The sequence below is a fragment of the Streptomyces sp. x-80 genome, assembly GCF_046549095.1.
In the GTDB taxonomy this organism is placed as follows: Bacteria; Actinomycetota; Actinomycetes; order Streptomycetales; family Streptomycetaceae; genus Streptomyces; species Streptomyces celluloflavus.
The window spans coordinates 1-53,757 of sequence record NZ_JAJPWM010000032.1 but is presented as its reverse complement, the minus strand read 5'-3'; the positions used below and the strand labels follow the sequence as shown (position 1 = coordinate 53,757).

The window sequence follows — 53,757 nt, the reverse complement described above, 5'->3', positions numbered from 1 at the left end:
GCCGACGAGGTTGACGCCCGCGGCGCCGGATGCCAGGTCCTCGCCGCGCTGGTCGACCCGGCCGTGGTGGGCGACGTCGCGCGGGTCGACCACGCGGTTCATCTTGGCGGCGCGGCTGGCCTCGGCGTCGTCGTTGGTCTTCTCCGTCAGCATGCGTTCGATGGCGATCTCGGTGGGTTCCAGGTCCATGCAGACCGCGACCGTACGGATCACGTCCGGCGTGTGCACCAGGAGGGGCGCGAGGAAGTTGACGCCCACCGGGGTCAGCGGCCACTCCTTGACCCAGGCGGTGGAGTGGCACCAGGGGGCGCGGGTGGTCGATTCGCGGGTCTTGGCCTGGAGGTAGGTCGGCTCCATCGCGTCCAGTTCGGCCGGCCAGGCGTTGCGCTGGCTCATCGCCTGGATGTGGTCGATGGGGTGGTCCGGGTCGTACATCGAGTGCACGAGGGAGCCGAGCCGGCCCTCGCCGAGGGGCTGGCGGACGCGGATGTCGGCCTCGGCGAGCCGGGCGCAGATATCGGTCAGCTCACGGGCCATGACGACGGCCAGGCCGGCGTCGCGGTCCAGCCGCTGCCGGACGAGGCCGCCGCGGTGGGCGTGCGCGGCGCGGGCCATGGTGTGTGCCTCGGCGGCCAGTTCGCGGGTGTAGTGCATGCACGCGACGAGGTAGGCGCGGTGCTGCTCGGAGGAGGTGGAGACCATCGACTGGAGCTGGTCGTAGGACTCCTGGAGCCAGGCGGGGGAGGAGCGGTCGCCGCGCTGGGCGACATCCTTGGCGTGCGCGTCCGGGTCGGCGGGGAGCGTACGGGCGAGGATCTGAAGGCGCGTCACGAAACCGTCGCCGTTGGCCACATGCTTGAGCAGCGTCCCGAAGCGGTCGACCAGCGCCTCCTGGTCCTCGCTGTCGCGCAGGCCGACGCCGGGGCCCTCGATCTCGATGGCGGCCGTGACGGTCTTGCGGTCGGCGTGCAGGAGTACGGCGATCTCGTCCGGTCCGAACGGGGCGGAGAGCCAGTTGATCCGGCCGATGCCCGGCGGCGGGCCGACCTCGACCTCCCGGCCGTCCAGCGTGATGCCGGCCTCGGCGGCGCCGGAGCGGTAGGCCGTGCCGCGGCGGAGCGCGCGGCGGTAGCTGCGGTTGATCTCGAACCACTTGTAGAACGTGCGGCCCTTGTACGGGACGTAGACGGCGGCGAGCCCCAGTACCGGGAAGCCGGTGAGAGCGAGTATCCGCAACGGGAGCACCGGCACCACGAGTCCGCACATCATGCCGATGAACGCGCCGGCGATGATCAGCGCGATCTCGCCGGTCTCGCGGTTCTTGCCGACGATGGCGTTGGGCCGCGCGCGGCCGATCAGATACGTGCGACGGGGCGCGATCGGATGGGACTGGGTGCTCACCGCCCATCACCTCCTGCTGTCTTGCCGGTGCGGGCGCTGCCGCCGGAGCCGCTGCTCGGGCCGGGATGGGGGTTCGAACGGGGCGCGGGGGGCGTGGTGCGGCCGCCGCCGGAGCGGGTGCTGTGCGCGGCGACGCCGCCGGCCACGGAGTCGGCGGGCCGGGACTGTCCGCCCTGGGCCCCGCCCCCGTCGCCGCCGGACCTGCGGGCGCTGTGGGTCTTGATGCCCTGGGAGACCAGTGCGGCGGGTGAGGAGATCATGGCGGCGGCCTGGCTGCCGTCGGTGGCCCGGCCCTTGTTCGTCCGCGCCGAGACCATCTCGTCGCCGAAGCCGGGGACGAAGCGGTAGATCACGGCGCTGGCGAAGATGGCGAGGACGATGATCGCGAGGCCGGAGACGACGGCGGAGAAGGCGTTGGGGCCCTTGTCGTGGGAGAGCGCGCCGGCGATGCCGAGCACGATCACGATGACGGGTTTGACCATGATCACGGCGATCATGATGCCTGCCCAGCGGCGGACATGGCCCCACATGTTCTTGTCGACGAGCCCGGCGTAGACGACGGTCCCCAGCAGCGCGCCGACGTACAGCAGCGCGGCCCGGATCACCAGTTCCAGCCAGAGCACACCGGCGGCCAGCACCGACACCAGCGACACCACGATCAGCATGATCGGGCCGCCGCCGATGTCCGTGCCCTTGGTGAGCGCCTGCGAGAACGCGCCGAAGAACGTGTCGGTCTGGGCGCCGGTCCCCTTCGCGATGATCTCGGTGACGCCGTCGGTGGCGGAGACGATCGTGTAGAGGATGAGCGGGGTGAAGGCGGACGCCAGGACCGTGAGCCAGAGGAATCCGATCGCCTCGCCGATCGCCTCGGTCAGCCGGGTGCCGCGGACGGCGCGCTTGGCGACGGCGAGCAGCCACAGCACCAGTGTGAGGACCGTCGAGGCGGCGAAGACGACGGCGTACTGGCGGAGGAAGGCGGCGTTGGTGAAGTCGATCTGCGAGGTGGCCTTCACCGCGTCGGAGAGCTTGGTGATGATCCACGAGGCGGCGTTGGCACAGCCCTTGGCCAGGGAGCCGAGGGGGTCCAGCGGGTTGTTGTCGAGGGGGTTGGTCGAGGGTGTGGTGACGCCGGTGCTGTTGCGCTGTTCGCAGAGGTCCTTGGTGGGGCCGTTGAGGAGGCTGCACCGTTCGTCGCCCGGTGACGGCGTCGGGCCCGGCGCGGCCAGAGCACGGGTCGCCAGCATGAAGACGAAGGTCTGTACGGCGGCCAGCGCGGCGACGACGGAGGCCGCGCGGCGGCGCGTGGGCTTACCGGGCATAGGTGAAACCTCCGTACCCTTCGACCGCTCCGGCGATCTCCTTCGCCCCGGAGGCGGGTACGTCCCCGCTGACCGGGGCCGGGCCGTTCTGCTGGGAGTTGGTCAGCGTCTTCCAGTCGCCATCGGTCCAGACGAGCTTCATCGTGGTGGTGAACCAGCTCGTGGTGACCGGCCTGACGGATCCCTCGCCGGCCAGGCCGAGCAGGCCCGTGCACCAGACCTCGACGGTCGCCCGGTCGCCGGAGAACTCCTTGACCTTGGTGCCGATCGGGATGGTGCGCGAGACGAAGGTCATGCCCTGGGGCGCGGTGCCGTCCGTCTTCAGTCCGGCGCTCTTGAAGAAGTCCGCCGTGTACACCTTGTCGAGGGTGTTCTGGTAGCCGTCGACGGCGGACGGGGCCATGACGGTGCGGACGATCCGGTGCCGCTGGTCGCGGTGGAACATCTCGGACGACCCCAGCGCCACCGTGTAGTTCGTCGCCGCCGACTGCGCACCCTGCTCCGTCTTCGCGAAGCCCGCGGCGATATCGCCGTTCTTGCCGGTGACCGGCTTGGTGCCGGTGGGGGCGGTCGGCCGGTCGTCCGCGGTCTTGGCGGCACCGCCCGGCGCGGACTCGTTGTTGCCGCTCCCGCCCCGGTTGGCGAAGGCGATGGCCGCGATCAGCAGGACCACCACGCCGACGATGGTGACGAGGTTGCGGCTGGACATGCCGGTCCGGGGCCGCCTCGCCGGTCCGTAGGAGTCGCCCCCGCCCTCGGGGAGTCTCGTACGGGTCTGGCCCGTCCGGGGGCCGCCGTAGTCGCCGTCATCGCTGAGACTCATCGTGCTGGTGCCCCCTCAACCGACGTCGCCGTCTCCGCCGTAGTTGTGCCGCCTTCATATGACCGTAGCCGCGTGGGCGGCGGCTCGGGTGACGTGGTACGCGTACTTCTCACCGTGACGGGTCCTCAGGTGCGGTGCGGCGGAGGCGAATGGGGGACTCCGGGGGGTTTGTCCCCGCGGTGCGGCCCGTGTCCGCCCCCGCCTCCTTCCCTACGGTTCCTCCAGTCCCCGCGCAGCGGGCAGCCCAACCGGTCCGCTGGTGGAGGGGGTGGCGAAGGCGCGGTGCGGGGTCCGCCGGGCCGGGGTGAGCGGGCGTCAGCATGTGGCCTCGGGAGGGGAGGTGGGGCCAGTGGGGGAGCAGGAGGGGGCACGGGGCGGCGGAGAGAGGGGGGACGGGGGCGCACGGGGGGCGGGGCAAGGGGGCGGCGCCGGGGCGGGCTGGTGTGGAGCGTGCGTACGGGGCGGCGCGCGGGGCTAGACGGCCATGCCGTAGACGATGGTGAAGAGCGTCCCCAGGGAGCCGATGATGAAGACGCCGGTCAGGCCGGCCACGATCAGGCCCTTGCCCTGTTCGGCGCTGAAGGTGTCGCGGAGCGCGGTGGCGCCGATGCGCTGTTTGGCGGCGCCCCAGATCGCGATGCCGAGACAGAGCAGGATCGCGATCGCCATGATGACCTCGACCATCACACGGGCCTCGTTGCCCAGGGTCCCGAACGGTCCCCAGTCCGGGGCGATTCCGCCGATGATGGTGGTGATATCGCCCTTTTCGGCTGCCATGAACATAAATGAACTCACCGCCCCTTATGGGTAGTTGTACGCCTGCGCCATGCGGTGCAGGTCAGTCTCTATCTTCGCCGACAAAGACGCCATCAGATGTCGACTTGGCGGCTTTCTTTGACGGATCCGGTGGGGGTGGCGTGTGCGCGGGTCCGTGAATCGTCCACCGGGCCCATTAGTCTCACTTTGTGTATCACGGCTGATCACTCTGAGCAATGATCATTGGCGAGAGGCGCGGGCCGGGCTGTCGCGCCCCGCCATTCGGAGTCCGGCCGCTGAGTCGATTCGGTGCCCAAAGGGTCCGGTGAACCCGGTGAACCCGGTGAACCCGATGAAGCGGCCGAGGCGGCCGGGGCAGGGCGTCCGCGTGGCAGGGGTCGGCCGCCCCTGGTGCTCCCCTGCGCCGTGTGGTGCTCCGTCAGACGGCGATAACTGGCGGTCGGGTGGGGGGGAAGGGGTGTGAATCGGGGCTGAATGAGGGAGGGTTGGGGGGTGCGGAAATTCTGGATTGCCAGTGGGCTGGGGGCGGGGCTGCTGCTCTGCCTCGTCGGGCTGCTCGTGGCCGGGACGTTCGCCGCTGCCGCGGGGGTGGCGGGCGCGGCCGGGGGGCGCTCCGTCGGGCTGGCCAAGGGAGCCGTACCGGCCGCATACCAGGGACTGGTGCAGAAGTGGGGCAACCTCTGCCCGGCGATAAGTCCCGCGCTGCTCGCCGCGCAGCTCTATCAGGAGAGCGGCTGGAACCCGAGGGCGCAGAGCCCCGCGGCCGCGCAGGGCATCGCGCAGTTCATCCCGGGGACCTGGGCGGAGCACGGTATCGACGCCAACGGCGACGGCAAGAAGGACGTCTGGGATCCGGAGGACGCGATTCCGTCGGCGGCCTCGTACGACTGCGACCTCGCGAAATATGTGAAGGACGCGCCGGGTGACGCCACCAGCAACATGCTCGCCGCGTACAACGCGGGGGCGTATCGGGTGATTCAGTACAACGGTGTGCCGCCGTACCGTGAGACGCAGAATTACGTGAAGACGATTACGACGCTGGCGAAGAGTTTCGAGGCGCCGGTGGGACGGGTGGCGCCCTCGAAGCAGGCGGCCGCTGCCATCTATTACGCACAGGGAAAGCTCGGTACGCCCTATTTGTGGGGTGGGAACGGCACCGCCGATCAGAACGGCCGGTTCGACTGTTCGGGGCTCACCAAGGCCGCCTACAACTCGGTGGACATCGGTCTGCCGCGGGTGGCGAACGATCAGTGGAACGCCGGTCCGCATCCGCAGCGGGACGAGTTGCTCCCGGGCGACCTGGTGTTCTTCGCGCACAACCTGAGGGACCCGCGGACGATTCACCATGTGGGGATCTATGTGGGAGGCGGGTACATGATCAATGCGCCGCATACCGGTGCGGTGATCCGTTTCGACAAGATCGATGCGCCGGACTACATCGGTGCGACCAGGGTCACAGCGGATGGCGCAAAAGCGCTCCCGACTGCGAACGCCGGGTGAATATAGGGCCCTGAACTGCGGCGATGAATCAAGCTTCGATAACGTCCTGGTGATCATCCGGTGGAGAGTGGAACGCCAGGACCAGGCATCGCGTTTTCTTGGCGGGGACGTGGCACAGGGCGTGGCGACGGGCGTGCGGACGTGGCCGCGACCGGTGCGGCAGATGCTCGACGACCACGGGGGTGGGCAGCAAGACCTAGGCGCTCGCGCGCGCGAAAGATAAGGGGCCGCGGCAGATGGCTGGACTCGCACTGGAGGGACCGAACCCCGATGTCGATGTGCTCGACGGCATCAACGGTCTCGCGAAAGGTGCCCCGCACTGGGTCAACCGTGCGATGGAGTTCATCGGCGAGTACGGCATCATCGCCGGCCTCGCGGTGCTGTGTCTGATCGCCTGGTGGTCCGCACGCCGCAAACAGGACGCGCCGGCCGCCGTCGCGGGGCTGGTCTGGGCGCCGCTGGCCGCCGGGCTCGCGCTGCTCGCCAATATCCCGATCCGCGCGTTCGTCTCGCGACCTCGGCCGTTCAACGACCACGCCGAGATGACGGTCCTGATCCAGGGGAAGACCGACTTCTCGTTCGTGAGCGACCACGCGACGCTGACCATGGCGGTCGCCGCCGGGCTGTTCATCGTCCATCGCGCCTACGGCCTGATCGGGATCGGGCTGGCGCTGCTGGAAGGCTTCTGCCGGGTGTACATGGGTGTGCACTATCCGACCGATGTGGTCGGCGGGTTCGCGCTGGGCACCGCCGTCGCGCTGCTGCTGGCGCCGCTCGCGCAGGCGCTGCTGGTACCGCTGGCGACGACGGTCGGCCGGTCGCGGGCCGGGTGGCTGGTGCAGGCCCCGGGCGCGGCGGCACGGGCGGCGGCCGAGGCGGGCGCGGGCGGCCGCGCGGGCCAGGACGCCGCCGGCGGCCGGTTCGTGACCACCGGGCCACCGCTGCCGCCCCGGCACGACGGACGGGACAAGGACCTGGCGGCCTGAGGATCCGGGAGATCCGGGAGACCTGAGGGATCCGGGAGATCCGGGAGAACTGAGGGATCCGGGAGAACTGAAAGGTCTGACGGCGCGGACGGTTCGGACGGCCCGGCCCCTTTCACGGGGGCCGGGCCGTCGGCGTTCTCCGGGCTTCGGTGGCCGGTGGGGCACTGGGCGATCGGCGAGGGCGGCGTCGGGAGGCCGGGGCGAGGCCACGTGGAGGCACGCGGGCCGGGCTACTCCGGGGGGTGTTCGGCGGGTGTGTGGTGGTCGGTCAGATGGCGGGTGGCATCCGTACGGGCCTGGGAGCGGGCGCGGCGGGCCGGGCCCGACCAGCCGCAGTCGCAGCGGGCCAGGCAGAAGGAACCGCGTTCGGTGGTGGAGACGTGATGCTGTCGCGCGGGGGCGTGATCCGGGTCGGCCGGCCGTGCGGCCGGGGCGGAATCCGGGGTGTGGTGGGGGACGGGGGCGGGACCTGGCGGCGGATCCTGGGGGGCTCGGTCGGGCACCCGGCCACGCTACGCGCCCGGGGTGGCCGGGCGTGACGGGCCCCCGGAACGGTCGTTGAACGGAGCGGTGGACAAAACGCCCGGTCGGCGGCCGGGGGAACGGTCTGTCGGCTGGATCAGCCCGCAGGGATCAGCCCGGCCACCTGGCACGGCCGGCCCGGACCGGCAGAAATGACCGTCCGGAACACGAACACAGCGGCCGAGGGGGCTCGTACGCGATGGTGGTGCAGGACAGACGGAGTGGCGGCGCGGTCGCGGGCGCGGTGGCCGTGGCGTGCGGGACGGGGCTGACGGCCGGGCTGCTGACGACGGGTTGTTCCCCGGGCGGTGCCGCGGCCGGTGAACAGGTGGTGTCCGGCCGGACCGCGGTGGCCGCCCAGGATGTCCGCAGCAGCGCCGACGCGCTGGTCCGGGCCGGCTCCGCCAGGGTCCGTACGGCGATGGAGACCGCCAGCGGCGGCACCCGCGTGGTCATCCGCGGCGCCGGCGGCTACGACTTCCGGACGAGCAGCGGTCAGCTGCGGGTCGTGCTGCCCGGTCCGGCGGGTGGGCACGGCGGCGGGCATCCGCCGGTCACGGAGATTCTGGCGCCCGGTGCGCTCTTCATGAAGAACCGCGGTGCGGGAGTGCCGGCCGACAAGTGGGTGCGGGTGGACATCGCCTCGCTGGCCGACGGGAATCTGGTCACCGGTGGCGTGACGGATCCGCTGGTCGCCGCCGAACTGCTGCGCGGGGCGCGGGAGGTGACGTACCGGGGGGAGCAGCGGCTGGGCGGGGTGCCGGTCCGGCACTACAGCGGGACGACGGACATCGGGGCGGCGGCCGCCGTGGCGTCGGGGCGGGTGAAGTCCGTGCTGCGGGCGGCGGAGAAAGGGTTCACCACCAGTGCCGTGCCGTTCGACGTGTATCTGGACGAGACCGGTCGGCTGCGCCGGGTACGGGAGCGGTTCCGCTTCGCCAACGGTGCGCCCGGGGGTGCGTCGGTGATCTCGACGACGGAGCTGTACTCGTTCGGGGCGAAGGCGGCGGTGCGACTGCCGGCCGCGGGGGACATCTACGCCGGGGAGATCGCCTCCGCGGCGTCGTAGCGCGGAGGCGCTGGGCGCGGTCCGGTGACTGTGGGGCGATGGCTGTGGGGCGGTTCCGTACCTGGTCCCGTACGTGTCCCGTCATCTGCCCGCTGCCGTCGCACCGCCGCCGTCGGGCCCCGTCGTCCCTGGCGCGGAGTATCGCGAGTCCGGCCGGTGGTCGTGTGCGCCCCCGTGCCGGGGAGGTGACCGGGGACGTGTGCCCGGGGGCGGAAATGGTCCATCCGTGCCATGCGCGGAGCGTACGCCCGTCCCTACGCTGGGCGGGAGCCACCAGGGGTGTGGGACGGCGCTCGGAGGAGGAGGTGCGGTACGTGGCCGCGCACTGCCATGCGACGGGGCCGGACCACGTAGCCCTCGTCGAGATCGACCTGACCGGTGAGCTGATGATCGCGGCGGCGTCCGCGAGTGAGGATCGGCTCAGTCCGGACCGTATCGACGAGGTGCTGGACGTGGGCGGGCGCGGGGACGGCGGACCGGCCGGGCGCCGTGCGGAGCGGCTGCCGCGGCGGCCCGGTCCGGCGGGACGGCGCCCGCGTTAGGCGGGGGCCGCGTCCCGGCGCCCTAGCGTCAGGTGCGCAGCATCCGTTCGATCGCCTTCGTCGCCTCTTTGACCTTCTCGTCGATGGCGTCAGGTCCCTTGACGGCGGCGTCCGCGACGCAGTGCCGCAGATGCTCCTCCAAGAGCTGGAGGCCGAAGGACTGCAAGCCCTTCGTACTCGCCGAGACCTGGGTGAGTATGTCGATGCAGTAGACGTCCTCTTCGAGCATCCGCTGGAGGCCGCGGATCTGGCCCTCGATACGGCGCAGCCGCTTGAGATGGGCGTCCTTTTGCTGAGCGTAGCCGTGAATGCCCAGATCGTGATTGGTCACGGCGTTCGGGTCGCCTTGACGGTCGGTTTTCGGCTGCGGCGTGTGCGGGGCCGCGGCGGCTGCGGCGGGGCCGTTGGTGTCGGCGTCCGTGGTCGTCATGGCCGTCTCCCGTGGTATCTAGGCGGTGCATATACCCCTGGTGGGTATATGTTAGCGAATTTCGCGGGCACCGGCGGTACCCCGTGCAGAGCATGCTGTCCGATGGGCGACACTGAAGGAATGCCGGTTAGCTGTGGCTGGATGATGCGCCTAGCATCAACCCGACCGAATCCGATGCACCCCGAGGATTTCACGTGCGCTTTCGTCTGACCCCCAGGGAGACGAGCTTCTACGACATGTTCGCCGCCTCCGCGGACAACATCGTCACGGGCTCCAAGCTCCTGATGGAACTGCTCGGGGCGGACGCCTCCGCGCGGGCAGAGATCGCCGAAAGGATGCGGGCGGCGGAGCACGCGGGAGACGACGCTACCCACGCGGTCTTCCACCAGCTGAACTCCTCCTTCATCACGCCGTTCGACCGCGAGGACATCTACAACCTCGCCTCGTCGCTCGACGACATCATGGACTTCATGGAAGAGGCCGTCGACCTGGTCGTCCTCTACAAGGTCGAGGAGCTGCCGAAGGGCGTCGACCAGCAGATCGAGGTGCTGGCGCGGGCGGCGGAATTGACCGCCGAGGCGATGCCGAATCTGCGCACCATGTCAAACCTCACCGAGTACTGGATCGAGGTCAACCGCCTGGAGAACCAGGCCGACCAGATCCACCGCAAGCTGCTCGCGCATCTCTTCAACGGCAAGTACGACGCCATCGAGGTGCTCAAGCTGAAGCAGATCGTGGACATCCTGGAGGAGGCGGCGGACGCGTTCGAGCACGTCGCCAACACGGTCGAGACCATCGCTGTCAAGGAGTCCTGAGCCCCGGCCATGGACACCTTCGCGCTCATCGTGACCATTGCGGTCGCACTCGGTTTCACATATACGAACGGCTTTCACGACTCCGCGAACGCCATCGCCACCTCGGTCTCGACGCGGGCGCTGACCCCGCGGGCGGCGCTGGCGATGGCCGCGGTGATGAACCTCGCCGGTGCCTTCCTGGGCAGCGGGGTCGCCAAGACGGTCAGCGAAGGGCTGATCTCCACGCCGCAGGGCAACAAGGGGATGGGCATCCTCTTCGCCGCGCTGCTCGGCGCGGTGGTGTGGAACCTCGTCACCTGGTACTTCGGGCTGCCGTCGTCGTCCTCGCACGCCCTGTTCGGCGGCATGGTCGGTGCGGCGCTGGCGGGCGGCACGGAGGTGATCTGGAGCGGGGTGATCGAGAAGGTCGTGCTGCCGATGTTCATCTCGCCGATCATCGGCCTGGTACTCGGCTATCTGGTGATGGTCGTGATCCTGTGGATGTTCCGGAAGGCGAACCCGCACAAGGCCAAGCGCGGCTTCCGGATCGCCCAGACGGTCTCGGCCGCGGGCATGGCGCTCGGCCACGGCCTCCAGGACGCGCAGAAGACCATGGGCGTCGTGGTGATGGCCCTGGTCATCGCCGATGTCGAGGGCGAGAACGACGCGATCCCGATCTGGGTCAAGCTGGCCTGCGCGATCACCCTCTCGCTCGGTACGTACGCGGGCGGCTGGCGCATCATGCGCACGCTCGGCCGGCGGATCATCGAACTGGACCCGCCGCAGGGCTTCGCCGCGGAGACCACGGCCGCGTCGGTCATGTACACCGCGTCGTTCATGTTCCACGCGCCGATCTCCACGACGCATGTCATCACCTCCGCGATCATGGGTGTGGGCTCGACCAAGGGCTCGCGCGCGGTGCGCTGGGGGGTCGCCAAGAACATCGTGATGGGCTGGTTCATCACGATGCCGGCGGCGGCGCTGGTCGCGGCGCTGGCGTACTGGATCGTCAAGGGGGCGTTCGGCTAGCGGCCGGCGCCGGCAGTGCGTACGAGGACGGGCCCGCCCCCCGGGAAGGAGGGGCGGGCCCTTCGTCATGCGGTGGCACCGCCATGCAGCACCGCAGGACGTGCTGGGGCCGGCCCGGCCGGGCAGCTCTAGCCGAAGCGGCCGGAGATGTAGTCCTCGGTGGCCTGGACCGACGGGTTGGAGAAGATCCGCTCGGTCTCGTCGATCTCGACCAGCTTGCCGGGCTGCCCGACGGCCGCGAGGTTGAAGAAGGCCGTACGGTCCGAGACCCGCGCGGCCTGCTGCATGTTGTGCGTCACGATGACGATCGTGAAGCGCTCCTTCAGCTCGCCGATCAGGTCCTCGATGGCGAGGGTGGAGATCGGGTCGAGCGCCGAGCACGGCTCGTCCATCAGCAGGACCTGCGGTTCGACCGCGATGGCGCGGGCGATGCACAGCCGCTGCTGTTGGCCGCCGGAGAGGCCGGAGCCGGGCTTGCCCAGGCGGTCCTTGACCTCGTTCCAGAGGTTGGCGCCCTTGAGGGACTTCTCGACGATGTCCTTGAGCTCGTTCTTCTTGTGCGTGCCGTTCAGCCGCAGACCGGCCGCGACATTGTCGAAGATCGACATCGTGGGGAACGGGTTGGGGCGCTGGAAGACCATGCCGACGGTGCGGCGGACGGCGACCGGGTCGACGCCGGAGCCGTACAGATTCTCGTCGTCCAGCAGCACCTTGCCCTCGACGCGGCCGCCCGGGGTGACCTCGTGCATCCGGTTCAGGGTGCGCAGGAAGGTGGACTTGCCGCAGCCGGACGGGCCGATGAAGGCGGTCACGGAACGCGGCTCGACGGTCATGGATATGTCGTCGATGGCCTTGTGGCCGCCGTAGTACGCGGAGAGGCCGCTGACGTCGATGCGCTTGGCCATGGGGATCACTACTTCTTTCGTACGGGTAGCCACGCGGCGAGGCCGCGGACTGACGTCTTAGCGGCCGGTCCTGGGGGCCTTCCAGCGGGCGATGCCGCGGGCCACCAGATTCAGGATCATGACGAAGGCGATGAGGACGAGCGCCGCGGACCAGGCGCGGTCGTACGAGGCATCGGAGCCCTGCTGCCACTGCTGGAACACATACAGCGGGAGCGACTGCTGGGCGCCTTCGAAGGGGTTGCTGTTGATCGTCTTCGCGCCCCACACCAGGAGCAGCACCGGGGCGGTCTCACCGGTGATGCGGGCGACGGCGAGCATCAGACCGGTGGTGATGCCGCCGATCGACGTCGGCAGGACGACCTTGAGGATGGTGCGCCACTTCGGGACACCGAGGGCGAGGGACGCCTCGCGCAGCTCGTTGGGGACGAGCTTGAGCATCTCCTCGGTGGAGCGGACGACGACCGGCATCATCAGGATCGCCAGGGCCATCGAGCCGGCGAAGCCGGACGGGCCGAAGCCGAGGATCAGGATCCAGACGGAGAGGACGAACAGACCGGCCACGATCGAGGGGATACCGGTCATCACGTCGACGAAGAAGGTGACGACCTTGGCGAGCCTGCCGCGCCCGTACTCGACGAGGTAGACCGCGGTCAGCAGCCCGAGCGGTGCGGCGATCAGGGTCGCCAGGCCCACCTGCTCCAGGGTGCCGATGATCGCGTGGTAGATACCGCCGCCGGGCAGCGCGTCCGGGAGGGTGCCCATCGAGTGGGACAGGAAGAAACCGTCCAGGACCGTGGTGCCGCGGGCGACCGTCTCCCAGAGCAGGGAGGCGAGCGGGACGACGGCGAGCAGGAAGGCGATCCAGACCAGGCTGGTGGCCAGCCGGTCCTTGGCCTGCCGGGCGCCCTCGACGCCGGCGGCCAGCGCGAACGTACCGGCGATGAAGAGCAGGGCGGCGATCAGGCCCCACTGGATCCTGCTGTCCAGGCCCCCGACGAGACCGATGCCGGTGCCCAGGGCGGCCGAGACCAGCGCGAGCGCGGCCGGGGTCCAGCGGGGCAGCCGGGCCTGGCGGAGGGAGACCGGGAGCGGGGTGCCGTCGGGCTGCTCGGTGAGCGGGCGGCGGTCGGTCATGACGTCGCTCATGATGCGGCTCCCGAGTACTCCTTGCGGCGGGCGATGATCAGCCGGGCCGCGCCGTTGACGAGCAACGTGATCACGAAGAGGACGAGGCCGGAGGCGATCAGGGCGTCCCGGCCGAAGTCGTCGGCCTCGTTGAACTTGCTCGCGATGTTCTGGGCGAAGGTGCCGCCGCCCGGGTCCAGCAGGCTCGCGCTGATGAGGAAGCTGGGGGAGAGGACCGTGGCGACGGCCATCGTCTCGCCGAGCGCGCGGCCCAGGCCCAGCATCGAGGCGCTGATGATGCCGGAGCGGCCGAAGGGGAGCACCGACATCCGGATGACTTCCCACCGGGTGGCGCCGAGTGCCAGGGCAGCCTCCTCGTGCATCCGCGGCACCTGGAGGAAGACCTCGCGGCTGACGCTGGTGACGATCGGCAGGATCATGATCGCGAGCAGGATGCCGACGGTGAAGAGCGACCGGGCCGCGCCGTCGCCGTACCGGAAGATGCCCGTCCAGCCGAGGTAGTCGTCCAGCCAGCTGTAGAGGCCGCTCAGGTGCGGGACGAGGAAGAGCGCGCCCCACAGGCCGTAGATGATGCTGGGCACCGCGGCGAGCAGGTCGATGACGTAGCCCAGTGGCGAGGCCAGCTTGCGCGGCGCGTAGTGCGAGATGAACAGCGCGATGCCGACCGCGACCGGGACGGCGATGACCATCGCGATCACCGAGCTGACGACGGTGCCGAAGGCGAGCACCGCGATGCCGAACTTCGGCTCCGTGCCGGTGGCGTTCCAGTCGAAGGTGGTGAAGAAGTTCGCGTGGTCGCCGGAGAGGGCGATCACCGACCGGTAGGTGAGGAACACCGTGATGGCGCCCATGATCACCAGGAGGGCGATACCGGAGCCGCGGGAGAGCCCGAGGAAGATCCGGTCACCGGGGCGGACGGCCCTGCCGGAGACGGTGGAGGGCGCGTCGGTCCGCGGTGGTGGGGGGATGTCGGCTGTCGGGGTTGCTGAAGTCATGGTTTCTCCGGTCTGCGGAGCCGGCGGGGCTCCTGGCGCGGCGGTGCACCGGACGGGCGGCGGCGGGCCCGGGGGCCGTACGGTCCGGGGCCGGGGAGGCGGGCCCGGGGGCCGTACGGCGTCGTGGGGGCCGCCGCCCGGTGGGTCAGGAGAGCGTGGCGACGGTCTTGCGGACCTTCTCGACGATCTCGGTGGGGATCGGGGCGTAACCCAGCGCCTTGAGGGCGTTCTGGCCGTCCGCGCTGGCGGCGTAGGTCAGGAAGGACTTGGTCGCGGGCAGCGTCTCGGCCTTGTTGCCCTTGTCGCAGGCGATCTCGTACGTGACCAGGGTGAGGGGGTAGGCGCCCTCGGCCTTGGTGGTGTAGTTGAGCTTCAGCGCGAGGTCGTTGCCCTTGCCGACCTGCTTGGCCTCGGCGATCGCCTTGGAGGCGTTGTCGACGTTGGCCTCGACCGGCGCCTTGGCACCGGTGTTCAGCTTGACGGTCGGGATCTTGCCGGCCGTCGCGTACGACAGCTCGAAGTACGAGATGGCGCCGGCGTTCTGCTTGACCTGCGCGGCGACACCGGACGAGCCGGAGGCCGCCTGGCCGCCCTTGCCCTCCCAGGTCTTCGCCGGCTCGTGCTTCCAGGCGTCGGGGGCCGCGCCCTTGAGGTACTTGGTGAGGTTGTCGGTGGTGCCCGAGTCGTCGGAGCGGTGGAACGCCTGGATCTTGAGGTCCGGCAGCTTGGCGTCCGGGTTGAGCTTCTTGATCTCGGCGTCGTTCCAGTTGGTGATCTCCGAGTCGAAGATCTTGGCGAGGGCCGGGGCGTCCAGCACCAGGTTCTCGACGCCGGGGATGTGGTAACCGATCGCGATCGGACCGCCGACCATCGGGAGGTTGATCGCCTGGCCGCCGTCCTTGCAGACCTTCTTGGACTTCTCGACCTCTTCGGGCTTGAGCGGCGAGTCGGAGCCCGCGAACGCGGTCTGGCCCTGGAGGAAGGTGGTGATACCGGCGCCGGATCCGGGGGCCTGGTAGTTGATCTCGGTGTCCTTGCAGGCGCCCGAGTAGTTCTGCACCCAGACGTCCATGGCGTTCTTCTGCGCGGACGAGCCGGACGCGAGCAGCTTGCCCTTGCCGTCGCACTTGATGCTGGCGGACTTCGCGGACGTGCCGCTGCCGCTGGAGCCGCTGGCGTCGTCGGAGCCGCACGCCGTCAGGGCCAGGGCACCGGAGACGGCGAGAGCGCCAACGGCGAGGGCGCGAACCCGGTTCTTGCGCTGAAGCTTCACTGTCGAGAGTTCCTTCCTGGGGCGCGCCGCTGCTCGGCGTGCGGGGTGGTGACGTGATGATGACGCGTTCGCGGCTGTCGCCGCTCCGCGGTGCCAGCCGGCCGGTTCGCGAGTGCCCTGAGGGCCTGCCGCTCACTCGGTACGGCCGAAATTAGGCAGAAGAGGTGAAGCCGCCGATGGAGGAGAGTGAACGCAGAGTGAACCTCGGCCGTCAGGTGGGTGCGCTGCGGGAAGTGGGCGGCAGTCAGCGGGAAACGGCCCGTCACCCTGTCGAATTACCAGCCGGTATGGCAGCATCCGCGCGAGATGGACCACGCGAATCGGTGCGGAACGACCGGAGGTGACTGGTGGGGAGCCAGGGGACACGGCAGGGCGTTCGGGACACAGGGGCCGTACGAGGTGCGCTCGGTGCGCCGGACATACGGAGAGTCCGGGGGCGGGTCGGCGGCCACGGGACGCGGGGCCGGGTGCTGGCGTGCACGGCCGTCGTGCTGTGCGCGATGGGGCTGCTCGGCGGGACGGCGACGGCCGCGTACGCGGATCCGGGACCGGGGAGCGGAGCGGGCCGGGACGCCGGCGGTGACGCCAAGAGCGGTGGCGGCGCGCCGGGCGGTGGTCCGGCGGCCGCGGAGGACAAGCGCCTGGAAGACGTCCGCAAGGAGATCGAGGACCTCTACCGCAAGGCGGAGCAGGCCACCGACGCCTTCAACGGGGCCAGGGAGCAGGTCGAGCTCCAGCAGAAAGAGATCGTCAAGCTGGCGCGGAACATCGATTCGACACAGCAGAAGCTGGCCGTCCTCAAGCGCCGGGCGGGCGCGCTGGCCAGTGCCCAGTACCGCGACGGCGGCCTTCCCCCCGAGGCCCGGCTGATGCTGGGCGACGATCCCGAGGGCTTTCTCGACGATGCCACGCTGGTCCGTAAAGGACAGCAGGCGGTCAAGGGTGTGATCAGCCAACTCGCTCGGACGAAGGGCGATTTGGAGGGCTATTCGAAGGCCGCCACGGAACGCTGGAAGGTGCTGGAGGCGAACCGCAAGAAGAAGGAGAGCGCGCAGCAGGACATCAAGAAAAAGATCGATGCGGCGAAAGATCTGGAATCCCGGCTGGCCGCCAAGGAGAAAGACCGGCTGAAGAAGCTGGAGGAGGATCAGGCATTCCTGAAGCAGCAGAAATGGCTCGACTCCGGAGCGCTGAAAGAGATCAGCGGCAAAGCGTCCGAACAGGGCAAGAAAGCGATCTCGTTCGCCACGTCACAGATCGGCAAGAACTATGTGTGGGGCGCGGCCGGGCCGGACACCTTCGACTGCTCGGGGCTGACCCTGCGGGCCTGGCAGGCCGGCGGCGAGACGATCCCGCGGACCTCGCAGGAGCAGTGGCACCAGCTGCCCAGGGTTGCCCTCAAGGACATGCGGCCCGGTGACCTGATCATCTATTTCGCGGACGCCAGCCACGTCGGGATGTACCTCGGCGACGGCGCGATCGTGCACGCCCCGCGGCCCGGCCGGCAGGTCACGATCACCGGGGCCGGCTCGATGCCGATCCTGGGCATCGTACGGCCCGATAAGTAGTTGAATTGATCGTTAAATGACCGGATTGATCGTTATCAGAGGGTTGCCCGGCTGCGGCTGAATGTGGTCGGGCAGGGTGATTTTCGTCATTCCCTTTTCCGCCTTCCCGGGCCCTGTCCAGGCCATTTCCCTTATGGGGTACGGCATATGACGATGGTCGATTGCCATCGGTCATTCCCTCGCCCTCGGCACTGACGCTATGGTCGCCTTTCAGTGCCCGGTGGCGCCTCGCTCCTGTGACGACGAGCGGCGTGGAACCGGGCACGGTGGCGCGCCGTCGGCGCACCACCGCACCCTCTGGGGAGGGAAGGAAGCAGAGGAATGCCCGTACCCGTGCCGGACCGGCGGACGGTCGTACTGCCGCACCAGGCAGGACCGGTGGACGACGACGGCTGCGCGGACGCGGCGTGGGCCCCGGCCGGACCGGCGAAGGCGGCCGCGCGCCCGGCGGGTGCACCGGCGGCGGACCCGGCGGCCGGGCGGGAACAGGCGGACGGAACGGACGGGGCGGCGGCCGCTCACCCGGCCGCCGGCGACGCCACCCCCGACACCCCCGACACCCCTGGGGACCGGCCCGGCCACGGCGCGTTCCCGCAGGACCTGACCCTGCTCCTCATCGGCGCGGACCCCAACAGCCCCGTCCCCGAACTGTGGGACGGTGCGGACCACAAGGTCCGGCTGCGGACCGCCCGGAACCTCACCGAGGCCGAGCGGCTGCTCACCGACGATGTGCACTGCATCCTGCTCGACCTGGCCCCGCCGGAGCGCGACAGCCGGGACATCCGGGAGGCGCGGGCGGAGCGCGAGAGCCGGACGGCGCGGGCGGCGAGCGACGAGCGGGGCCCCGGCGACGCGTGCGATCCCGGCGACGTACGCGGCCGCGGGGACGCCCGCGGTCCCGGGGAGGGATGCGGCCCCGGCGACGAGCTGGACGCACTGCGCGAGGTGCTGCGGATGGCGCCCGCGCACGCCGTCCTCGTGCTGACCTCCCAGACGGACGCCGAGCGGGCCGCCGCCGCCGTCCGCGTCGGCGCCCAGGACTACCTCTTCCGCGACGAACTGGACGGCGCCGTGCTGAGCCGCGCGGTGCGCTACGCGGTCGAGCGCAAGCGCGCCGACCGCGCGCAACGCCAGCTCACCGAGTCCCGGATGCTGGCTCAGGAGAACGCGCGCCTGGAGCGCGGTCTGCTGCCCACACCCCTGCTCGAAGGCTCCGGTCTGCGGTTCGCGGCCCGCTACCGCCCCGGCCGCAGCCGCGCGCTGCTCGGCGGCGACTTCTACGACACCGTCCGCACCCCGGACGGCACCGTCCACGCGATGATCGGCGACGTCTGCGGCCACGGCCCGGACGAGGCCGCGCTCGGCGTCGAACTGCGTATCGCCTGGCGGGCGCTGACCTTCGCCGGGCTGTGCGGTGACGAACTGCTCGCCACGCTCCAGAAGGTGCTGGAGCACGAGCGCGCCGACGACGAGATCTTCGCGACGCTGTGCACCGTCGACATCTCCCCGGACGGCCGGCACGCCGGCCTGTGCCTGGCCGGCCACCCCGCACCCCTGCTGGCCCGCGCCGGACGGCCGCCGCAGCTGCTGCCCTACGAGTCCGGCGGCCCGGCGCTCGGGCTGCTGCCGCACGCCCGCTGGCCGCGCCGGCGGATCGAGCTGGGCGGCGCCTGGAGCCTGATGATGTACACGGACGGTCTGATCGAGGGCCGGACGGGGGAGGGCAACCAGCGCCTCGGCCAGGAGGGGATGACCGACCTCGTGAGCCGTCAGATGGCGTCCGGTCTCCGGGGCGAGGAGTTGCTCGACGCGGCGGTCACGGAGGTCCGCGCCCTCAATGGCGAGGAACTGACCGACGATGTGGCGGTCCTGCTGCTGGACCGGCGGGAGAAGGGCCGCACGGAGTAGTGCGCGGTGCGCAGCGGGGGCGGCCGGCCGGGGCGGCGCCGGGCCGAACGGCCCCTGCCCCGCCCGGGAGCGGCGGGGCCGTACGGTCTGTGCTCACCGACCGCCGTTGTAGGGGCCGTAGGGCCCGTCCGAGCTGGAGCCGCCGCGCCGCGGGCCGCCGCCGGCGACCTGCTTGATCGCCGGGCGTACGTCGACGGTGTAGACGATCACGGCGATGACGCCCATGATCGGCAGGAACGACATCAGGGGGAGCAGGAAGAGCAGCGCGGTGGCGATCACGAGGAAAATCAGCCACATGCCCTTGGACTGCTTGTCCGCGGCGCGATAGGCGTCCTCACGGCGCACGGCCGCGTCGATCAGCATCACGGCCGCGTAGACGCCCAGAACGAGCTGGAGCCAGTCCAGGACGTTCTGGAACCCGTAGATCAACACGCTGCCCACCGTCCGTTCATCCGGTTCGTCTCGGCCTTACGCGGCCCCACCGTACCCGGAGAACGGGCCGGACACGTGAAGTGTGCCCGGCCCGCCCCATGGATCCGGTGCACGCCGCCGTGGCGCGCGCCCGCTCCGCTACCCGTCCGCCCCGCCACCCGCCCGCCCGGCGGGCGGCGAACGGTGAGCGAGCTCACTCCGCGGTCGGCGGGGTGGGCTTCTTCGCCGCCGGCTTGCGCGGCACGGGCTTCTTCACGGCGGCCGGCTTGGCGTTGGCCCCGTTGCCGGCCGCGGGCGTGACCACCGGCTCCGGCTCGATGACGACCGCGAGCTCCTCGACCTGGTCGGCGGCCTCGCCACGCCAGGACTGCACGGCGCCGCGACCGCGCTCGGCCAGCTCGTCATACGTCTCGCGCGCCTTGACGGCGTACTCGGCGGCCCGGCCCACGCCCTGCAACGCGAGGTCCTGCGCCTGCTCGCGGATCTTCTTCAGATCGGTGTCGAGCGAGCCCAGCAGCTCGGTCAGCTTGTCCTGGGCGTCCTTCGCCTGCTTGGTGAACCGGTCCTGAACGTCCTTCGGGTCGGCGCCGCGGACGGCCTCGAAGCGCTTGGGCGCCTCGACCCGGATCTTCTCGACCAGCGCCGGCACCTCGCCGAGCTTCTCGGCCGCCAGGTCGGCGGTGCCGGCCAGGGCGTACAGCGGGGTCGCGTCGGTCAGCGTCTTACGAAGGTCATCGGTGATGGCCATGACGTGGTTCCTCCTGGAATCGAAATCGGTCGCTCAGGTGGTGTACGGGCCGCCCTCGGCCGCCGCCTCACGGGAGTCCGCGCCGCCCGCACCCTCATTGCCCGCCGGCGGCACCGCCCTTGGCACCCTCGCCGCCGCCGTTGTCTTCGGCACTGTGAGCGCTGTCGGTACCTTCAGCGCCTTCGGTGCTTCTGCCGGTCCTGGTGCCCCTACTCTCGCTCCCGAGCCCGTTCTCCTTGCGGAATGACTCGTAGATCTGGAGCAGGGCCTGCTTCTGCTTCTCGGTCAGGGACGGGTCGGTCAGGATCGCGCTCTGTACCTCGACCCCGTCCAGCCCCCGCCGCTCGTCGAGGATCCCGGCCTGGACGTACAGGGTCTCCGCGGATATCCGCAGCGCCTTGGCCAGCTGCTGGAGGATGTCCGCACTCGGCTTGCGCAGACCGCGCTCGATCTGGCTGAGGTACGGGTTGGACACCCCGGCGGCATCCGCGAGCTGCCGCAGACTCAGCTGCGCCGTGCGCCGCTGCTCCCGCAGGAACTCGCCGAGATTGCCGACGTTGAGTGAGGCCATGCCCCGATGGTGCGCCATGATTGCTAACTATTGCAAGCAGGTGCTAGCAAAAGTGGTGGGGGACACGTGGGCGGGGGTCTTCGGGACTGACCCGTCTCTGCGAAGTTGAGGCAGTCCCGGTCTTCGTTAGGCATCCGGTGGCACGTCTCGCTCAGTCTCGGGCATTTGCTGCTGTGTCTCGCTCAACATGAGGCACCCCAGGTCAGCGCGTTAGCCCGCCTCACCTTCAGCGAGACCGGACAGGGACGTCTCCGGTCGGTGCGGTTCGAGTCGGTACGGTCCCAGCGCCGGGTCCCGGCTTTCCGAGGGCAGGGCAACTGGTGCGGTGGGTACTGGTCGGCGCAGATCAGGGCTGCTGGCCTTCGCCAGATCTATCTGGAACGGACAGTGGAGCAGGAGCAGGAGCAGGAGCAGGAGCAGGAGCCGGAACCGCGCGCCCGCTGGTGTGCGGAGGGGCCGGTGCCGTCGGCGGCTGAGGTGGTGGTGCCCGTGTTGCGTACGATGCGGGCGTGATCGCCTTTGCCCCTGCGGCCTTGTTTCTCGTTCTTTTCGGCTTCGGCGTTCTGCGGGACCGCCGGCGCTTCAGCAACGCCGTCTATCTGGGGCTCGCCGTCATCTGCCTGATGTTCGCCCTGCTGCCGGTGCTCGCCAGTGCCGGCGACAGCGGTCATCCGGTCCTGGCGCTGCTGGTGGTCGCGGTCCTCCTGGCCGTCCCCTTCCTCGGCGCTCTCGTCCTGCCGGTGTTCCTCCTGGCCAACGGCGTGAAGATGATCCGCAAGGAGGGGCGGCGCCCGGCGAACCTGCTTTCCTTTCTCGCCGGTCTCGGCATCTTCGGCCTCATGGGACTGCTGGTCACGGCCGCCGTCACGCACTCCCGCGGGCTGGCGGTCGTCGCCGGCACCCTTCTGCTGATCGTCGGCTATGTGTCGTTCCTCTTCTTCTGCTTCGTCGGGTACGCCTTCCTGTACGGCCGGATGCAGCCGCGCCGCGACATCGACTTCGTGGTGGTGCTCGGCTCCGGTCTGATCGGCGGCACAAAGGTTCCGCCGCTGCTCGCCAGCCGCCTCGAACGCGCGCGCAAGGTGCATGAGGCGCAGGCGGCGCGCGGCAACCCGCCGGTGCTCATCACCTCCGGCGGCCAGGGCCCGGACGAGCGGCTCCCCGAGTCCCATGCCATGGCCGACTACCTCACCGGGCGCGGTTTCCCCGCCGAGCACATAACGCGCGAGGACAAGTCCCGCACCACCGAGGAGAATCTGGAGTACAGCAAGGCGATCATGTCGGCGGCCGGGCCGGACTACTCATGCGTGATCGTCACCAACAACTTCCATGCCTTCCGGGCCGCCCTGATGGCCCGGAAGACCGGTGTCAACGGCCAGGTGGTGGGCTCGCCGACGGCCGCGTACTTCTGGCCGAGCGCGACCATCCGCGAATTCGTCGCGGTCTTCCTCCAGCACAAGCCCGTCAACTTCACCGTCTGCGGTCTGCTCGCCCTCTGCGGTCTGCTCGCCTGGTGGCTCGGCTGACCGCCGCCCGCGTCGCTCCCGCGGCCGTACGGACTTCATCACCGCCCGCCGCCTGACGGTCGCCGTACCGCGCTGCCGCCGTACCGCCGTACGCGCTGCCGCCCTGCTCCCCTGCCACGCTGCCGGGCCTCGTCCGGTGGGACCGCTCGGGCGTTGTCCGCGCCGGTAGCCGGTAGCCGGTAGCCGGTAGCCGGTAGCCGGTAGCCGGTAGCCGGTAGCCGGTAGCCGGTAGCCGGTAGCGTCCGGGCATGCCTTTTCCCGATGAGCGGCGGCCGGTCGCCGTGGTGGCGTACCAGGCGGCGTGGGCCGAGGAGTTCGAGCGGCTGGCCGGGCGGCTGCGGGCCGCGCTGGGGGATCTCGCGGTGGCGGTCGACCATGTGGGATCGACGTCGGTTCCCGGGCTGCCGGCGAAGGACTGCGTCGATGTGCAGGTCCGGATGCGGTCGGTCGATGCGGCCCGGGACGTTCCGCTGCTCGCCGCGATCGGCTTCCGCTGCCGGCCCGAGCCGTGGAACCGTACGGAGATCACCGCCGGACGGCGCTGCGCCAAGCTCGTCTTCGCGCCACCGGCCGGGGAGCGCCCCTGCAATGTGCACCTACGGGAGAGCGGTGGGCCCAACTCCCGTTACGCGCTGCTCTTCCGCGACTATCTGCGGGCCGACGCGGACGCGCGGCGGGCGTGGGGCGCGTTCAAGCGGCGCCTGTCGATCAGCGTGCCCGACCTGCTGGACTACGGGCAGATCAAGGCCCCCGCCACGGATGTCCTGATGGGCGCGGCGGAGCGGTGGGCCGCCGAGACGGGGTGGGTGATGCCGTGAGGCGGCGCCGCGCCGCGCGGTGTGGTCGCTCCGGTGCGATGCGGTGTGGTGCGGCCCGCCGATGCGCAGTTGTGGCGATGGAAGGTACTTGTCAATTTGGAAAGTACTTGGCATTGTTGAACCATCGTCATCTGACAGGGGAGGCAGGCATGTCCGAGTACGCGGCGAAGGATGCGTCGGACGCACTGGCCCGTGCGCGGGAACTGGGCTCCAGCGTGCGCGGTGGCGGGCGGTGGTATGTCCGCTATCAAGTGATCTTCGGTTGCGCGGCCGCCATCTGCGTGCTCGCCATCGGGCTGCTGCGCCATCCGTACGGCGTGGCGCTCGGCGTCGGGTTCTGGGTCGTGGTGATCGCGGGGCTGTCGGTCTATTCGGCCAGGCAGCGCGTCGTCGGCCGCGGGTTCGCGCTGCGGCACGGCGGTCTGATCGCCACCTGGGGGCTGCTGTACGGCGGGGTACTGACCGGCGGCGTGATCTGGTTCCCGGGCGTCGTGGCCTGGTGGGTGCCGGGCGCGGTGGCCGTGGCGCTGCCCGGTCTGGTCGGCGGCTTCCTGGCGGCCCGGCGGTGACGCGTCCGGGGCCCGGCACCCATCCGCGCCACGGGCTCGACGAGGTGATTCACGCGCCGGTCCGGTTCTCGGTCATGGCGACCCTGGCGGCCGCCGACAAGGCCGAGTTCGCCTTCGTCCGGGACACCGTCGAGGTGAGCGATTCGGTGCTGTCGCGGCAGGTGGCCACCCTGGAGAAGGCCGGCTATGTCGCGGTCACCAAGGGGTACGTGGGCAAACGCCCGCGTACCTGGCTCGCACTCACCGCGGACGGCCGCGCCGCCTTCGCCGCCCACTGCGACGCCTTGCGGGCGATCGCGGGAGGCGATGTCGCGGACGCGTAGGGGCGGATGGCGGCGGATCTCTTCACCGTGCCTCCGGTCGGGTGGGCGTTGGGGCGCCGATCCCGGCACCCGGCACCCGGCGGCTGGCGGCTGGCGGCCGGCGTACCCGGGCGTACCTGGAGGAGAACCCCGGCGCCCGCGCCGTACGGCCGAACCGCCGAGGGCCCGTGCGCCGGTGACCGGATCGCGTACTACGCCGGGGACATGACCTCGTAGAGGTTGTGGGCGTCGTCGGTGAAGTACAGGCCGCGGGCGCACAGCGGGTGGTCGGTACGGCCGTTGTCCGGCCGGGCGGGGTCGTCGCCGTACGGGACGCCGGCCGCCCGGAGGCGGGTGCGGATCGCGTCGAACGTCCCGGGGTCGACGTCGAAGGCCAGGTGATGGCCCACGGCAGGCCCGTCGGCCGGTACGTCGACCGTCATGAAGTCGAGGGTGAGCGTTTCGTTCACGCGGACGGGGGCGAAGTGCCCGTCGCGGCCGTCCGGCGGGAGTTCCGGCAGTCCCATCACCGAGGCGAAGAACTGGGCGGCGGCGCGGTGGTCGGTGGCGGGGACGATGGTGTGGTTGAGGGTGATGGTCATCGTGTGCTCCCGGGGTGGGCGGGGCCGCCGCGGCGATGTCCCGTCCCGTCTCCGGAGGGGCGACGGGGAAGCGGGCGAACGCCGGTCGGCGGGAACGGTGGCCTCCTAGGATCGGCGGATGACGACGGAACAGGAAGTGTTTCTGCGGACGTTCCACGCCTCGCATCCGGCGGTGACCGCGCGGGCGATGTCCCGCGGCCGGGCGGCGGACGGCCGGTCCAGCTACGCGATCCTGCGGGACCGGATGGCCGGCCGCGACCGGGTGCTGGATCTCGCCTGCGGCGACGGGCTGTTGCTGGAGCTGCTGGCCGAGGCGGGAGAGGAGCGGGGGAGCGGCGGGAGCGAACGGGGGCGCGACGGTCGCGGGCGGGCGCTTGCCGGACTGGATCTCTCTGCCGAGGAGTTGGTTCTGGCGCGCCGCCGTCCGGGCGTCGGGCGAGCCGATCTGCGCGTCGGACGGGCGCAGCAACTCCCCTTCGCGGATGGACAGTTCGACGGCTGTGTGTCTCATATGGCGCTGATGCTGATGAGCGACGCCGAGCAGGTGGCGGCGGAACTGGCGCGGGTGCTGGAGCCGGGCGGCGTACTGGCCGCGGTCCTGGGCGGCGGGCCCGGTGGCGACGAGGCATACGAGAGGTTTCTGCGGCTGGCGCGGCCGCTGTTCGACGCGGCGCCGGCGGCGAAGCGGATTCCGCTCCTGGGGGACCGGCGACTCCGTAGCCGCGAAGGGTTCGACGAGGTCTTCGGGCCCGCCGGGTTCGGCCCGGCGGAGTGGGAGACCGTGGTGATCGATCTGACCGGTTCGCCGGAACAGGTGTGGGAGACGGTGAGCGGCATCTACGATCTCGGCCTGTTCGGCGCCGGGGCCACGGCCGAGCTCCGGGCCCGGTTCGAGGCGGAGTCGGCGGCGACGGCGCTGCCGGACGGCCGGATTCCGTGCGCGATGCGGGTGCATGTCGCGACGGTGCGCCGGGGATGAGACGGCGGCGATCGGCGTGCGGGCTCGCCCTGCGCGCCGGTCGCCGCGCGCGGACACGGTGTCGTGAACGCGGTGTCGCGGACGGCGGGGTGGCGGACCGGGTGCGGGGAGGGGCGGACCTCAAGCGGGGTGACGCTGCGGGTAGGTGGCCTCCAGGTGTGCCATATGGGCGCGGCCCCAGGCGCCGAGCGGCGACAGGGCTTCGTTGAGCGAAGCGCCGAGGTCGGTGAGGGAGTACTCGACCTTCGGCGGGATCTGCGCGTAGACCTCGCGGTGCACGATGGCGTCCGCCTCCAGTTCGCGCAGCTGCTGGCTGAGCACCTTCTCGCTGATCTTCGGCAGTTCCCGCTTCAGCTCGCCGAACCGTCGCGGCTGCTCGGCCAGCGCCCACAGCAGCAGGACCTTCCACTTCCCGCCGATGACGTCCACGGCCGCGTCCACACCGCAGGTGTACGGACCGTTGCGTGCACCCATGAGATGTGTCCCCTGTCTGTCGTTCGTCTGCCGTCGCGCTGTCGTCGTGCTGCCGTCGCGTCGTCGCGCGATGTCGTTCGGTCCGGCGGTCCACGATGGGCGCCGGCTGTGCCGGTGGCCGCGATACGGGACAACGGTGGTCGCCCGTCCGATGTTCCCCGGGGCCCGGGGCCCGGGGCCGGGGTGCCGTCAGGTGCGGACCGTCCAGATCCGGCCCAGTGGCGTCAGCCCGAGGGTGCGCGCGACCGACCGGGAGGCGTGATTGGCGGCCGTGGTGCTGTAGAGGAGCACCTCCTTGTTGCGGCGTTCGCGCCGCGACCAGGCCGCTACGACGGCGGGGGCGAGGCGGCGACCGCGGAAGTCGGCCCGGGTCCAGATGCCCGCCTCCGCCGCGGTGTCGTTCGATGCCGGGGAGTGGCAGATGGAGACCGGCGAGTTGTCGTGCACGGCCATCGCCCACTCGCCCGTCTCCCCGTGGATCAGCTCGGCCCACTCCGGGCTGCCAGTTGTCGGGACGGTTCAGGCGCTGTGCCGCGTACCGCCCTTCGGTGTCCGCGACGAGGAGGGGCAGCGGGGCCGGGGCGTGGACGGCGAGCCGCTCCGGGAGGACGAAACAGGGGCCGCCCGCCACCGATGCCGTCCGGTCGTCAAGGGCCGCGGCCAGAGCGGCGAGTGCGCGTGGCGGCTCGCCCGGTGCGTACTCCTGCTCGCGGTCGGCGAGGACAGCGGGAGCGTCGACGTCCGGCGCCAGGGCCAGTGCCGTGCGCGGGGCGACCAGGCCCGTACCGCCCGCACCGTCCTGTCCCGCACGGTCGCCGTACGGTCGCCCGAGGCCGGGGTGGGTCCGTGGATCGCGTCGACTTCCAGGGCCAGCAGCCGTCCTTCGTCCCAGGTCATGGCGGGAGGCCAGCGCCGTGGCCGGAGGGGCATCCCCTTTGCCGCCCGCCGGCGGACGGCCACCGGCTGCCGGGGTCACAGTCCATGCGCGGCCATCCAGTCCGGGTCGGGGTCGATGGTCTGGAGCACCTCGATCAGGGCGCCCTCGGGGCTCCAGACGTTGAAGCGGCGCTGGCCCCAGGGCTCGTCGCGCAGGGGTTCCGCGATGGGGACGTCGGCCGCGCGCAGGGTGGCCTCCTCGGCCTCGGCGTCCGCCACGAGGAAGCCGAGCAGGACGCCGCCGGCCTCCTGGGCGCGGAAGTCCGCGGGCATGGAGGCGTGCCCGCGCTGGACGAAGTCCAGGGTGAAGTCCGGGTGTTGGGGGTGCTGGAGCGTGGTGTACCAGCCCAGGTCCGCGAGGGTGCGGAAGCCGAAGTGGTCGACGTAGAAGCGCGTGCTGGCGGCGACGTCGTCGGTGAGCAGGGCGGTGCCGATCTTGGCGAAGCGCATACGGGCTCTCTTTCCGTTCTCCGTTGCCGCGGGCTGCTGGGTGCGCCGCGATCCGGGCTAACCACTCCAGTTGTAGTACTCTTTCTGTAGTGGTTGCAAGTGGATTCGGGAAGATCCGGGAAGATTCGGGGATCGGCTTCGCGGGCCGGTTCCGGATCGGGCCGGTTCGGGCCGGTTCGGTTCGCGGAGTGACATTCGGTGTGGAAGGAGACGGGTCGGATGGCGCGTAACCCTGAGCGGCGTACGGCGTTGGTGGACGCCGCGATCGAGGTGCTGGCGCGGGACGGTGCGCGGGGGCTGACCTTCCGCGCCGTCGACGTGGCCGCCGGGGTGCCCAACGGCACCGCATCCAACTACTTCGCCGGCCGGGACGCGCTGCTGGCGCAGGTCACCGGCCAGATCCACCAGCGGATCGCGCCCGACCCGGCGGAGGTCGCCGAGGTCATGAAGGCCCCGCCGAGCCGGGCGCTGGTGGTCGAGCTGATGGGGTGGATCAACCGCCGGGTGGCGGCGCAGCGCACCGGCTATCTGGCGATGCTGGAGCTGCGCCTGGAGGCGACGCGGCGGCCCGAGCTCCAGGAGGAGCTGACCCGGGTCATTCGCGAGACGCTCGACGACGACCTCCGCTTCCATGAGGAGGGCGGGCTGCCGGGTGACCGCACCGCTGTGCTGCTGACCTATCTCGCGATGACCGGGCTGATGCTGGAGCAGCTGACGCTGCCAGGGGTGGTGCCGGCCGAGGAGACCGACGGGCTGATCGCCGCCCTGGTCGAGCGGACGATCGGGCCGCCGGAGGGGTAGGGGGTGGGGCGTCAGGCGCCGTAGGGGCGGGCCGCGCGGGCGTCGCGGAGGGCCAGCGCCCACCAGCCGAGCTGGTGGAGCAGGGCGTCGGCGGCCTGGTGCGCGGGGGCGGGGTCGTGCAGGCGGCCGTCGTCGTCGAAGAGGTTCCCGGCGAGTGCGAAGCTCACCGTTTCGCGCACCGTCATCGCGTGCAACTCGGCGAACACCAGGCGCAGTTGCTCGACGGCGCGCAGCCCGCCGGAGATCCCGCCGTACGAGACGAAGCCCACCGGCTTGGCCTGCCACTGCGCGCGCAGCAGGTCGATCGCGTGCTTGAGCGGGGCCGGGAACGAGTGGTTGTACTCCGGGGTGATCACGACGAACGCGTCCGCTGCCGCGACCCGCCCGGCGAAGGCGTCGTACTCCTCGCTGCCGTGGCGGAGTTCGTACGGACGGACGGTGTCCAGGTCGATGACATCGACGTCGATGCCCGGGTGGTTCGCGGTGTGCTGGGTGAACCAGTCCGTGATGACCGGCGCGAACCGGCCTTCCCGGGTGCTGCCGACGATCACTGCGAGGGTGTAGCGGTGCTCGGACATCGGGGGCCCTTCGTGGCGTGCGCGCGTGACCGCGTGCGCGGGTGACCGCGGACGCGCCGTGGTGAGCGCGCCGGTGGCTGAGCGCGGGGCGCGGGTGCGCGGCTGCGGGTGAGCGGCGGTGTTGCCGTCGATGCCGACGCTAAGACCTCAAGTTTTGTTGAGGTCAAGCGTCCGTCGTCCGCCGTATGCCAGGGGCCCTGCCGTCGGTCACTCGGCGCCGAACAGCGCCAGCAGCTCCGTCTTCTGGAACATCCGGGCGGTGTCGACCGCCGACGGCGTCCCGGCCGTCGGGTCCGCGCCGTGGGCGAGCAGGATCCGGATGACCTCGTCCTCGCCCTTGAAGACCGCACCGGCGAGCGGTGTCTGACCCCGGTCGTTGGCGCGGTCGGCGTCACCGCCGCGCCGCAGCAGCGCCTCCACGGTGGTGGCGTGGCCGTGGTAGGCGGCGAGCATCACCAGGGAGTCACCACTGTCGTTCGTCAGGTTGGCGGGTACGCCCGCGTCGACGTAGGCGGCGACGGTGTCGGTGTCGCCGTGCCGCGCCAGGTCGAACACCTTGGCCGCGAGCTGTAGCACCTCGGGGTCGTGTGCGTGCTCGATCGCCTCGGGCCCCTGCGGCTCGCTCTTCGCATCGCTCATGGTCGCCGGCCTCCTGCTGTGATGGGTGGTAAGTGGTGTGCCGTGGGTGGTGCACGGTGTCGTCGCCACCTTATGCAGGCCATGGCCGCGGGGGCACGGTGCGCGGCGAGGGATGGCCGGTGTCTGTCGGAGCGTGCCGGAACGCGGCGACCGGCGGGCCGCCGCTCGGCTCGGGCGGGGCGTTCGCGGGGTGGGTGGGACCGGAGGGGACGCACCGGGGTATCGCTCCCCCCAGCCGCCAGCCGGGGGTGCCCCCACGGGCGGTGCGCACCTGGGTACGTGCGCGGAGGTACCCAGGCATTTGCGCCCGTCCCCGCGGGGACACCCCGGTGCGTCCCCTCCGGCCGGCCGGGGTGGGTGGCTTTCCCGCCGTGGGGCCTCTGCGCGGGCATGACATGCGTACGGGCACGTGTACGGGGCACGCGTACGGGGGCGCCCGCGCCTCAGAAGATGTCCGGGCACCACGGGCGCCGTGCGGTGTGCAGCAGGGTGTCGGCGGTGCGGAGGGCGCCGGGGCGTTCCTCGTGGACGCGGCCCAGTGCGGCCAGGCGGGAGGCGGGGGTGTCGCCCAGGTAGAGGGCGGCCAACTCGCCCACGTCCAGGGTGAGATCGGCGGAGCGGGTGGTGGGGGCGCAGGTGGCGCCGTCCGGTCCGGCGTCGAGCAGGAAGCGGCCGCCGGCCAGGCCGGCCCGGTCCTCGACCTCCAGGACGAGCGAGCCGGACACCGGATAGGCACGGGCTTCCAGGAGGCGCGGCACGTCCAGCGGGCGCAGCCAGAGATAGTCGGCGTGTTCCTGGACGGCCGCCGCCCGCGGGTCGCCCAGGTGGTGCGGGAGCAGATCGTCGGGGGCGCGGCGGCCGGTGTCGACGTGCAGCACCCAGTCGATGGAGCACAGGAAGCGCCACAGGGCGCGCTCGGCGGCTGGCGTGGTGGTGATCAGCCGGTGGACCTGCGCGGTGTTCTGCGGCTGCTTGGCCTCCCAGCGTTCCTTGATGACGTAGTCGGCCAGGCCCTCGACCTCGCCGGAGGGGGAGCGGTAGACGACGTGCTGGCGCTCCGGCGAGGGGTGGTTCGGGAAGCGGACGAGGCCGGTCGCCCGCTCCCACCACTGGCCGGGACGGGAGACCGCGCCCGGCGTCAGGGCGCGGAACCGGTCGTGCAGCGCCGGGCCGAGCGCGCAGACCTCCTCGGCGGAGGCGAAGTCGATCCGGCCGCCGCTCTCCGGGCCGGCGTGGCGGGGGTCGATCCCGGCCCGGCGGACGTCGATCCGCCAGGAGGTGGTCCAGGCCGCCGGGCCGTAGCCGAACCGCCCGTAGATCGGGTACTCGGCGGCGATGAGGGAGGAGACCGCGTCGCCGCGCTCCTTGGCGGCCCGCAGATCGCGCTCCATCATCCGGCTGAGCACGCCGCGCCGCCGGTGGGTGGGGGAGACGGTCACGTTCGAGACGGCGTCCGAGACCAGCCGCGCGCCGCCCACCACCGTCAGCTCCTGGGCGAAGCTGCGGAAGGTGGCGACGCAGCGGCCGCGGTCGAACGCCCCCTGGGTCCGCTCCGGCTCGTAGTCCGCGCGGCGGTAGGCGATCTCCTCCGCGGAGACCACCGGCGGGCGCAGCAGCCCCGTCGACAGGGCCAGAATCCAGCCGGGTATGTCGTCGTCGTGCACGGTACGGATCTCAAGGCTCATTTCCGTACGGTATCCGGCCAACTGGCGGGGCGCCGTGGTGTTTTCACCGCTCCGGCACCGCTCCGGCGCCGCTCCGGCCGCTGCTCCGAACGCCGTCGGGAACGCCCCTCGGAGCGGTGCCGGAACGCCGGGCGGGGCGGTGGTCAGAACACCGCGCGGATCTCGCCGACCCGTTCGGCGCCGCCCGTCAGCGGGGCGTCCTCGATCCTGGACAGGACGGGGGCGTCGATCCCCATCGTGCGCAGGACGCGGCCCAGGACCGGGCCGAGGGCGCGGGTCGCACCGTCATCGATCTTGAAGGCCAGCGCCCGGCCGTCCGGCAGCGCCAGGGCCTGTACGGCCTCGGCGCCCATCTTCGACAGGGTGCCGGGCAGCTCCTGCATCAGCCAGGTGTCGGGGCGGCGGGTGCCGGCGACGTACTCGGGGTGGGCGCGCATCGCGTCCGCGACCCGCCGCTCCGGCGTGCCCGGCGCCGCCAGGACGAAGTGCCGGAAGGCGCGGGCGAGACCGGTCAGCGACAGCGACATCAGCGGCGCCCCGCAGCCGTCCGTACCGATGTGCGCGACCTCCTCGCCGCTCGCCGCGCGGACGTCCTCCAGGACCAGCCGCTGGAGCGGGTGGTCCCGGTCGAGATAGGAGTCGAGCGGCCAGCCGTTGCGGGCACAGGCGGCCAGCATGGCGGTGTGCTTGCCGGAGCAGTTCATCGCGAGCCGGTCGCGCACCTGGCCGGACGCCAGGTAGCGCTCCGCCTCCTGCGGGTCCAGCGGCAGGTCGGGCGGTGTCTGGAGCCGGTCGGCGGGCAGGCCGTACTCGGTCAGCATGGTCCGTACGAGAGCGAGATGGAAGGGCTCACCGGAGTGGCTCGCGGCGGCCAGCGCCAGCCGCTCGCCGGACAGCTCCAGGCCCGCCCGCAGCACGGCCGCGGCCTGCATCGGCTTGTTCGCCGACCGGGGGAAGACCGGGGCGGTGACGTCACCCAGCGCCCACTCCACGGAGCCGTCGGCCGCCAGCACCACCAGCGAGCCGCGGTGCCGCCCCTCGACGAAGCCGGACCGGACGACCTCGGCGAGAACGGGGGACGCCGCGGGGCCCGGGGCGGGCGGGGCGGCGTCCGGGGACGGCTCGGGTATCGGGGTGGGCGAGGTCATCGGCGGCCTTCCGGGATCCTGACCAGGCCCCGAGAGCTTGTGGCAGGTCAGGACAGCAGGTCGTCTACTTGTGCTTCGCCTTCACGGTACCTGCGGGCAATCTCGCCGCTGCAATCGTCGGCCGTCCGCTGCAAGGACTGACGGCGCTGGGAGACCTGCCGCTCGTAGCGGATCAGCCGGCGCATCGCGTCGTGCAGTTCCCGGTCCGTACGGGCGGTGAGATCGGAGAGCTCGACATCGCCGAGCATCTCCTCGGCCAGCTTGCGGTACTCCGCGCTCTGCGGCGTCCCGAGCGTCACATGCCGGGCCGAGGAACGGTGCCGCGACGGCAGGTCCGTCAGGATCTCCGGCAGGCGCTCCAGCAGGGGCGTGAGCGGGGTCGCCCGGCGGGCGGTCTCGGCCCGCAGAATGTCGATCCGGCCCTGGAGCAGCCGCCGCAGATAGCTCAGATCGGCCTCCTCCCGCTGGGAGTCACGCCGCACCATCCGCAGCTCGGGCAGGCCCAGACCGGACAGACCGGGGTGTGCGGCCGGGCGGCTGCCGTCGCGTTGCTGCGGCGGGCGGGGGGGCCGCGCCTGGCCTGCCTGGGGCATGGAGCCATCCTCGGTGCGGGCGGGCTCGACGCGAGCCGTTGTCGTGGTCGTCGTACGGGCGGCCGGCGCCGTACGGGCGGGTGGTACGGGACCGGGTGTCTGCCCGGATCCGGCAGTGCTCATGAGTCGTTCCGTCCCCTCGTCCGGTGCGGCATCCAGGGCATGTTGTCCGTGAAACGCACCGGGTGCACGCATCGTGCCACTCTGGGCGGTCCGCGCGCAGTGCGATGGCACCCGAACGGCCCCTGCGGGGTACTGCTGTCCGGGCCCTGTCCGCCGCCCGGCATGATGGCCGGTATGCGAGCTGTGGTGCAGAGGGTGGACGGCGCACGCGTCGAGGTGGCGGGCGCGACGGTCGGCGAGATCGTCGGCGAAGGGCTGTGCGTGCTGGTGGGGGTCACCCACGGCGACACCGCGCAGCAGGCGGCGCAGCTCGCCCGCAAGCTGTGGTCGGTGCGCATCCTCCAGGGCGAGAAGTCCTGCTCGGACACCGGGGCGCCGCTGCTGGTGATCAGCCAGTTCACTCTCTACGGTGACGCCCGCAAGGGCCGCCGCCCCACCTGGAACGCGGCGGCCCCCGGCCCGGTCGCGGAGCCGCTGGTCGACGAGGTCGTCGCGCAGCTGCGGGCGCTCGGCGCCCGGGTGGAGACCGGGCGGTTCGGCGCCGAGATGAAGGTGTCGCTGACGAACGACGGGCCGTTCACGGTGCTCGTGGAGGTGTGAGGCGGGCCGGCCCCCGACGGTGGGGGCCGGCCCGTCCGTAGTCCACTGACCGCCGCGCTACGGCTCGACCACGACCTCCTGCGCCGCCGCCGTACCGGCCGCGCTGAGCTGCGCGTCCACCGGCACATTGCGCTTGACCAGGGCCAGCGCGATGGGTCCCAGCTCGTGGTGGCGGGCCGAGGTGGTGATGAAGCCGAGCTGCCGGCCCTCCTCGCCGTCCGCGGCCAGCCGGACGGGCGCGCCGTGCGGCGGCAGGTGCACCTCGCTGCCGTCCAGGTGCAGGAAGACCAGCCGGCGCGGCGGCTTGCCCAGGTTCTGCACCCGGGCGACCGTCTCCTGGCCGCGGTAGCAGCCCTTCTGGAGGTGCACGGCGGTGCCGATCCAGCCCAGCTCGTGCGGAATGGTGCGGTGGTCGGTCTCCATGCCCAGCCGCGGGCGGTGCGCCTCGACGCGGAGCGCCTCCAGGGCCAGCACGCCGATCGCCGGGCCGTGCGCCGCGGCGAACGGCTCCAGGCCGCCGCGCGGCAGGAAGAGCTCACGGCCGTACGCGGTCTCGCGTACGACGGTGCGGTCCGGCACCTCGGCGATGGAGCCGGCCGGGAGGTACACCACGGCGAACTCGGCGGTGCGGTCGGCGACCTCGACGCGGTAGAAGAACTTCATGCTCTCCAGATAGGCGATCAGCGCCTCCTGGGTGCCCGGTTCGGCGTGCAGCCAGGTCGTCTCGCCGTCGTCGACGAGATAGAGCGCGTGCTCGACATGGCCGTGCGCGGAGAGGATCAGCGCCTCGGTCGCCACGCCCGGCGCGAGATCGCTGACGTGCTGGGTGAGCAGCAGATGCAGCCAGCTCAGCCGCTCGGGGCCGGTGACGGTGACCACGCCGCGGTGCGAGAGGTCCACGAAACCGGAGCCGTCGGCGAGGGCGCGTTGCTCCCGGAAGAGATCGCCGTAGTGCGCGGCGACGCCTTCGTCGGGGGCCTCGGCGGGGACGGCGCCGGGCAGCGACAGCAGCGGGCTGACTTTCGAATGTCGCAGCATGCTGCCAGCCTACGACCCGGCTACGGCTCGCTCCGAGCGGCCTTGGTGGTGCAGGCCGCACAGCGTCCGAAGATGGCGAAATGCTTCATGTCCGTGTCGAAGCCGAACCGTTCCCGCAGCTGCGCCGTGAACGGCTCGACCACCGACAGGTCCGCCTCGATGACGTTCGTGCAGTCCCGGCACACCATGTGGATGTGGTGATGGCGGTCGGCGAGGTGGTACGTCGGCGCGCCGTGTCCCAGGTGCGCGTGGCTGACCAGGCCGAGCTCCTCCAGCAGCTCCAGGGTGCGGTAGACCGTGGAGATGTTCACGCCGCCCGCCGTCTTGCGCACCTCGGTGAGGATGTCGTCGGGGGTGGCGTGTTCCAGCCTGTCCACAGCCTCCAGGACGAGCTGGCGCTGCGGAGTCAGGCGGTACCCGCGCCTGCGGAGGTCGCTCTGCCAGTCGGTGCTCACCACACAGCCAGTGTAGGAGGACGGCGGGCGGGTGCGTATGCCCGCGGCGTCACCCGGTGTGTACGCCGCGGAGATAACGGGCGAGACCGCTGATCGCGGCCGGGTTGCGGGGGCTCTCGACGAGGTCGGCGTAGTCCATGACGTAGATCCGGTCGTGCTTGATCGCCGAGACGTTGGCGAGCGGCGGATAGGACTTCAGGAACGCCTTCTTCTGGTCGGCGGAGGTGTCGCCGTAGTTGTTGATCACGATGACGTCCGGATCGCGGGCGACGACGGTCTCCCAGCCGACCGTCACCCAGGAGTCCTTGAGGTCCTTCATGATGTGGTCGCCGCCGGCCTTGGTGATGATGTCGTGCGGGCCGGCGTACTCCCCCGCGGTCAGCGGCTTGTCGCGGCCGTCGTCGTAGAGGAAGACGGAGGGCCGGTCGGCCGGTGCGGGCGCCTTGGCCTGGGCGTCGGCGACCTGCTGCCGGTACTTCTCGACCAGGGCGGCGGCGCGGTCCTCGACGTCGAAGATCTTCCCGAGCGTCGTCAGGTCGGTGTAGAGCGCCTCCAGCGGCGGCATGACACCGCGGGCGCTGCCGTTCGGGCCCTTACGGCAGGACTCGGTCAGCACATAGCTGCCGATGCCGAGCTTCTTGAGGGAGTCGGGGGTCAGCGCGTTGTCCTCGCCGAAGCCGTAGTTCCAGCCCGCGAAGACCAGATCGGTCTTGGCGTCCAGGGCCATCTCCTTGGTGATCGCCTTCTTGGAGAGCCAGGGGACCTTGTCGTACGCGGCCTTCCAGGGCACCGCGTCGATATCGCCCTTGTCGTCGGGCATCACATAGCCCGCCATCCGGTTCTCCAGGCCGAGCGCGAACATGATCTCGGTGATGCCGACGTCGTTCGTGACCACCCGCTGCGGGGCCTTGTCGTACGTGGTGCGGGTGCCGCAGTTCTCGATGGTGACGGGGTAGTGGCCGGCGGGAGCGGCGGAGCTCTTGCCGGTCTCGCTGTCCTTGCCGTTCTCGCCGTCGGCGGATATCCGCGCGCCGCAGCCGGTGGCGGTGAGCGCCAGGGTGAGGGCCAGCGGAGCGGCGTAACGGCGGACGGGGCGGCGGGCGGTACGGCGGTGGGCCGGGAGCATGGAGCGGGTCCTCACGGTGCGGTCGGGGCGGTGACGGGGGCGCCGTCGGCGGGGGCGTCCGACGGGGCGTCGGCCGGGGCCAGCCGGTCGAACAGCAGCTGGACCGCGCCGGATTCGGGGTGCCGTACGCGGTGCGCGCGCACGCCGAAGACCTCGGCCAGCAGGTCCGGGGTGAGCACGTCGTGCGGCGCCCCGGCGGCGACGATCCGGCCGCCCGCGATGACGTACAGCTCGTCGCAGTGCACGGCGGCCAGGTTGAGGTCGTGCAGCGCGGTCAGCACCGTCAGCCGGCTGTCCCGTACCAGGGCCAGCACCTCCAGCTGCTGGGCGATGTCCAGGTGGTTGGTCGGCTCGTCGAGGACCAGCACCTTCGGTTCCTGGGCCAGTGCGCGGGCGATCAGCACCCGCTGCTTCTCCCCGCCGGACAGGCTCAGAAAGCCGCGTCCGGCCAGATGGTCCGCGCCGACCCGGGCCAGTGCGCGCGTACACACCTCGGTGTCGGCGGCGCTCGCCCGGCCCGAGCCGCGCTGATGCGGCAGCCGGCCCATCGCGACGACCTCGGCCACCGTGAAGTCGAACTCGGTGCTCGCCTCCTGGGGCAGCGCGGCCAGCAGCCGGGCGCCCTCCCGGGCGTCCATGGCGTGCAGATCCGTACCGTCCAGCCGTACCGTGCCGACGACCGGGCGCAGCGCGCGGTAGACGCAGCGCAGCAGGGTCGACTTGCCGCTGCCGTTCGGCCCGACGAGTCCGACGAGGCGGCCGCTCTCCGCCGTCAGGGCGATGTCGTGGACCAGCCGGTGGCCGGCCACCTCCACCGACAGGTCCGTGATGTCGATCCGCATCAGGCGCCGCCTCCGAAGGTGTAGCCGCGCCGCCGCATCAGCAGCACGAAACAGGGCACCCCGATGACGGCGGTGACCACGCCGACCGGCAGTTCCACGGGCGCCAGCACCACCCGCGAGAGCAGATCCACCCACACCAGCAGCACCGCGCCCAGCAGCGGCGCGACGGCCAGCACCCGCCGGTGGTCGGCGCCGACCAGCATCCGCGTCACATGCGGCACCATCAGGCCGACGAAGCCGATCGCACCGCTGACCGCGACCACGGCGCCGGTGACGGCGGCGGCGACCACGAACAGTTCGCGGCGCAGCCGCTCGGCGTCGATCCCGAGGGCGGCGGCCGTCTCGTCGCCCATGGCCAGCGCGTTGAGCCGGCCCGCGGAGAGCAGCAGATGGGCCAGTGCCGCCAGGACCGCGGCCGCGGCGATCGGCACCGAACCCCAGCCGGCCCCGCTCAGGCTGCCGAGCAGCCACATCATCGCCGAGCGGGCCGCCTCGCCGCGGTCGGCGGTGAACACCATCAGGGTGGTGATCGCGGAGAAGCCGTAGTACATCGCGGTGCCGGTCAGCACCAGCCGCAGCGGGGTGAGCCCGTGGGCGGTGCGGGCCGCCGCGTAGACCAGGGCCATCGCGAGCAGCGCGGAGACGAACGCGGACACCGACAGCGCCCAGACCCCGAGCGCGCCCAGCGCGCCGAAGAGCAGCACGGCGTTGGCGCCGACCGCGGCGCCGGAGGAGATGCCGAGCACGAAGGGATCGGCGAGCGCGTTGCGCACCAGCGCCTGGACGGCGACGCCGACGGCGGAGAGCCCGGCGCCGACGACGGCGGCCAGTACGGCCCGTGGGAAGCGCAGCTCCCACACGATGGTGTAGGTGGCGACCTCGTCGGGGCGGATGGTGCCGCCGGTCAGCCCGGCGCCCAGATAGCGCACCACCTGCGACCAGCTCACCCCGGCCGAGCCGAGGCCGATCCCGCACAGCAGGGAACCGAGCAGCACCACGGAGAGGGCGGCCACCAGCGGCGGTACGGGCAGGCGCCGCGGCGGTGGCGCCGGCCCGTCGTGCGGGGCCGGGGCGCGGGGCGCGGCCTGGGCGGTGGTCGCCACGGGGGGTGCCTTCCGTCGGACCGTGTCCGAACGGAGGAAGACACGGCCCGGCGCCCGTGGCGGCGGAGGCGTCCCCTCGCAGTCCACGGCGAGTTGTCTGGAGCTGGCGCCGCCACGGGTGATCGGGCTCACGGAAGGGTGTTCCGCTTACCGTTGCGGGTCAGCGCCGGACTCTCACCGGACTTCCCCCGCGGGGCGCGTATGAAGTTGTGCGGTGGTGCGGCACGGACCGGTCGCCGGGCGGGATGCGCCCGGCCGGTCCGCCGGACGGCCTACCGGAAGAAGGCGATCCCGTCGTCGGGCAGGTCCTTGAGGTCCTTGGCCCATTCGCTGGGGTCGACGACCTTCTTCAGATGCGCGGACATGTAGGGGCGCAGCGCCACCTCGGGGGTGGCCTTCTCACCGACCCACATCAGGTCGCCGTTGACATAGCCGTAGAGCCGCTTGCCGCCGCTGTACGGGCCGGCGGCCACGGTGCGCGCGACGGCGTCGGTGGCCAGGTCGATCTGCGGCTTCCGGTCGGCGAGCTCGCCGTACCAGATCTCCACCACGCCCTGGTCGCGGACCATCACGACCTCGACCTTGCGGTCCGCGCCGACCCGCCAGTAGCCGCTCTCGGTCTCCAGCGGGCGGACCTTCTTGCCCTCGCCGTCGAGCACCCAGCTGTGCGAGGTGTATTCGAGGAAGTCACGGCCGTCGTGGGTGAAGGTGACCTCCTGCCCGAAGTTGCACTTCTCGGCGCCCGGGAAGTCCGCGACGCCCGCGCCCTCCCAGTTGCCGAGGAGGAAGGCGAGCGGCACCAGGGCCGGGTTCAGGTCGGACGGGATCTCGATCATGAGCTCAGGCGATCTGTAGAGAGGGAGGAGGGGGTTCTCAGCGCTGGCCCTGGTACAGCTTCTTCCAGGTCAGACCCGCGAAGGCGACGACGCCGACGGCGACCAGGACGAGCAGGGTGGTGAAGACTGCCTCAAGCACGAGCGCGCTCCCAGGACGGAGTGAGGTGTTACGGGACCGGAAGCGAGTCTAGTCGGCGGTGCCACCGGCGGCACTGTGAGGTCCGTCCCCGGCGGCGGCCCTACTCTTGCCCCATGGCGAAGAAGCTCGTGATCAAGGTGACGGCGGGCGCCGACGCGCCCGAGCGGTGCTCGCAGGCGTTCACGGTGGCGGCCGTGGCGGTGGCCAGCGGTGTCGAGGTGTCGTTGTGGCTGACCGGGGAGTCGGTGTGGTTCGCGCTGCCGGGGCGGGCGGCCGAGTTCGAGCTGCCGCACGCGGCGCCCCTGCCGGAGCTGATCGACGGGATCCTCGCGGGCGGCGGTGCGATCACCGTCTGCACGCAGTGCGCCGCGCGCCGCGGTGTCGAGCAGCAGGACCTGATCGACGGGGCGGGTATCGCCGGGGCCCAGCTCTTCGTCAGCGAGATCATGCCGGAGGGCGTCCAGGCACTCGTGTACTGAGCGCCCGCGGGTACTGCGGCGCGCCCCGTCACCGGGGCGGCCGCTCTACTGCGAGTGCTTGTCGTCCTGTTCGTCGAGCTCGCGCCACCAGCGGTCGGACTCCGGGTCGCCGGACTCGTCCCACCAGCGCTCATCCGGCTCCCTGCGATTGCCGATGATCGCCGCGATGGGTGGGATGACCATGGCGACCACGCACATGCCCACCGCCGCCGGCACCGACCAGAGCCGGACCACGCTCCACGCCAGGACGAACAGCGTGATGCACACGGCCATCATGACGAAATACCTGCGATGACGCCGTTGCGCGGGCAGCCGACGGTGCGCGTACATAAGTCCACGGTAAGTCCGCGCGGGGCGGGAGAGAAGCCCGGACGGACGCCGGTGTGCGACCGGTTCCGGCGGGCCCGCCGGGCGGGGCCGCGCAGCGCGGAGGGCCGCACCCCGGCCAAGGCGTCCAAACCCCTGGGGTGCGGCCCTCCGTCAGCGGGCGAGGTCCGTGACCGGCGCCGTCAGACGGCGATGGCGACCTCCGCCAGGCCGCCCCGCTGGGCGACGACGGTGCGATCCGCGGTGCCGCCCGGGACGAGCGCGCGCAGCGTCCAGGTGCCCTCGGCCGCGTAGAAGCGGAACTGTCCGGTCGCCGAGGTGGGGACCTCGGCGGTGAACTCGCCGGTGCTGTCCAGCAGGCGGACGTAACCGGTGACGGGCTGGCCGTCGCGGGTCACGCTGCCCTGGATCGTCGTCTCACCGGGCTTGATGGTCGAGGCGTCCGGGCCGCCGGGCTGTGCTCCACACATAGGTACTTCCTTGAGGGATTCGGGGAGAAGCTTGCTTACTTGGCGGCACCGAGCTCGATCGGGACACCGACCAGCGAGCCGTACTCGGTCCAGGAACCGTCGTAGTTCTTGACATTGGACTGGCCGAGCAGCTCGTGCAGCACGAACCAGGTGAGCGCGGAGCGCTCCCCGATGCGGCAGTACGCGATGGTGTCCTTGGCCAGGTCGACGGCCTCGTTCTCGTAGAGCGCCGTCAGTTCGTCGTCCGACTTGAAGGTGCCGTCGTCGTTCGCGTTCTTCGACCACGGGATGTTGCGGGCGCCGGGCACGTGGCCGGGGCGCTGCGACTGCTCCTGCGGGAGGTGCGCCGGGGCGAGCAGCTTGCCGCTGAACTCGTCGGGGCCGCGGACGTCCACCAGGTTCGTGGCGCCGCCGGCGGCGAGGACCTCGTCGCGGAAGGCACGGATGGAGACGTCCTGCGCCTTCGCCCGGTAGGTGGTCGCGGTGCGGGTGGGCACGGCCGCGACCAGGTCGCGCGAGTCCAGCTCCCACTTCTTGCGGCCGCCGTCGAGCAGCTTCACGCTGTCGTGGCCGTAGAGCTTGAAGTACCAGTAGGCGTAGGACGCGAACCAGTTGTTGTTGCCGCCGTAGAGGATGACGGTGTCGTCGTTGGCGATGCCCCGCGCCGAGAGCAGCGCCTCGAAGCCCGCCTGGTCGACGAAGTCGCGGCGCACCGGGTCCTGGAGGTCCTTCTGCCAGTCGATGCGGATCGCGTTCTTGATGTGGTTCTTCTCGTACGCGGAGGTGTCCTCGTCTACCTCGACGATGACCACCTTGGGGTCGTCGATGTGGGCCTCGACCCAGTCGGCGTCCACCAGGACGTCGCTACGGCTCATGTTCTTCTCCTCCGGGCGTTGCGGGGCGGTTGCGGTGGTGCACGCGGGTACGCCGGGTGCGCGCCCAGGGTTCCCGGAACGTGTCCGGGGAGGCCGAAGGCGCGCGGCGGCGCGCGCGGACGTACGAGGGTTACGGGGAGGCCGCTGTGGCAGGGACCGTGCAGACGGGAGCGGAAGGGGCCTGTCAGACAGAGCGACAGAGCATGGCGGCGATGCGGCACAGGTCGACTGCCCGGCGCTTCGTGAGTACCGCCTGTCCCCGCGGACGGAGACCGCTCAAAGAGCTCTGCATGCCACCGATCGTAGGGACGGGAAGCGGGGCATGTCACCGGTGTGTCGGATGACGAGATGCGATTGTCCGCGATGTGGGATGCGCGGGGGTGCCGGGCCGCCCCGCGCGGCCGTCCGGCGCCGGTGTGCCGGGGAGAGGTCTGGTGGACGGACTGCGGCGTCTCAGCGGGTGGACGGGCCGGCGGGTCGGCGGGCCCGTCGGCCGGTCCGCGGGGGCCGGGTCAGCTGCCGGGGAGCGCGACGTCCCGGCCGGAGGCGCTGATCGCTATGCCGTCCGGCGAGGTCACCACCCGCTCCAGCTTGAGGTTGCGGGGCAGCTGGTCCAGCTTCCAGTCGTGGTCCGTCTGGGCCCGCACCTTCGCCGCGCAGCCCGGGAGCGCGGCACACACCGTCGGGATCTTGTCGACCCGCAGCCGGACCGTGTTGCCGTTGACGGCGGAGATCGTGCCGGTCACCTCCAGCGAGCTGAGGATCGCGACCTTCGGCGAGATCTTGACCTGGCTGCTGCCGTTCTTCTCCCCGCCGTAGGAGACCGTGACGCCGCCGCCGGCGGCCTTGGTCAGGTCGGCGTAGGTGATCCGGGCGTCGCCGGTGGCCCGTGCGGCGCTCTTGATGGAGGTGTAGTCGCTGGTCAGTTCCACATCGCGGAACTCGGCGGTCAGCTGGTCCAGCCGCAGTGCGCGGCCTTCGGCGCGGGCCTGGATGCCGCCGAGGTCGGCGTCCACTTCTTCCAGGGTGCGGCCGGCGACCTGGGTCAGGAACGGGAAGCCCTTGATGGTGACGTTCGGCGGCTCGTCGAGCCCCTGGCTGCTGCGGATCTTGTCCGCGGCCTTGTTCTCGGCGAAGTTGACCGCGAGGCGGTCGGCGCCGACGAACAGCGCGCCGAAGATGACGACAACGAACAGCAGCACCCGTAGTGCACGCATCGGACCACTTCCCCCACACATGAGCCGGAGATCCGGCGTTCTCTTCCGCACAGGCCCCCGCCTGCGCATCGGCGAGCCTAGACGACCGGCTCCGGCGACCGCGGCCGTCGGCCGCCGGAAGGAGCGATCCCGTGCGTGCCCGGCGGCCGGGGGCGGTGCCCGCCGGCCGCCGACGGCCCTCAGACCAGCGCGCGGCCCAGGACGTACACGGCGGGGGCGGCGAGCGCGAGGGGCAGCGCCACCCCGGCCGTCAGATGGACGAAGCGGGACGGGTAGTCGTAGCTGGCCACCCGCAGGCCGATCAGGGCGCAGCCCCCGGCGGCCAGGCCCAGCAGGGCGCCGGCGGCCCCGAGATCGGTCAGCAGACCGGCCGCGGCACCGGCGCCGGTGGCGACCGCCAGGGGGAGGGCGACAGCGGCGGCGGACCGCAGCGGCAGCGCGCGGGCGAGCGTGGCCACGGCCACCGCGACGGCACCGACCACCACCGCGTGCGGGGCGGCGGCGAGCTGGCCGGCGGCGAGCACCGCGAGGGCGGTCGAGGCCAGGCCCGCGGTCAGCGCGTACATCCGCTCGTCCGCGCTGCCGCGGTTGCGCAGCTGGAGGACGAGGACGAACAGGCACCACACCCCGAGCGTGCCGATGGCCACCAGGGGCGCGCTGTCGCGGTCGGCGGCCAGCAGCGCGATATCGGTGGTCAGACCCGCCAGGAAGGCGAGCGCGATGCCCTGGCGGGCGGGCCACATGCCGTTGAGCCGGAACCAGCCCGCCGCGGTGACGGCTTGCAGCAGCACCACCGGTACGGCCAGCACGGGCCGGCCGGCCAGCGCGGTCAGCGCGAGCAGCACGGCGAGTCCCGCGGTCAGCAGGGCCGGCTGCCGTCCGGGCGGGATGATCGGCGACCGGCCCTCGGCGCGGGCGCGCTGGTTGGGCGCGAGGTGCGCGGTGGAGACGGGGGCGGCGGCCGGCGCCGGGGAAGCGGCGGGCGCGGCGGCGCCGGCCGGGGCGGCGGGCCCGGTCTGCCGGGGGTACGGGTGCTGCCGGGCGGCCGGCTTCTCGGGCGGCAACGCGGCCTGGTGCGCGGCCTGCTGGTGGGTGGGGGGCTGGGCGGGGAGATACGCGGTCTCCTCGGCGTCCGACGCCGCCGGGACCGGTGGCTGGACGCCGGTCTCCCAGGTCAGGGCGCTCCAGGTCTGGGTGTGGCCGGTCGACGCGGGCTGGCCCGGCGGGGGCTGCGGGGCGGCGTGGGCGGACGGCTGCGGTGAGCCGTACGCGTCCTGCCCGGACGCCGCCGGCCGGCCGTAGGCGTCGTATCCGGGCTGCTCGTTGCCGGGCCGGCGGTGCTGCCCGGGGTGTCCGTACTGCTGGCCCTGCTGGATCTGCTGGCCTTGCTGGATCTGCTGTCCCTGCTGAACCTGCTGGCCGCCGGCCACCGGCCACACCGTGGACTGCGGCTGTTGCGGCTGCTGCTGGGGCTGCGGCTGTTGTGCGTGCTGCTGGGGCTGCGGTGTCTGCGGCTGCTGCTGCATATAGGGGTCGTGCGGGGCGTACGGCTGCGCCTGCTGCTGCCCGTAGGAACCGGTCTGCTGCTGTCCGTAGGAATCGTGGGAACCGTAAGACCCATGGGACCCGTGGGACTCATGGGACCCATAGGAACCGCCGTACGGCGCCTGCGGGTCGTGCGCCGCCGTCCGCGGGTCGTGCGGGGCGGGTGCCGCGTACGGGTCCTGTGGTGCGTAGGCGCCCGGCTGGGCGTAGGGGTTCGGCTGCGCGTACGGGTCCTGCGGGGGCGCATACGGGGCGGGGGCCGGGTAGGGCTCGTGCGGTTCCTGCGGGTGCCCGGCGGGGCCGCCGGGGTGCTGCGGCGGGTGCGGCTGGTGGTCGCTCATGGTCGTGTGCTCACCCTCCCGCGAAGGGCGGCAGGACCTCGACGGTGCCGCCCTGGGACAGCGGCACCGTCGCATGGTCGCGGGTGCCGACCGGAGCGCCGTCCACCAGGAAGGAGCAGCGCAGCAGGACGCGGGCGAACTCGGGGTTCCCGGTATGCGCGGCGCGCGCCGCGTCCAGCGCCTCGGCGAGCGTCACCGCCGCGTACGGTTCCTCTGCCGTGCCGGCGGCGGCCTTGGCCGCGGCCCAGTAGCGCACGGTGCCAGTTGTTGTCACGGCGGCCTCTTCATCGTGTCGGTCGTGGGAGGTCCGGTGCGGGCGTCCGTTGGCGGGGACGTCCCGTCGTTGCCGCCTCCATGATGGCGTACGCGACGGCCGGACCGGTTCCGGGCAAGTTCTGGCAAAGTCTGCCGGGCCCTCCTGGGGCGATGGCGATACTCGGTTGCCGTGGGCAAGTGTTCGCATAGGCTCGACGGGTGTTGGTCCAACTCGCGCGGGCGCATCTGCGGCCCCACAGGCGCTCGATATCCCTGATCGTGCTGCTCCAGCTGATACAGACGCTGGCGACTCTCTACCTGCCCACGCTGAACGCAGACATCATCGACGGCGGAGTCGTCAAGGGCGATACGGGCTACATCTTCCGCCTGGGCGGCGTCATGATCGCCGTCACCCTGTTGCAGATCGTCTGCGCCATCGGCGCCGTCTTCTTCGGCGCCCGGACGGCCATGGCACTGGGCCGCGACATCCGCGCCGCCGTCTTCGACCGGGTGCAGTCCTTCTCCGCCCGGGAAGTGGGCACCTTCGGCGCACCCTCGCTGATCACCCGCACCACCAATGACGTCCAGCAGGTCCAGATGCTGGTGCTGATGACGTTCACGATGATGGTCGCGGCGCCGATCATGTGCGTCGGCGGCGTCGTCATGGCGCTCAACCAGGATGTGCCGCTCTCCGGCCTCCTCCTGGTCATCGTCCCGGTCCTCGGGATTCTCGTCTCGCTGATCGTGCGCCGGATGCGCCCGCTGTTCCGCGGGGTGCAGGAGCGCATCGACACCGTCAACCGCGTGCTGCGCGAGCAGATCACCGGTATCCGTGTCATCCGCGCCTTCGTCCGGGACCGGCACGAGCGCGAGCGGTTCGGCGCGGCCAACACCGATCTGTACGACGTGTCGGTGCGCGCCGGCCGGCTGATGTCGATGATGTTCCCGCTGGTCATGCTGATCGTGAACCTCTCCAGCGTGGCCGTCGTCTGGTTCGGCGGGCAGCGCATCGACAGCGGCGCGATGCAGATCGGCGCGCTGACCGCCTTCCTCAGCTATCTCATGTACATCTTCATGTCGATCATGATGGCGACGTTCATGGTGATGATGCTGCCGCGCGCCGAGGTCTGCGCCGAGCGCATCCAGGAGGTGCTGGCCACCGAGTCCAGCGTCATCCCGCCCGAGCACCCCGTCACCGAGCTGCGGCGCCACGGCGAACTGGAGCTGCGCGGCGTCGAGTTCCGCTTCCCGGGCGCCGAGCAGCCGGTGCTGCGGGACATCTCCCTGGTCGCCCGCCCCGGTGAGACCACCGCCGTCATCGGCTCGACCGGCAGCGGCAAGTCGACGCTCCTCGGGCTCGTACCGCGGCTCTTCGACGCGACCGGCGGCACGGTCCTGGTGGACGGCGAGGACGTCCGCACCCTCGACCAGGAGACGCTGGCCACCACCATCGGCCTGGTCCCGCAGAAGCCCTACCTCTTCTCCGGAACCGTCGCGACGAACCTGCGCTACGGCAACCCCGACGCGACCGACGAGGAGCTGTGGCACGCCCTGGAGACCGCGCAGGCGCGTGACTTCGTCGAGCGGATGGAGGGCGGTCTGGACGCCCCCATCGCGCAGGGCGGCGGCAATGTCTCCGGCGGTCAGCGGCAGCGGCTGGCCATCGCGCGGGCGCTGGTGCGCCGGCCGGAGATCTACCTCTTCGACGACTCGTTCTCCGCGCTGGACTACGCGACGGACGCGGCGCTGCGCAGCGCGCTCTCCCGCGAGACCGGCCGGGCGACGGTCGTGATCGTCGCGCAGCGGGTCTCCACCATCCGCGGCGCGGACCGGATCGTCGTCCTGGACGAGGGCCGGGTCGTCGGCACCGGCACGCACGCCGAGCTGATGGCGGAGAACGAGACCTACCGGGAGATCGTGCTCTCCCAGCTCACCGAGCAGGAGGCGGCGTGACCACCGCGGACAAGAAAGCGGACGCCGGGGCCGGCTCCGAGGTGCCCGCCCAGGCGGCGCCGCGCCGGGGCCCGGCACCGGCGCAGGGACCGGCGGGCCGGATGATGGGCGGCCCGGTCGAGAAGTCGATGGACTTCAAGGGGTCGGGCAAGCGGCTGCTGGGCCAGATGCGGCCCGAGCGCGGCATCATCTCGGTCGCGCTGGCGCTGGGCGTGGTGAGCGTGGCGATGTCCGTCCTGGGGCCCAAGGTCCTCGGGCACGCCACCGACCTGATCATGTCCGGCATCATCGGCCGCCAGCTGCCCGCCGGGCTCAGCAAGGCGCAGGCCATGGAGCAGCTGCGGGCGCACGGCCAGGGCGGGCTCGCCGACATGCTCGGCGCGATGCCGGTCGTCCCCGGCCAGGGCATCGACTTCGGCGCCGTCGGCACCGTCCTGATGTGGGTCCTGCTGATCTACATCGGCGCCTCGGCGTTCGGCTTCGTACAGGCCAGGATCGCCACCACCGTCGTCCAGCGCACCGTCTTCCGGATGCGCGAGCAGGTCGAGGAGAAGCTGGCCCGGCTGCCGCTGAGCTACTTCGACAAGCAGCAGCGCGGTGAGGTGCTCTCCCGGGCGACCAACGACATCGACAACATCCAGCAGACGTTGCAGCAGACCCTCAGCCAGATAGTGGCCTCGCTGCTGACCATCGTCGGCGTCCTGGTGATGATGTTCTGGATCTCGCCGCTGCTGGCGCTGGTCGCCCTGCTGACCGTCCCCGTCTCGATCGTCGTCGCCGCCAAGATCGGCAAGCGGGCCCAGCCCCAGTTCGTCCAGCAGTGGAAGACGACCGGCAAGCTCAACGCGCACATCGAGGAGATGTACACCGGCCACTCCCTGGTGAAGGTCTTCGGCCGCCAGAAGGAGTCCGCCGAGCTGTTCCGCGAGCAGAACGAGGCCCTGTACGCCGCGGGGTTCAAGGCGCAGTTCATCTCCGGGATCATCCAGCCCGCGATGATGTTCATCGGCAACCTGAACTACGTCCTGGTCGCGGTCGTCGGCGGGCTGCGGGTGGCCTCCGGCGCCCTGTCCATCGGCGACGTCCAGGCGTTCATCCAGTACTCCCGGCAGTTCAGCCAGCCGCTCACCCAGGTCGCCTCGATGGCCAACCTCGTCCAGTCCGGTGTCGCCTCTGCCGAGCGGGTCTTCGAACTCCTCGACGCCGAGGAGCAGGAGCCGGACGCCGAGCGGCCCGCCCGCCCCGAACACCTCACCGGCCGCGTCGAGTTCGAGCGGGTCTCGTTCCGCTACGAGGAGGCGAAGCCGCTCATCGACGGTCTGTCGCTGAGTGTGCGCCCCGGCCAGACCGTGGCGATCGTCGGCCCGACCGGCGCCGGCAAGACCACGCTCGTCAACCTCCTGATGCGGTTCTACGAGGTGCGCGGCGGCCGGATCACCCTCGACGGCGTCGACATCGCCGAGATGTCCCGCGAGGAACTCCGCTCGCACATCGGCATGGTCCTCCAGGACACCTGGCTCTTCGGCGGCACCATCGCCGAGAACATCGCCTACGGCGCCCCCGAGGGCACCTCGCTGGAGAAGGTCGTCGAGGCCGCCAAGGCCACCCACGTCGACCGCTTCGTGCGCACCCTCCCCGACGGCTACGACAGCGTCATCGACGACGAGGGCGGCAATGTCTCGGTCGGCGAGAAGCAGCTGATCACCATCGCCCGCGCCTTCCTGGCCGAGCCCGCGATCCTCGTCCTCGACGAGGCCACCAGCTCGGTCGACACCCGCACCGAGGTCCTGATCCAGCACGCGATGGCCCGGCTGCGCACCGGCCGGACGAGCTTCGTCATCGCCCACCGCCTGTCCACGATCCGCGATGCGGACCTCATCCTGGTGATGGAGTCCGGCGCGATCGTCGAACAGGGCACGCACGAGTCGCTGCTGGCGGCGGACGGGGCGTATGCGCGCCTGTACGCGGCCCAGTTCGCGGAGGCGGTCGCGGAGACGGGCTGACGGCTGACGGCGGCCGCCGTCAGATCAGGGTCCGGATACCGAAGGTCCGGTGGGGAGCACCCCACCGGACCTTCGCCGTACGGGCCGTACGTCCTGCCGCCCGCATGCCCTACGGGCCCGCCGTCCCGTGGTCCGGCCGCTGCCGGCCGGTGGTCAGCGGTAGGTCCGGATCAGGCGGGCCAGATGGCGGCCGGCGATCCGCAGGGGCGCGTCGTCGCGGAAGACCTGGGCGGTGATCTCGGCGCCGCCCAGGGTGTTGATGACCGTGACGGCCAGTTCGCGGGCGTCCGGCTCGGGGATGCCGGCGGTGCGCAGCTTGTCGTGGACCGCGTCCTGCCAGCTCCGGAACGCCGCGGCGCAGACCCGCTGGATCTCGGGGCTGGTCCCGGTGGTCTCCAGGGCGGTGGTGGTGACCGGGCAGCCGTCGGTCCAGCCGGAGGCGCGCAGGGCGTCGGCGAACGCGTCGACGGCGGCGAGCACGGCGTCGGCCGGGTCCGCCACGGTGGCCAGGACGGTGCGCAGCAGCTCGGCGAACTCCCGGTCGCCGTGCTGGAGCGCCGCCATCGCCAGCTCCTGCTTCCCGCCGGGGAAGAAGTGGTACACGGAACCGAGGGTGGCCTTGGCCTCGCGGGCGATCTGCTTGATGCCGGTGCCCTCGTAGCCCTGGTGCTGGAGCAGCCGGGCGGTGGTGGCGAGGATGCGGTCACGGGTGCCGAGTGCGGCGGTGGCGTCGGCGGGCGAGGGGTGCCCGGTGCCGTCCTGGGGCGTCTGCATGGCCCCACCCTAACTGAGTAGAGCGTTCGTTCCAGAGTTGTGCTACGTTCCCCGTACTGGATAGAGCGTTCGTTCTAGAGGGTTCCGGGGCATCCCCGCGCTCTCCGCGGTCCAGGTGTTTTCCGATCCATCCAGGTGTTTTCCGAAGGGTGTCTCATGAGCAACAGCGGTGACGGGAACGGCATGCGTCAGGACGGGGGCGGCAAGCAGGCCGTGACGGTCATCGGGCTCGGGCCGATGGGGCAGGCCATGGCGGGGGCGTTCCTGGCGGCCGGGCACCCGGTGACGGTGTGGAACCGCACCGCGAGCAAGGCGGACGAGCTGGTGGCCAGGGGAGCGGTGCGGGCCCGGACGGTCGCCGAGGCGCTCACCGCCCATGAGCTGGTGGTGCTGAGCATGACCGACTACGACGCGTGCCACGCCGTCCTCGCACCGGCCGCCGACGCGCTGTCCGGCCGCACCCTGGTCAACCTGACCTCGGACACCCCGGAGCGGGCCCGCGCGGGCGCCGCCTGGGCGAACCGGCACGGCGCCCGGTACCTCACCGGCGGCGTACAGGTCCCGCCGCCGCTCATCGGGCAGCCGGGTTCCGCGACCTTCTACAGCGGCCCGCGGGAGGTCTTCGAGACCCACCGGGCGACGCTGGAGGTGCTCACCTCGGCCGACTACCGCGGTACCGACCCCGGCCTCGCCCAGGTCTACTACCAGGCGCTGATGACCATCTTCTGGACGGGGATGACCGGCTATCTGCACGCCGCGGCGCTGCTCGGCGCGCACGGCGTCACGGCCAAGGAGTTCGAGCCGGACGCCCTGAAGGCGGCCGACCTGGCGTATTTCATCGGGGTGATGGGCGCGCAGCTGGACGAGGGGCGGCACGGCGGCGGCGCGGACCGGCTCGCCATGGAGGCGGCGAGCGCCGACCACGTGGTGCACACGCTGCGGGACGCCGGTCTGGACACCGAGGTGCCCGCCGCCCTCGCCGCCCTCTTCCACCGGGGGGTGGCCGCGGGATACGGCGAGCAGAGCTTCACCAGCCTGATCGGTCTGATCGGGAAGCCCGCCGCGTAGTCCGGTCCGCGGTGGCCCGCTTCAGGGGGTGCGGGCCGCGGCGGCCCAGTGGGCGATCCGGGCGAGCAGGTTCTCGTCCGCGGCGTTCTCGGCGTGGCCGAAGCCCGCCTCGATCCACAGGTCCGTGGACGAGGGGTCGGCGGCCGCGGCGAGCATCCGGGGATGGTCGAGGGGGAAGTACGGGTCCTGGTCGCCGTGGACGATCAGGAGCGGGGCCGGGGCGATCAGGGGGACGGCGTCCGTGGGGGAGAGCGGGACCGGGTCCCAGTCCTCGGGGTGGACACGGGTGTGCAGACCGAGGCGGGCGACGAGGCGGCCGGCGGGGCGGGTGACGGCCCAGTGGAGCCGCCGCATGGGCGCGGTGCCGCGGTAGTACCAGCGGGCGGGGGAGCTGACCGAGACCACCGTGTCGGCGTGCGCACCGGTGCGCCCCTCGTGCTTCTCCTGGCCGTAAAGCGCCGCATGCCGCAGCACGACCGAACCGCCCATGGAGAAGCCGACGGTGGCGACCCGGCGGTGGCCCAGCGAGCGGGCCCAGCGGACCGCGGCGGCGAGATCGCGGACCTCGCGGTCGCCGACGGTGGAGCGGCCGCCGGAGCCGCCGTGGCCGCGGAAGGAGAACGTCACCACGGCCGCTCGCTGGGCGAAGACGGCGGCGGCGCGCCGGAGCGCGGGGCGGTCCAGGGCGCCGGTGAAGCCGTGCGCGAGGACCATGACGAGATCGCCGGGGCCCGCGCCGGGGCCGTCGGCAGCGGCGGCGGAGGTGGCGTCGGGGTTCGTCGGCGGGCCCGTACGGGGGGTGTAGGCGGCCTCGATCCGGACGCCGTCATCCGTCAACAGGACGACACGATGACCACTCGAAGTGATCGACGGAACACAAGAAGGTGCAAAATCGGCCGCCGGTGTGCAACTCATGTGAGCTATTCTGCTGGGCGAGAAGGATCCGGGCAGCGTTGCCCCCGGATCCTTTTGTGCTTTCGACCGTGTCCCGCGCGGCCGGGAGAACCGTACGAAGCAGTGCCGCAGACTCCCCCGGCTCCGGCCGGGAGGTGCCCCCGTCGCAGGGACCGAGGAGGAACCAGACGTCATGGGCGAGCGAAGCGAGCAGGACGACGAGCCGGCCGACGAGCCGGACAGGACGCAGCACCCGGGGGACCGGGCAGGTGGTCGCAGATGAGTTCGCTGCTGCTGCTGACCAACGCACTCCAGCCGTCGACGGAGGTGCTCCCCGCGCTCGGCCTGCTGCTGCACAGCGTGCGGGTGGCCCCGGCCGAGGGCCCGGCCCTCATCGACACCCCGGGGGCCGACGTCATACTGATCGACGGCCGTCGCGACCTTCCCCAGGTGCGGTCGCTCTGCCAGCTGCTGCACTCCACCGGACCGGGCTGTCCGCTGATCCTGATCGTGACGGAGGGCGGGCTCGCCGCCGTCACCGCGGACTGGGGCGTCGACGACGTCCTGCTGGACACCGCGGGCCCCGCCGAGGTCGAGGCGCGGCTGCGGCTGGTGACGGGCCGCCAGCAGATCACCACCGACGACTCCCCGATGGAGATCCGCACCGGCGATCTCAGCGTGGACGAGGCGACCTACAGCGCGAAGCTCAAGGGCCGGGTCCTGGACCTGACCTTCAAGGAGTTCGAGCTGCTGAAGTACCTGGCGCAGCACCCCGGCCGGGTGTTCACCCGTGCCCAGCTCCTCCAGGAGGTGTGGGGCTACGACTACTTCGGCGGGACGCGGACGGTCGATGTGCACGTCCGACGGCTGCGCGCGAAGCTCGGCCCCGAGCATGAGTCGCTGATCGGCACGGTCCGCAATGTCGGCTACCGCTTCGTGACGCCCGAGAAGGTGGAGCGGGCGGCGGAGGCGAAGGCGCAGGAGAACGCCGCGAAGGCGGCGAGGTCCGGCGGCGGCAGCACCGGCGCGGCCGCCGAATCCGCCTCCGTACGGCCTGCCCAGCGGTAGTGCCACCCGCGTAGACTGCCGCGCGTGGCCAAGGTGACGCGGGATGATGTGGCAAGACTTGCGGGTACGTCCACCGCGGTGGTCAGTTACGTCATCAACAACGGACCGAGGCCGGTCGCCCCGGCCACGCGCGAGCGGGTGCTGGCCGCCATCAACGAGCTGGGCTACCGGCCGGACCGGGTGGCGCAGGCGATGGCGTCCCGGCGTACCGACCTCATAGGGCTGATCGTCCCGGACACCCGGCAGCCGTTCTTCGCGGAGATGGCGCACGCCGTCGAACAGGCCGCCTCCGAGCGGGGCAAGATGGTGCTGGTCGGCAACGCCGACTACCTCGACGAGCGCGAGGTCCACTACCTGCGCGCGTTCCTCGGGATGCGGGTGTCCGGGCTGATCCTGATCAGCCAGGGGCCGAGCGAGCACGCCGCCGCCGAGATCGACGCGTGGGACGCCCGGGTGGTGCTGCTGCACCGCAGGCCGGACGCGATCGACGACGTCGCCGTCATGACGGACGACGTCTGGGGCGCGCAGCTGGCGACCCGGCATCTGCTGGAGCACGGCCACCCCTACGTCGCCTTCCTCGGCGGTACGGAAGAGACCCCGAAGTCCGGCGACCCGGTCACCGACCACGTCGAGGGCTGGCGGCGGGCCATGCAGGAGTCCGGGAAGCCGCTGACCGGGCGGTACTTCCAGGCGCCCTACAACCGCTACGACGCCTACCAGGTGGCGCTGAAGCTGCTGGCCGGCCCCGACCGGCCGCCGGCCATCATGTGCGCGACCGACGACCAGGCGATCGGGGTGCTGCGGGCCGCCCGCGAGCTGCGCATAGACGTGCCGGGCGAGCTGGCCGTGGCGGGCTTCGACGATGTGAAGGAAGCGGCGCTGACCGACCCGCCGCTGACCACGGTCGCCTCGGACCGTCAGGCGATGGCGCGGGCGGCGGTCGATCTGGTGCTGGACGACGGACTGCGGGTCGTCGGCTCGCGCCGCGAGCGGCTGCGGCAGTTCCCGTCGCGGCTGGTCGTCCGGCAGTCCTGCGGCTGCACGAGCTGACCGGGGCTGACCGGAGCCGACCGGGGCTGCTCCGGACACCGGCCGGGTGCGGGCGCGCGGACGCGTACGGACGCCGCTCCCCACCGGACTTCGCAGGGCCTCGCCACCGGTCTCCGCACGGCTCAGCCGCTGGTCTTCGCGCGGCCTCGCCACGGGTCTCCGCACGGCTCAGCCGCTGGTCTTCGTGCGGCCTCGCCACGGGTCTCCGCACGGCTTAGCCGCTGGTCTTCGTGCGGCCTCGCCACGGGTCTCCGCAGGGCTTAGCCGCTGGTCTTCGTGCGGCCTCGCCACGGGTCTCCGCAGGGCTTAGCCGCTGGTCTTCGTGCGGCCTCGCCACG

At 71.7% G+C, this 53,757-nt stretch carries 59 protein-coding genes and 1 riboswitch (1 of these 60 only partly in view); of the genes, 22 read left to right on the top strand and 37 right to left on the bottom strand.

The window, feature by feature from the left end; translation table 11 throughout:
• The 4 genes from ACLJWH_RS38680 to ACLJWH_RS38665 all read right to left on the bottom strand — a co-directional run.
• On the bottom strand, positions 1-1,401 hold the 5' portion of the coding sequence (locus ACLJWH_RS38680) for an SCO6880 family protein (RefSeq protein ID WP_411146497.1). 162 nt of this gene lie to the left of the window's left edge; 1,401 of the gene's 1,563 nt are visible here — the first part of the coding sequence; the start codon lies at positions 1,399-1,401; its stop codon lies beyond the left edge, outside the window.
• Positions 1,398-2,720 (bottom strand): hypothetical protein, encoded by a 1,323-nt coding sequence (locus tag ACLJWH_RS38675; protein WP_411146496.1) that lies wholly within the window; start codon positions 2,718-2,720, stop codon positions 1,398-1,400. Before ACLJWH_RS38675 ends, ACLJWH_RS38680 begins: the two co-directional genes overlap by 4 nt.
• Positions 2,710-3,543 (bottom strand): hypothetical protein, encoded by an 834-nt coding sequence (locus ACLJWH_RS38670; RefSeq protein ID WP_411146495.1) that lies wholly within the window; start codon positions 3,541-3,543, stop codon positions 2,710-2,712. Before ACLJWH_RS38670 ends, ACLJWH_RS38675 begins: the two co-directional genes overlap by 11 nt.
• 474 nt (positions 3,544-4,017) lie before the next feature.
• Positions 4,018-4,326 (bottom strand): hypothetical protein, encoded by a 309-nt coding sequence (locus tag ACLJWH_RS38665; protein WP_411146494.1) that lies wholly within the window; start codon positions 4,324-4,326, stop codon positions 4,018-4,020.
• Positions 4,327-4,812: 486 nt separating this feature from the next.
• On the opposite strand from ACLJWH_RS38665, the gene ACLJWH_RS38660 reads away from it, so the two are divergent.
• Both ACLJWH_RS38660 and ACLJWH_RS38655 read left to right on the top strand, forming a co-directional pair.
• Positions 4,813-5,820, top strand: coding sequence for an NlpC/P60 family protein (locus ACLJWH_RS38660; RefSeq protein WP_411146493.1), 1,008 nt, complete (start codon positions 4,813-4,815; stop codon positions 5,818-5,820).
• A gap of 236 nt (positions 5,821-6,056) precedes the next feature.
• Positions 6,057-6,806, top strand: a complete 750-nt coding sequence (locus ACLJWH_RS38655; protein ID WP_411146492.1) for a phosphatase PAP2 family protein — start codon at positions 6,057-6,059, stop codon at positions 6,804-6,806.
• Positions 6,807-7,036: 230 nt separating this feature from the next.
• On the opposite strand, the gene ACLJWH_RS38650 is transcribed toward ACLJWH_RS38655, so the two are convergent.
• Positions 7,037-7,309 carry a hypothetical protein gene (locus ACLJWH_RS38650; RefSeq protein WP_411146491.1) on the bottom strand — a complete coding sequence of 91 codons (273 nt, stop codon included), beginning with the start codon at positions 7,307-7,309 and terminating at the stop codon, positions 7,037-7,039.
• 218 nt (positions 7,310-7,527) lie between these two features.
• On the opposite strand from ACLJWH_RS38650, the gene ACLJWH_RS38645 reads away from it, so the two are divergent.
• Together ACLJWH_RS38645 and ACLJWH_RS38640 are read left to right on the top strand one after the other, a co-directional pair.
• Positions 7,528-8,397 carry a hypothetical protein gene (locus tag ACLJWH_RS38645; protein WP_411146490.1) on the top strand — a complete coding sequence of 290 codons (870 nt, stop codon included), beginning with the start codon at positions 7,528-7,530 and terminating at the stop codon, positions 8,395-8,397.
• Positions 8,398-8,678: 281 nt separating this feature from the next.
• Positions 8,679-8,939: a hypothetical protein gene (locus ACLJWH_RS38640; protein WP_411146489.1), complete on the top strand. Its 261-nt coding sequence runs from the start codon at positions 8,679-8,681 to the stop codon at positions 8,937-8,939.
• Between the two features lie 28 nt (positions 8,940-8,967).
• Here ACLJWH_RS38640 and ACLJWH_RS38635 read toward each other — a convergent pair whose 3' ends face one another.
• On the bottom strand, positions 8,968-9,369 hold the full coding sequence (locus ACLJWH_RS38635) for a metal-sensitive transcriptional regulator (RefSeq protein ID WP_411146488.1): 402 nt from the start codon (positions 9,367-9,369) through the stop codon (positions 8,968-8,970).
• Between the two features lie 194 nt (positions 9,370-9,563).
• Between ACLJWH_RS38635 and ACLJWH_RS38630 the strand changes: the two genes are divergently transcribed.
• Both ACLJWH_RS38630 and ACLJWH_RS38625 read left to right on the top strand, forming a co-directional pair.
• Positions 9,564-10,184 (top strand): DUF47 domain-containing protein, encoded by a 621-nt coding sequence (locus tag ACLJWH_RS38630; RefSeq protein ID WP_052855961.1) that lies wholly within the window; start codon positions 9,564-9,566, stop codon positions 10,182-10,184.
• A 9-nt stretch (positions 10,185-10,193) separates the two neighbouring features.
• Positions 10,194-11,192: an anion permease gene (locus ACLJWH_RS38625; protein WP_411146487.1), complete on the top strand. Its 999-nt coding sequence runs from the start codon at positions 10,194-10,196 to the stop codon at positions 11,190-11,192.
• Positions 11,193-11,320: 128 nt separating this feature from the next.
• Here ACLJWH_RS38625 and pstB read toward each other — a convergent pair whose 3' ends face one another.
• The 4 genes from pstB to pstS all read right to left on the bottom strand — a co-directional run bounded on the left by pstB (position 11,321) and on the right by pstS (position 15,511).
• Positions 11,321-12,097, bottom strand: coding sequence for a phosphate ABC transporter ATP-binding protein PstB (gene pstB, locus ACLJWH_RS38620; RefSeq protein ID WP_411146486.1), 777 nt, complete (start codon positions 12,095-12,097; stop codon positions 11,321-11,323).
• A 57-nt stretch (positions 12,098-12,154) separates the two neighbouring features.
• A complete protein-coding gene (pstA, locus tag ACLJWH_RS38615; protein WP_411146485.1) occupies positions 12,155-13,243 on the bottom strand; it encodes a phosphate ABC transporter permease PstA in 1,089 nt (362 codons plus the stop codon).
• A complete protein-coding gene (pstC, locus tag ACLJWH_RS38610) occupies positions 13,240-14,238 on the bottom strand; it encodes a phosphate ABC transporter permease subunit PstC (RefSeq protein WP_411146484.1) in 999 nt (332 codons plus the stop codon). Before pstC ends, pstA begins: the two co-directional genes overlap by 4 nt.
• A gap of 145 nt (positions 14,239-14,383) precedes the next feature.
• The gene (pstS, locus tag ACLJWH_RS38605) at positions 14,384-15,511 is read right to left on the bottom strand and encodes a phosphate ABC transporter substrate-binding protein PstS (protein WP_411146483.1); all 1,128 of its coding nucleotides are present in this window, start codon (positions 15,509-15,511) and stop codon (positions 14,384-14,386) included.
• Positions 15,512-15,981: 470 nt separating this feature from the next.
• On the opposite strand from pstS, the gene ACLJWH_RS38600 reads away from it, so the two are divergent.
• The gene (locus tag ACLJWH_RS38600; RefSeq protein WP_411146503.1) at positions 15,982-17,079 is read left to right on the top strand and encodes an NlpC/P60 family protein; all 1,098 of its coding nucleotides are present in this window, start codon (positions 15,982-15,984) and stop codon (positions 17,077-17,079) included.
• Between the two features lie 12 nt (positions 17,080-17,091).
• On the opposite strand, the gene ACLJWH_RS38595 is transcribed toward ACLJWH_RS38600, so the two are convergent.
• Positions 17,092-17,247 (bottom strand): hypothetical protein, encoded by a 156-nt coding sequence (locus ACLJWH_RS38595; RefSeq protein ID WP_411146482.1) that lies wholly within the window; start codon positions 17,245-17,247, stop codon positions 17,092-17,094.
• 153 nt (positions 17,248-17,400) lie between these two features.
• Here ACLJWH_RS38595 and ACLJWH_RS38590 point away from each other — a divergent pair, with 153 nt between their 5' ends.
• Positions 17,401-18,987 (top strand): PP2C family protein-serine/threonine phosphatase, encoded by a 1,587-nt coding sequence (locus ACLJWH_RS38590; RefSeq protein ID WP_411146481.1) that lies wholly within the window; start codon positions 17,401-17,403, stop codon positions 18,985-18,987.
• Positions 18,988-19,080: 93 nt separating this feature from the next.
• Here ACLJWH_RS38590 and ACLJWH_RS38585 read toward each other — a convergent pair whose 3' ends face one another.
• From ACLJWH_RS38585 to ACLJWH_RS38575, 3 genes are all read right to left on the bottom strand, one after another.
• Entirely contained in the window at positions 19,081-19,419 is a 339-nt protein-coding gene (locus tag ACLJWH_RS38585) for a DUF2516 family protein (RefSeq protein WP_411146480.1), read from the bottom strand.
• A 193-nt stretch (positions 19,420-19,612) separates the two neighbouring features.
• Entirely contained in the window at positions 19,613-20,167 is a 555-nt protein-coding gene (locus ACLJWH_RS38580) for a hypothetical protein (RefSeq protein ID WP_411146479.1), read from the bottom strand.
• Positions 20,168-20,261: 94 nt separating this feature from the next.
• Entirely contained in the window at positions 20,262-20,738 is a 477-nt protein-coding gene (locus ACLJWH_RS38575; RefSeq protein ID WP_411146478.1) for a helix-turn-helix domain-containing protein, read from the bottom strand.
• Positions 20,739-21,125: 387 nt separating this feature from the next.
• On the opposite strand from ACLJWH_RS38575, the gene ACLJWH_RS38570 reads away from it, so the two are divergent.
• The 5 genes from ACLJWH_RS38570 to ACLJWH_RS38550 all read left to right on the top strand — a co-directional run bounded on the left by ACLJWH_RS38570 (position 21,126) and on the right by ACLJWH_RS38550 (position 23,974).
• Positions 21,126-21,251 (top strand): hypothetical protein, encoded by a 126-nt coding sequence (locus ACLJWH_RS38570; protein ID WP_411146477.1) that lies wholly within the window; start codon positions 21,126-21,128, stop codon positions 21,249-21,251.
• Positions 21,248-22,264 carry a YdcF family protein gene (locus ACLJWH_RS38565; protein ID WP_411146476.1) on the top strand — a complete coding sequence of 339 codons (1,017 nt, stop codon included), beginning with the start codon at positions 21,248-21,250 and terminating at the stop codon, positions 22,262-22,264. The genes ACLJWH_RS38570 and ACLJWH_RS38565 overlap by 4 nt, the downstream gene beginning before the upstream one ends.
• 248 nt (positions 22,265-22,512) lie before the next feature.
• On the top strand, positions 22,513-23,082 hold the full coding sequence (locus ACLJWH_RS38560) for a GrpB family protein (RefSeq protein WP_411146475.1): 570 nt from the start codon (positions 22,513-22,515) through the stop codon (positions 23,080-23,082).
• A gap of 149 nt (positions 23,083-23,231) precedes the next feature.
• Positions 23,232-23,651, top strand: a complete 420-nt coding sequence (locus ACLJWH_RS38555; protein ID WP_411146474.1) for a hypothetical protein — start codon at positions 23,232-23,234, stop codon at positions 23,649-23,651.
• Positions 23,648-23,974: a winged helix-turn-helix domain-containing protein gene (locus tag ACLJWH_RS38550; protein WP_411146473.1), complete on the top strand. Its 327-nt coding sequence runs from the start codon at positions 23,648-23,650 to the stop codon at positions 23,972-23,974. Before ACLJWH_RS38555 ends, ACLJWH_RS38550 begins: the two co-directional genes overlap by 4 nt.
• 191 nt (positions 23,975-24,165) lie before the next feature.
• On the opposite strand, the gene ACLJWH_RS38545 is transcribed toward ACLJWH_RS38550, so the two are convergent.
• Positions 24,166-24,555, bottom strand: a complete 390-nt coding sequence (locus ACLJWH_RS38545; RefSeq protein ID WP_411146472.1) for a VOC family protein — start codon at positions 24,553-24,555, stop codon at positions 24,166-24,168.
• Positions 24,556-24,673: 118 nt separating this feature from the next.
• Here ACLJWH_RS38545 and ACLJWH_RS38540 point away from each other — a divergent pair, with 118 nt between their 5' ends.
• Entirely contained in the window at positions 24,674-25,534 is an 861-nt protein-coding gene (locus ACLJWH_RS38540; protein ID WP_411146471.1) for a class I SAM-dependent methyltransferase, read from the top strand.
• Between the two features lie 120 nt (positions 25,535-25,654).
• Here ACLJWH_RS38540 and ACLJWH_RS38535 read toward each other — a convergent pair whose 3' ends face one another.
• From ACLJWH_RS38535 to ACLJWH_RS38525, 3 genes are all read right to left on the bottom strand, one after another.
• Positions 25,655-26,008, bottom strand: coding sequence for a winged helix-turn-helix transcriptional regulator (locus ACLJWH_RS38535; RefSeq protein WP_411146470.1), 354 nt, complete (start codon positions 26,006-26,008; stop codon positions 25,655-25,657).
• A gap of 189 nt (positions 26,009-26,197) precedes the next feature.
• Positions 26,198-26,461: a GNAT family N-acetyltransferase gene (locus ACLJWH_RS38530; RefSeq protein WP_411146469.1), complete on the bottom strand. Its 264-nt coding sequence runs from the start codon at positions 26,459-26,461 to the stop codon at positions 26,198-26,200.
• A gap of 519 nt (positions 26,462-26,980) precedes the next feature.
• Positions 26,981-27,394: a VOC family protein gene (locus ACLJWH_RS38525; RefSeq protein WP_411146468.1), complete on the bottom strand. Its 414-nt coding sequence runs from the start codon at positions 27,392-27,394 to the stop codon at positions 26,981-26,983.
• A gap of 219 nt (positions 27,395-27,613) precedes the next feature.
• Here ACLJWH_RS38525 and ACLJWH_RS38520 point away from each other — a divergent pair, with 219 nt between their 5' ends.
• On the top strand, positions 27,614-28,195 hold the full coding sequence (locus ACLJWH_RS38520; RefSeq protein WP_411146467.1) for a TetR/AcrR family transcriptional regulator: 582 nt from the start codon (positions 27,614-27,616) through the stop codon (positions 28,193-28,195).
• Positions 28,196-28,206: 11 nt separating this feature from the next.
• On the opposite strand, the gene ACLJWH_RS38515 is transcribed toward ACLJWH_RS38520, so the two are convergent.
• From ACLJWH_RS38515 to ACLJWH_RS38495, 5 genes are all read right to left on the bottom strand, one after another.
• Positions 28,207-28,773: an NADPH-dependent FMN reductase gene (locus tag ACLJWH_RS38515; protein WP_411146466.1), complete on the bottom strand. Its 567-nt coding sequence runs from the start codon at positions 28,771-28,773 to the stop codon at positions 28,207-28,209.
• A gap of 207 nt (positions 28,774-28,980) precedes the next feature.
• Positions 28,981-29,412 (bottom strand): ankyrin repeat domain-containing protein, encoded by a 432-nt coding sequence (locus ACLJWH_RS38510; RefSeq protein WP_411146465.1) that lies wholly within the window; start codon positions 29,410-29,412, stop codon positions 28,981-28,983.
• Between the two features lie 443 nt (positions 29,413-29,855).
• A complete protein-coding gene (locus ACLJWH_RS38505; RefSeq protein ID WP_411146464.1) occupies positions 29,856-31,097 on the bottom strand; it encodes a GNAT family N-acetyltransferase in 1,242 nt (413 codons plus the stop codon).
• 143 nt (positions 31,098-31,240) lie between these two features.
• On the bottom strand, positions 31,241-32,245 hold the full coding sequence (locus ACLJWH_RS38500) for an asparaginase (RefSeq protein WP_411146463.1): 1,005 nt from the start codon (positions 32,243-32,245) through the stop codon (positions 31,241-31,243).
• Positions 32,246-32,292: 47 nt separating this feature from the next.
• Entirely contained in the window at positions 32,293-32,961 is a 669-nt protein-coding gene (locus ACLJWH_RS38495; protein ID WP_411146462.1) for an ABC transporter substrate-binding protein, read from the bottom strand.
• Positions 32,962-33,135: 174 nt separating this feature from the next.
• Between ACLJWH_RS38495 and dtd the strand changes: the two genes are divergently transcribed.
• The gene (gene dtd / locus ACLJWH_RS38490; protein ID WP_052855986.1) at positions 33,136-33,561 is read left to right on the top strand and encodes a D-aminoacyl-tRNA deacylase; all 426 of its coding nucleotides are present in this window, start codon (positions 33,136-33,138) and stop codon (positions 33,559-33,561) included.
• A gap of 57 nt (positions 33,562-33,618) precedes the next feature.
• Here dtd and ACLJWH_RS38485 read toward each other — a convergent pair whose 3' ends face one another.
• From ACLJWH_RS38485 to ACLJWH_RS38460, 6 genes are all read right to left on the bottom strand, one after another.
• On the bottom strand, positions 33,619-34,599 hold the full coding sequence (locus ACLJWH_RS38485; protein ID WP_411146461.1) for a YgfZ/GcvT domain-containing protein: 981 nt from the start codon (positions 34,597-34,599) through the stop codon (positions 33,619-33,621).
• 20 nt (positions 34,600-34,619) lie between these two features.
• Positions 34,620-35,057, bottom strand: a complete 438-nt coding sequence (locus tag ACLJWH_RS38480; protein ID WP_411146460.1) for a Fur family transcriptional regulator — start codon at positions 35,055-35,057, stop codon at positions 34,620-34,622.
• Positions 35,058-35,103: 46 nt separating this feature from the next.
• Positions 35,104-36,180, bottom strand: a complete 1,077-nt coding sequence (locus ACLJWH_RS38475; protein WP_411146459.1) for an ABC transporter substrate-binding protein — start codon at positions 36,178-36,180, stop codon at positions 35,104-35,106.
• A gap of 11 nt (positions 36,181-36,191) precedes the next feature.
• Complete coding sequence (locus tag ACLJWH_RS38470) at positions 36,192-37,022, bottom strand: ABC transporter ATP-binding protein (protein WP_411146458.1); 831 nt, start codon at positions 37,020-37,022, stop codon at positions 36,192-36,194.
• Positions 37,022-38,125, bottom strand: coding sequence for a FecCD family ABC transporter permease (locus tag ACLJWH_RS38465; RefSeq protein WP_411146457.1), 1,104 nt, complete (start codon positions 38,123-38,125; stop codon positions 37,022-37,024). Before ACLJWH_RS38465 ends, ACLJWH_RS38470 begins: the two co-directional genes overlap by 1 nt.
• 95 nt (positions 38,126-38,220) lie before the next feature.
• Positions 38,221-38,347: riboswitch (cobalamin riboswitch) on the bottom strand.
• 50 nt (positions 38,348-38,397) lie between these two features.
• Positions 38,398-38,961, bottom strand: coding sequence for an FABP family protein (locus ACLJWH_RS38460; RefSeq protein WP_411146456.1), 564 nt, complete (start codon positions 38,959-38,961; stop codon positions 38,398-38,400).
• Between the two features lie 252 nt (positions 38,962-39,213).
• Between ACLJWH_RS38460 and ACLJWH_RS38455 the strand changes: the two genes are divergently transcribed.
• The gene (locus ACLJWH_RS38455) at positions 39,214-39,579 is read left to right on the top strand and encodes a DsrE family protein (protein WP_411146455.1); all 366 of its coding nucleotides are present in this window, start codon (positions 39,214-39,216) and stop codon (positions 39,577-39,579) included.
• Between the two features lie 45 nt (positions 39,580-39,624).
• Here the strand turns inward: ACLJWH_RS38455 and ACLJWH_RS38450 are convergent, their stop codons facing one another.
• From ACLJWH_RS38450 to ACLJWH_RS38425, 6 genes are all read right to left on the bottom strand, one after another.
• Positions 39,625-39,909 carry a DUF3099 domain-containing protein gene (locus tag ACLJWH_RS38450; RefSeq protein WP_411146454.1) on the bottom strand — a complete coding sequence of 95 codons (285 nt, stop codon included), beginning with the start codon at positions 39,907-39,909 and terminating at the stop codon, positions 39,625-39,627.
• Positions 39,910-40,088: 179 nt separating this feature from the next.
• Positions 40,089-40,376, bottom strand: a complete 288-nt coding sequence (locus ACLJWH_RS38445; protein WP_052855994.1) for a DUF1416 domain-containing protein — start codon at positions 40,374-40,376, stop codon at positions 40,089-40,091.
• A 35-nt stretch (positions 40,377-40,411) separates the two neighbouring features.
• A complete protein-coding gene (locus ACLJWH_RS38440) occupies positions 40,412-41,251 on the bottom strand; it encodes a sulfurtransferase (RefSeq protein WP_411146453.1) in 840 nt (279 codons plus the stop codon).
• A gap of 512 nt (positions 41,252-41,763) precedes the next feature.
• Positions 41,764-42,468 (bottom strand): DUF2993 domain-containing protein, encoded by a 705-nt coding sequence (locus tag ACLJWH_RS38435; RefSeq protein WP_411146452.1) that lies wholly within the window; start codon positions 42,466-42,468, stop codon positions 41,764-41,766.
• A gap of 179 nt (positions 42,469-42,647) precedes the next feature.
• On the bottom strand, positions 42,648-43,994 hold the full coding sequence (locus ACLJWH_RS38430) for a hypothetical protein (RefSeq protein WP_411146502.1): 1,347 nt from the start codon (positions 43,992-43,994) through the stop codon (positions 42,648-42,650).
• Positions 43,995-44,364: 370 nt separating this feature from the next.
• Complete coding sequence (locus ACLJWH_RS38425; protein WP_411146501.1) at positions 44,365-44,610, bottom strand: MoaD/ThiS family protein; 246 nt, start codon at positions 44,608-44,610, stop codon at positions 44,365-44,367.
• Positions 44,611-44,828: 218 nt separating this feature from the next.
• Here ACLJWH_RS38425 and ACLJWH_RS38420 point away from each other — a divergent pair, with 218 nt between their 5' ends.
• Both ACLJWH_RS38420 and ACLJWH_RS38415 read left to right on the top strand, forming a co-directional pair.
• Positions 44,829-46,562 (top strand): ABC transporter ATP-binding protein, encoded by a 1,734-nt coding sequence (locus ACLJWH_RS38420; RefSeq protein ID WP_411146451.1) that lies wholly within the window; start codon positions 44,829-44,831, stop codon positions 46,560-46,562.
• 101 nt (positions 46,563-46,663) lie between these two features.
• Positions 46,664-48,565 carry an ABC transporter ATP-binding protein gene (locus ACLJWH_RS38415; protein ID WP_411146500.1) on the top strand — a complete coding sequence of 634 codons (1,902 nt, stop codon included), beginning with the start codon at positions 46,664-46,666 and terminating at the stop codon, positions 48,563-48,565.
• A gap of 153 nt (positions 48,566-48,718) precedes the next feature.
• Here ACLJWH_RS38415 and ACLJWH_RS38410 read toward each other — a convergent pair whose 3' ends face one another.
• Positions 48,719-49,339 (bottom strand): TetR/AcrR family transcriptional regulator, encoded by a 621-nt coding sequence (locus ACLJWH_RS38410; protein ID WP_411146450.1) that lies wholly within the window; start codon positions 49,337-49,339, stop codon positions 48,719-48,721.
• A gap of 156 nt (positions 49,340-49,495) precedes the next feature.
• Here ACLJWH_RS38410 and ACLJWH_RS38405 point away from each other — a divergent pair, with 156 nt between their 5' ends.
• On the top strand, positions 49,496-50,407 hold the full coding sequence (locus tag ACLJWH_RS38405) for an NAD(P)-dependent oxidoreductase (protein WP_411146449.1): 912 nt from the start codon (positions 49,496-49,498) through the stop codon (positions 50,405-50,407).
• Positions 50,408-50,428: 21 nt separating this feature from the next.
• Here ACLJWH_RS38405 and ACLJWH_RS38400 read toward each other — a convergent pair whose 3' ends face one another.
• Complete coding sequence (locus tag ACLJWH_RS38400) at positions 50,429-51,322, bottom strand: alpha/beta fold hydrolase (RefSeq protein WP_411146448.1); 894 nt, start codon at positions 51,320-51,322, stop codon at positions 50,429-50,431.
• 258 nt (positions 51,323-51,580) lie between these two features.
• On the opposite strand from ACLJWH_RS38400, the gene ACLJWH_RS38395 reads away from it, so the two are divergent.
• Both ACLJWH_RS38395 and ACLJWH_RS38390 read left to right on the top strand, forming a co-directional pair.
• Positions 51,581-52,369, top strand: a complete 789-nt coding sequence (locus tag ACLJWH_RS38395; RefSeq protein ID WP_411146447.1) for a winged-helix domain-containing protein — start codon at positions 51,581-51,583, stop codon at positions 52,367-52,369.
• Between the two features lie 24 nt (positions 52,370-52,393).
• The gene (locus ACLJWH_RS38390) at positions 52,394-53,419 is read left to right on the top strand and encodes a LacI family DNA-binding transcriptional regulator (RefSeq protein WP_411146446.1); all 1,026 of its coding nucleotides are present in this window, start codon (positions 52,394-52,396) and stop codon (positions 53,417-53,419) included.
• Positions 53,420-53,757 lie beyond the last annotated feature (338 nt).

Excerpts from the sequence above, each read along its gene's own strand:
- pstA (WP_411146485.1), bottom strand. The coding sequence starts at position 13,243 with ATGAGCGACGTCATGACCGACCGCCGCCCGCTCACCGAGCAGCCCGAC.
- ACLJWH_RS38645 (WP_411146490.1), top strand. The coding sequence starts at position 7,528 with ATGGTGGTGCAGGACAGACGGAGTGGCGGCGCGGTCGCGGGCGCGGTG.
- ACLJWH_RS38525 (WP_411146468.1), bottom strand. The coding sequence starts at position 27,394 with ATGCGCTTCGCCAAGATCGGCACCGCCCTGCTCACCGACGACGTCGCC.
- ACLJWH_RS38655 (WP_411146492.1), top strand. The coding sequence starts at position 6,057 with ATGGCTGGACTCGCACTGGAGGGACCGAACCCCGATGTCGATGTGCTC.
- ACLJWH_RS38535 (WP_411146470.1), bottom strand. The coding sequence starts at position 26,008 with ATGGGTGCACGCAACGGTCCGTACACCTGCGGTGTGGACGCGGCCGTG.
- ACLJWH_RS38545 (WP_411146472.1), bottom strand. The coding sequence starts at position 24,555 with ATGACCATCACCCTCAACCACACCATCGTCCCCGCCACCGACCACCGC.
- ACLJWH_RS38405 (WP_411146449.1), top strand. The coding sequence starts at position 49,496 with ATGAGCAACAGCGGTGACGGGAACGGCATGCGTCAGGACGGGGGCGGC.
- ACLJWH_RS38475 (WP_411146459.1), bottom strand. The coding sequence starts at position 36,180 with ATGCTCCCGGCCCACCGCCGTACCGCCCGCCGCCCCGTCCGCCGTTAC.
- ACLJWH_RS38625 (WP_411146487.1), top strand. The coding sequence starts at position 10,194 with ATGGACACCTTCGCGCTCATCGTGACCATTGCGGTCGCACTCGGTTTC.
- ACLJWH_RS38410 (WP_411146450.1), bottom strand. The coding sequence starts at position 49,339 with ATGCAGACGCCCCAGGACGGCACCGGGCACCCCTCGCCCGCCGACGCC.
- ACLJWH_RS38560 (WP_411146475.1), top strand. The coding sequence starts at position 22,513 with ATGCCTTTTCCCGATGAGCGGCGGCCGGTCGCCGTGGTGGCGTACCAG.
- dtd (WP_052855986.1), top strand. The coding sequence starts at position 33,136 with ATGCGAGCTGTGGTGCAGAGGGTGGACGGCGCACGCGTCGAGGTGGCG.
- pstB (WP_411146486.1), bottom strand. The coding sequence starts at position 12,097 with ATGGCCAAGCGCATCGACGTCAGCGGCCTCTCCGCGTACTACGGCGGC.
- ACLJWH_RS38540 (WP_411146471.1), top strand. The coding sequence starts at position 24,674 with ATGACGACGGAACAGGAAGTGTTTCTGCGGACGTTCCACGCCTCGCAT.
- ACLJWH_RS38590 (WP_411146481.1), top strand. The coding sequence starts at position 17,401 with ATGCCCGTACCCGTGCCGGACCGGCGGACGGTCGTACTGCCGCACCAG.
- ACLJWH_RS38445 (WP_052855994.1), bottom strand. The coding sequence starts at position 40,376 with ATGTGTGGAGCACAGCCCGGCGGCCCGGACGCCTCGACCATCAAGCCC.
- ACLJWH_RS38555 (WP_411146474.1), top strand. The coding sequence starts at position 23,232 with ATGTCCGAGTACGCGGCGAAGGATGCGTCGGACGCACTGGCCCGTGCG.
- ACLJWH_RS38665 (WP_411146494.1), bottom strand. The coding sequence starts at position 4,326 with ATGTTCATGGCAGCCGAAAAGGGCGATATCACCACCATCATCGGCGGA.
- ACLJWH_RS38485 (WP_411146461.1), bottom strand. The coding sequence starts at position 34,599 with ATGCTGCGACATTCGAAAGTCAGCCCGCTGCTGTCGCTGCCCGGCGCC.
- ACLJWH_RS38430 (WP_411146502.1), bottom strand. The coding sequence starts at position 43,994 with ATGCAGCAGCAGCCGCAGACACCGCAGCCCCAGCAGCACGCACAACAG.
- ACLJWH_RS38505 (WP_411146464.1), bottom strand. The coding sequence starts at position 31,097 with ATGAGCCTTGAGATCCGTACCGTGCACGACGACGACATACCCGGCTGG.
- ACLJWH_RS38635 (WP_411146488.1), bottom strand. The coding sequence starts at position 9,369 with ATGACGACCACGGACGCCGACACCAACGGCCCCGCCGCAGCCGCCGCG.
- ACLJWH_RS38450 (WP_411146454.1), bottom strand. The coding sequence starts at position 39,909 with ATGTACGCGCACCGTCGGCTGCCCGCGCAACGGCGTCATCGCAGGTAT.
- ACLJWH_RS38520 (WP_411146467.1), top strand. The coding sequence starts at position 27,614 with ATGGCGCGTAACCCTGAGCGGCGTACGGCGTTGGTGGACGCCGCGATC.
- ACLJWH_RS38395 (WP_411146447.1), top strand. The coding sequence starts at position 51,581 with ATGAGTTCGCTGCTGCTGCTGACCAACGCACTCCAGCCGTCGACGGAG.
- ACLJWH_RS38415 (WP_411146500.1), top strand. The coding sequence starts at position 46,664 with ATGATGGGCGGCCCGGTCGAGAAGTCGATGGACTTCAAGGGGTCGGGC.
- ACLJWH_RS38455 (WP_411146455.1), top strand. The coding sequence starts at position 39,214 with ATGGCGAAGAAGCTCGTGATCAAGGTGACGGCGGGCGCCGACGCGCCC.
- ACLJWH_RS38595 (WP_411146482.1), bottom strand. The coding sequence starts at position 17,247 with ATGGCAATCGACCATCGTCATATGCCGTACCCCATAAGGGAAATGGCC.
- ACLJWH_RS38440 (WP_411146453.1), bottom strand. The coding sequence starts at position 41,251 with ATGAGCCGTAGCGACGTCCTGGTGGACGCCGACTGGGTCGAGGCCCAC.
- ACLJWH_RS38500 (WP_411146463.1), bottom strand. The coding sequence starts at position 32,245 with ATGACCTCGCCCACCCCGATACCCGAGCCGTCCCCGGACGCCGCCCCG.
- ACLJWH_RS38675 (WP_411146496.1), bottom strand. The coding sequence starts at position 2,720 with ATGCCCGGTAAGCCCACGCGCCGCCGCGCGGCCTCCGTCGTCGCCGCG.
- ACLJWH_RS38670 (WP_411146495.1), bottom strand. The coding sequence starts at position 3,543 with ATGAGTCTCAGCGATGACGGCGACTACGGCGGCCCCCGGACGGGCCAG.
- pstC (WP_411146484.1), bottom strand. The coding sequence starts at position 14,238 with ATGACTTCAGCAACCCCGACAGCCGACATCCCCCCACCACCGCGGACC.
- ACLJWH_RS38460 (WP_411146456.1), bottom strand. The coding sequence starts at position 38,961 with ATGATCGAGATCCCGTCCGACCTGAACCCGGCCCTGGTGCCGCTCGCC.
- ACLJWH_RS38435 (WP_411146452.1), bottom strand. The coding sequence starts at position 42,468 with ATGCGTGCACTACGGGTGCTGCTGTTCGTTGTCGTCATCTTCGGCGCG.
- ACLJWH_RS38510 (WP_411146465.1), bottom strand. The coding sequence starts at position 29,412 with ATGAGCGATGCGAAGAGCGAGCCGCAGGGGCCCGAGGCGATCGAGCAC.
- ACLJWH_RS38580 (WP_411146479.1), bottom strand. The coding sequence starts at position 20,167 with ATGGCCATCACCGATGACCTTCGTAAGACGCTGACCGACGCGACCCCG.
- ACLJWH_RS38575 (WP_411146478.1), bottom strand. The coding sequence starts at position 20,738 with ATGGCCTCACTCAACGTCGGCAATCTCGGCGAGTTCCTGCGGGAGCAG.
- ACLJWH_RS38515 (WP_411146466.1), bottom strand. The coding sequence starts at position 28,773 with ATGTCCGAGCACCGCTACACCCTCGCAGTGATCGTCGGCAGCACCCGG.
- ACLJWH_RS38495 (WP_411146462.1), bottom strand. The coding sequence starts at position 32,961 with ATGAGCACTGCCGGATCCGGGCAGACACCCGGTCCCGTACCACCCGCC.
- ACLJWH_RS38530 (WP_411146469.1), bottom strand. The coding sequence starts at position 26,461 with ATGGCCGTGCACGACAACTCGCCGGTCTCCATCTGCCACTCCCCGGCA.
- ACLJWH_RS38400 (WP_411146448.1), bottom strand. The coding sequence starts at position 51,322 with ATGAGTTGCACACCGGCGGCCGATTTTGCACCTTCTTGTGTTCCGTCG.
- ACLJWH_RS38470 (WP_411146458.1), bottom strand. The coding sequence starts at position 37,022 with ATGCGGATCGACATCACGGACCTGTCGGTGGAGGTGGCCGGCCACCGG.